Below are 53,654 nucleotides of genomic sequence, written 5' to 3'. Positions count from 1 at the left end.
TTGGCGAAGTCGATGTCGGGGTTGCCGCGGGTGTAGTTCAGCGAGGCGGGGAGGAGTTCGTGCTTGAGCGCGAGTGTGGTCTTGAGCAGGCCCGCGATGCCGGCGGCGGCGTCGAGGTGGCCGATGTTGCCCTTGACCGAGCCGAGGGCCCAGGACCCGGTGTCGCCGAACGCCCGTGACAACGCCTGCACCTCGATCGGGTCGCCCAGCGAGGTGCCCGTGCCGTGCGCCTCGACGTAGTCGATGTCCGTGGGTGCGAGGCCCGCGCCGGCGAGCGCGGCGGAGATGACCGCGGCCTGGCCGGTGACGCTCGGGGCGGTGAAACCGACCTTCACCGCGCCGTCGTTGTTGATCGCCGAGCCCCTGATCACGGCGTGGACGGTGTCGCCGTCGGCCAGCGCGTCCTCCAGCCGCTTCAGCGCGACCAGACCGACACCCGTCCCGAAGACCGTGCCCCGGGCGTCCGCGTCGAACGGGCGGACGTGCCCGTCGGGGGACACGAAGGACCCGTCCTGGTGCAGGTAGCCGGTGCCCGGATTCGGGTCGACGTGGACGCCACCCGCCAGGGCGAGGTCGCACTCCCCGGCGAGCAGGCTCCGGCAGGCGGTGTGGGCGGCGACCAGTGCGGTCGAGCAGGCGGCGCGCAGCGAGACCGCCGGGCCCTTCAGGTCCAGCTTGTACGACACCCGGGAGGCCAGGAAGGCGAGTTCGTTGGCCACCAGGATCTGGGTCTGGCCCAGGGTGTCCACGATCTGCTGGTGCGAGTAGACGTGCTGGACGTAGCGGTTGGCCCCCGCGCCACCGAAGACGCCGATGCTGCCCTCGTACCGGGCGGCGTCGTAGCCGGCGTGCTCCAGCGCCGCCCAGGCCGTCTCCAGGAAGAGCCGGTGCTGAGGGTCCATCACCTCGGCCTCGCGGGCGGTGTACCCGAAGAACTCCGCATCGAACAGGTCGCTGCCGGCGAAGGCGGGCGCGGCCTTGACGTAGTTCGGCTGCCCGAAGACTTCGGGTGGCACCCCGGCCGCCGTCAGCTCCTCGTCGGTCAGGGCGACGATCGACTCGACGCCGTCGCGCAGGTTCGACCAGTACTCGGTCAGGTCCCCCGCGCCGGGTAAGCGTCCCGCCATCCCGATGATCGCGACACCACCGCGCGCCGCCATCACTGCGCCGCCCGAAGGTTGTCGATGAGCGCGCCGAGGGTGCGTACGGTGGGGCCCTCGTAGACGATGGTCAGCGGTACGGCCACCGCCAGCCCCTGACGCAGTCGGTGGACGACCTGCAGGCCGAGCAGTGAACTGCCGCCCAGTTCGAAGAAGTTGTCCTGGACGCCGACGCTCTCCAGGCCGAGCAGCTCCTGCCAGATCTCCGCCACCCGGTGTTCGGTCTCGCCGTTCGGGGCGACGAACGGGTTGCGCAGGTTGGGGCGCTCGTGCCGGGCGGCCGGGGCCGGCGCCTCGGCCACCGGGTCGGCCCACAGCTCCTGACGCAGCGTCAGGTCACCGGTGGAGGTGATGATCTGCGCCTGGGGCACCGCGTCGAGCAGGGCGTCGAACACCTGTCGGCCCTCGGCCGGGGTGAGTGCCAACTCGCGTACCGCCGCGCCGAGTTCGGAATTCGCCCGGTCCTCCTGGGAGAAGTGCCAGGCCTCCCAGTTGACGCTGGTCCAGGGCAGGGCCGCGCTGTGGTGCCGCTGGGCGAAGGCGTCGAGCGCGGCGTTCGCGGCGGCGTACGCACCGAAGCCGAGCCCGCCGAGCAGCGAGGCGATCGAGGAGCAGATGACGGCGAAGTCCACCTGCTGGTCGGCCAGCACCTCGTGCAGCACCTGCGTGCCGTAGAGCTTGGGGCCGAAGTGCCAGGAGGCCTCCTCCGCACCCAGGACCGCGACCTCCCGGTGGGCCGCCGTGCCGGTCGTGCCGGCACAGTGCAGCACGCCGTCGATCGGGCCGAACTCCCGCAGGACGCGCTCCTTCAGGGCGAGCATGGCCGTGCGGTCGGAGACGTCCGTGGCGGTCACCAGCACCTCGGAGCCGAGCGCCTCGATCTCCTGGACGGCACGGATCGCGGACCGGACCGCTTCCGGGTGCTGCGGATCGGCCCAGCTCTCCCGGGGCGGCAGACCCGTCCGTCCGAGCAGCACCAGGCGCACCGCGGCCCGGTCGGCGAGGGCACGGGCCATCAGCAGGCCGATCTTCCCGAGGCCGCCGGTGACCAGGTACACCCCGCCGGGGCGGACCGGGGAACCACCCCGCGGGCGCGGCGCGCCGGTCACGTACGTCGGCGCCCAGCGGTGCCGACCGCGCAGCGCGATGGTGCGCTCGGCGGGCGGGGCGGCGAGGTCGGCCAGCAGCTGGTCGACCAGCCCGGGTACGGCCTGCGGGCCTTCGGGGCGGAGGTCGAAGTGGACGCAGCTGAGCGAGGGGTACTCCTGCGGCAGCACCTTGCACAGGCCCTGGACGGTGGCCTTCGGCGGGCAGAGCGGCTCGTCCCCGAGGACGGCGTGCACCTCGGAGGACAGCACGTCCCAGCGCTGCTGCCGTGTCATCAGCTCGGCCTCGGTGGCCTGGACCCAGTGGACCAGGCTGTCGAAGGAGCGGTGCAGCAGGGCCCGGACGTCCTCGGGCGCCGTGGCCCGGTCGGCGTCGTCGCCGACGCTCCAGCAGTGCACCACCCGACCGGGCAGCGGCCCCTCGGCGCGCAGCGCCTCGGCGAGTCGCTCGAAGTGCTCAGGCCGGGCAGGGTCGAGGACGTACTCGCGCTCGCTCCTGCGGTGCCACTCGGCTCCCCGTGAGACCGTGCGCACGGTGGCGCCGAAACCTTCGAGGCGGTCGGCGAGGTGGTGGCCGACACCGGTCTCGTCCGCGAAGACGAGCCAGCGCTCGTCGGCCAGGCCGACCTCGGCGGGCTGCGGTGCGCCGGCCAGCCGCTGCCAGGACGGCGTGTAGAACCACTGGGGCAGGTCGCCGCGCCGCTGCTGGGCCGAGCCGCTGCCGGGCTGGGCGGTGCCGGGTTCGAGCCAGTAGGTGCGCCGCTCGAAGGGGTAGGAGGGGAGCGGGACCCGCCGGGCGCCGGCCGTGGCCGGGAAGGGGCGCTCCCGGCCGGCGAGCCAGAGGCGTCCGGCGGCCCGCAGGAGCGCGGTGCGGTCGCTCTGCCCGAGGAAGGCGCCGGGGAGGGACGGGAGGACGACCCGGTCGGTGCCGGCGGCGGCGGGGTGCTGGATGGCCCCGGGGGTCAGGGCCGGCGCGGGGCCGATCTCGACGATCGCGATGTCCGGGACGGACCACAGGGTGGCCAGGCCGTCCGCGAACCGCACGCTCTCCCGTACGTGCCGGGCCCAGTACTCGGGGCTGGTGGCCTCGTCGTCGGTGATCCAGGTGCCGGTCAGGTTGGAGACGAACGGCACGGCCGGGGCGTTCAGCCGGACCGAGCGGACCAGTTCGGCGTAGCGCTCGACGACCGGGTCCATCATCGGGGAGTGGAAGGCGAAGCGGGTGGTCAGCCGGCGGGTGGCGATGTCGGCGGCCAGCAGTTCGCCGGCCACCCGCTCGATGCCCTCGACGGTGCCGGAGAGCACGCAGGTCTGCGGGCCGTTGACCGCGGCGAGGCAGACCTCCGCGTCGGTGTACCGTGCGACGGCCTCCTCGGAGAGCGGCACGGCGAGCATCGCGCCCTCGCCCTGTTCCTCGATCAGCCGTGCGCGCTCCGCGACCAGGCGCAGGGCGTCGGGCAGCGAGAAGACCCCGGCCGTACAGGCCGCGACGTACTCGCCCAGGCTGTGACCGATCATCACCTCGGGCTCGACCCCCCAGGCGGCCCAGAGCTTGACCAGGGCGTACTCGAGGGCGAACACCGCGGGGTAGCCGAGGCGTGGCTGGTCCAGCGGGTGCTCGCTGCGCTCCGGCTGGAGCAGCAGCCTGCTGAAGTCGAGGAGCTTCCCGGGGGCGGCGTCCGCGGACTCGTCGACGGTGAACACGAGTTCGCGGATGTCCGTGCCGAGCAGCGGCTCCAGCAGTCCGGCGCACTCGTCCATCGCTGCCCTGAACTCCGGCTCCTGGGCGTAGAGTTCGCGCGCCATGCCGGGGAACTGGGAGCCGAAGCCGGTGAACATGAAGGCCACCGGCCGGTGCGGGGCCTCGGGCGCGGTCGCGGTGAGCAGCCGACCGTCGTCGCGGGCGTCGAGCGCCGCCAGCGCCTCCTCGGTGCCGCCGGCCACCAGCATCCGTCGGTACGGGAACGCCCGGCGGCCCTGCTGGAGGGTGAAAGCGACATCGGCCAGCGGGAGTTCGGGGTGCGCCCGGAGGTGGTCGTGCAGCTGGTCGGTGGCCGCCTCCAGGGCCTCCGGGCTCTTCGCGGAGAGCACCAGCAACTGCTCGGCGCCGTCGGCCTGCCGGGATTCGCGCGGCAGCTCAGGGGCCTGTTCGAGGATGACGTGGGCGTTGGTGCCGCCGAGGCCGAAGGAGCTGACCCCGGCGCGGCGCGGGCCGTCGCCCTCGGGCCAGGGCAGCAGCTCGGTGTTGACGTAGAACGGGCTGCCGGCCAGGTCGATCCGCGGGTTGGGCCGCTCGAAGTGCAGGGTGGGCGGCAGCTGCCCGTGCTCCACCGCCAGCACGGTCTTGATCAGGCCGGCGACCCCGGCGGCCGAGTCGAGGTGGCCGATGTTGGTCTTGGCGGAGCCGAGGGCGCAACTGCGCTCCCCGACCCCGGAGTAGGCCGAGGCGAGTGCGGAGAACTCGATCGGGTCGCCCAGGATGGTGGCCGTCCCGTGCAGCTCGATGTAGCCGATGCTCTCGGCCGGCACGTCCGCGTTCGCCAGCGCGGTGGAGATGACGGCGGACTGGGTGGCGGCGCTGGGCGCGCTGAAGCCGGCCCGGCGGGAGCCGTCGTTGTTCAGCGCGGAGCCCTTGATGACCGCGTGGATGTGGTCGTTGTCGGTGATCGCGTCCTTGAGGCGCTTGAGCACCACCATCCCGACGCCGTCGCCGCCCACCGTCCCCTGGGCGCGGGCGTCGAAGGTGCGGCAGTAGCCGTCCGGCGAGAAGATGCCGTCCGGGCGGTAGACGTAGCCCTTGCTCCTGGTCCCGTCGACGGCGACGCCGCCGGCCAGTGCGGTGTCGCACTGGTAGGCCAGCAGCGCCTGGCACGCCTCGACCACGGCGACCAGTGACGTGGAGCAGGCGGACTGGATGTTGAGGGCGGGGCCCTCCAGGCCGAGCTTGTAGGAGACCCGGCTGGCGAGGAAGTCCGGCCGGTTGCCGATCACCGTCTGCTTGTCGCCGAGGATCTGCGCGGCGCCGGGCTGGGAGGCGATGTTGAAGAGCAGGTAGGTGTTGTTGCCCGCGCCCGCGTAGACGCCGACCAGGCCGTCCTGCCGGTCGGTGTCGTATCCGGAGCTCTCCAGGGCGGCCCAGGCGCATTCGAGCAGGACCCGGTGCTGCGGGTCCATGAGTTCGGCCTCGCGCGGGGAGTAGCCGAAGAAGGCGGCGTCGAACTTCTCGCTGTCCGCCAGCGGGTAGCCCGCGCCGACGAAGTTCGGGTCGGCCAGGGTGGCGTCGTCCACGCCCCGGGCGGCGAGCTCCTCGTCCTCGAAGCGGGTGACGGAGCAGACGCCCGCCCTGAGGTTGCTCCAGTACTCCTCGACCGTCCGGGCGCCGGGGAAGCGGCCGGCCATGCCGACGACGGCGATGTCCAGACTGTCGTCGAACTCGGAGAAGCCGTCGGCCTGTTCGGAGTCCGGCTCGGTGTCCGGCTCGGTGTCCGCGGTGGGGTCGAGCTCGGGGGAGTACTCACTCATGGTGACCTCGCTTCGCTTGCAGCTGCTGCTGGCGGCGCTTCAGCAGGGCGTTCTGCTGGGCGCTCCTGCCGCGGGTGGCGGCCGGTGCCACCCCCTGCCTCTGCTGCGAGAGCAGCTCGGCCTGGGCCCGGACGGTGGTGTGCTGGAACAGGTCGAGCAGGTCGACCTCCCGGCCGGTCGTCGCCCGGAGCCGGTGGTGCAGCCCGACCATGAGCAGGGAGTGCCCGCCGATGTCGAAGAAGTTCTGGTCGGTGCCGACCGCCTCGGTGTGGAGGACCTCCTGCCACACCTGCGCCACCAGTCGCTCCAGTTCGTTCCGCGGTGGCAGCGGCGCGGTGGCGGGCTCGGCGGGCCGGGGCAGCCTGCCGCGGTCGACCTTGCCGTGCCCGGAGAGCGGCAGCCGGTCCAGCGTCACCATCGCCTGCGGCACCATGTGCGGGGAGAGCCGGTCCCGCAGGTGGCGCTCCAGCCCGGCGGTGCTGAACCCGGGGCCGTGCGGCTCGATGTAGGCGACCACCCGCCGGTCGCCGGGGACGTCCTCGCGGACGACGGCGATGGCGTGGCGCACCTCGGGGTGGCTCTTCAGCGCGGCCTCGATCTCGCCCAGGGCGACCCGGAAGCCGCGGACCTTGATCTGGTCGTCGCGCCGGCCGAGGAAGGCGATCGTCCCGTCGGGCAGGCGGCGGACGATGTCGCCGGTGCGGTAGAGGCGGGAGCCCGGCCCGCCGCCGAGGGTGTCCGGGACGAAGGCCGCCGCGGTGAGGTCGTCCCGGCGGTGGTAGCCGCGGGCGAGGAGGTCGCCGCCGATCAGCAGCTCTCCGGCGACGCCGACGGGCGTGGGACGGCCCGCCGCGTCCACCACGTGGGCCCGGGTGCCCGGGAGCGGAACGCCGATCGGCGCGGTCTCCCACTCCGCCTCCGGGTGGTCGGCCACGGCGAGGGTCAGCACACCGACGGTGGTCTCGGTCGGACCGTAGTGGTTGAAGACCCGGCAGTGCGGGACGAGGCGCTGGAGGGCGCGCAGCCAGCGCCAGTCGGAGGCCTCGCCGCCGATGACCAGCAGGCGGCGCGGCAGGAGCTCGGCGAAGCGCGGCGAGGTCTGGAGGGCCCGGAGGTGGGAGGGCGCGATCTTCAGGCAGTCGACCCCCCGGGTCTGCACCCAGTCGGCCAGCCTCTCCGCGTCCAGCGCGACGTCACGGGAGATCAGCTGGACCTCGCCGCCCGTGCACAGCGGCGGGGCGAAGGCCGTGACGCTGGAGTCCACCGTCAGCGGCTGCACCATCGCGTAGCTGAGCGGCCCGTCGATGCCGAGCCGCCGGACGACGGCGCGGGTGTAGCCGACGAGCTGGCGGTGCTCGATCACCACGCCCTTGGGCTTGCCGGTGGAGCCGGAGGTGTAGAGCAGGTACGCGGCGTCCCCCGGGGCCGAGTGCCCGGCCGGCGGGTCCTGGTCCGGCCGGCCGGTCAGCACGGTCAGCCCGGCGTCGAGCTCGACCACCCGGTGTCCGGTGTCGAGCGGGGCCGTCGCCACCACGATCCGCACGGCCGCGTCGGCGAGGATGCCGTCCCGCCGCTCGACCGGGTCGTTCGGGTCCACCGGTACGTACGCGCCACCGGCCTTGAGGATGCCGAGCACGGCCACCATCAGCCGCACGTCGCGATCGGCGCAGAGGCCCACCGTCACCTCGGGGCCGACCCCGCTCTCCCGCAGCAGGTGGGCCAACTGGTTGGCCCGGGAGTTGAGTTCCCGGTAGCTGAGGGCGGCGCCCTCGGAACGGACGGCGATCGCTTCGGGGGTGCGGGCGGCCTGCTCCTCGAAGAGCCGGTGGAAGCACCGGTCCGTCGGCTCGCCCGGGACGCCGTTCAGCGCCTCGACGACGCGCTCCTCCCCGGCGGTGAGCAGGGGCAGCTCGGACACCGACCGGTCCGGATCGGCCGTCGCGCCTTCGAGCAGGCGCAGCAGGTGGTCCACCGCGCGGCGGGCGGTGGCCGGGTCGAGGACGTCGGTCGCGTGGACCAGGTGCCCGGACAGTTCGCCGTCGGGGCAGGAGAGCCGCAGGTCCAGGTCGCAGTGGGTGGTCTCGGGCACGGGACGCGGTTCCGGCCGGAAGGAGAATCCCGGCCAGAGGTGGACGGCCGCGCCGGTGCGGACCTCTTCGGCCGCCGCCAGCGCGGCGCCCGCCCGCCGGACCAGGTCCCGGAAGCTCCCGCCGGCCTCGACGCGGACCGGCGTGGTCACCCCGGCGCCGTTGGTCACCCCGACCGCGAGCTCGGTTTGTCCGCCGTACCGGTGCAGCAGGGCCAGGTGGAGGGCGAAGGCCGCCGCCGGGAGCCCTCCTCCGCAGGCTTCACCCAGGTGCCGCAGGGCGGCGGTCGCCCCGGCGGGGACGACGAGGGGGACCGAGCCGGCCCGGTGGTCGCGCCGGGCCGGAGGCGTCCGGTCCAACGGGAGCTCCGGGGCGGCAGGCAGCTCGGCGGGGCGCCCTTCGGCATCGGGGCCGGGCACGGGAGGTGCGGGGTGGCGCAGTGTCATGAGGGTTGCCTCGAGGAGTCTGGGGGCAGGACGTACGTCACCCGTCTCGCCGGAACGGGCCACGGCTACGCGGATCGCTTGGTGCAGAGATAGACCTGGTTGCGGCGGTGGTCGGCGGGGACGTCGATGATCTCGACCGACTCCGAGAGCGAGTGCAGCAGCGCCTCGAACGGGCCGGCGGCGTAGCGGTTGAGCCAGATGTAGCCGTCGGCCGTCTCGCGCCGCAGCAGCACCTCGGTCTCCCGCGGCACCTGGAACATGCAGATCACCACGGTGCGGCGGGAGACCCGGAACAGTTCGCGGACGGCGGTCTCGTAGTACGGCAGGCTCTCCAGCACGTGCCGGCAGTTCACCACGTCGAACGAGCCTTCGGGGAAGGTGAGGTCGGTGACGCTCATCTGCTCCCACCGCGCCTCGGGGTGGAGCCCGCGGCAGTCGTCGATGGCGGCCTCGTTGATGTCGATGCCGGTGTAGTCGACCTCCAGGCCCGCCGTCAGCAGGTGGCGGTAGGTGACCGTGGAGATGACACCGCAGTCGAGCAGTTCGAACGGTTCTTCGCCGTGCAGTGCCGCGATCCGCTCGGTCACGACCGCGTGCGAGGGGTGCCCGGCCCGGGACTCCTCGCTCATGTGAGCCATGTCAGAGGTGTGCGCCCAGAGCGATTTCGTGTTCACTGCGTTGATCCTCCGTACTGCTGGAGCGAAGCCGGTCATGACGGCACGGCCGTCCGGACGGTGGCTGTTGGGAGAGTGCCGGGCGCGCGGGACGCCGCCGGACCAGGGCCGTCGGGCGGCGCATGGCGGACGGTCCGGAGGGCCGTTCCAGGGTTTCCGCGGGCGCGGCACCCGGTTTCCTGCCACCCTCCGGAGCGGGAGAACCCTGGCAGCCGGCGGTGCGCGTGTGACATCCGTCCCGTCCCGGAGCACGAGAACTGATGTCACATCAGAAAGCCGCGCCTTCCTGGGACTCGGTGTCGAAGACCGCGTCCGGGCCGAACATCCGGGCGTGCTTCGCCGCGGCGAGGGCCAGCGTGCCGCTTGCATCCCGGGCGCTCGCGACCTCGGCCAGTTGGTTGACCACGGCGGGCTTCGCCAACGCCTGATCGCGCAGCTCGGGGGAGCGGGACATCAGGACCATGGCCGCGGTGGTGTAGCCCGACTCGACCCAGGACTCCCAGATCGCGTCGCGGTCCTGCTCCTGGCCCGCGAAGAGTTCCTCGCGACGATCGTGCCGACGCGTGGGAACCGGGCTCCGGCCGGCGGCCTCCGTGCGCAACCGGACGCGGCGGCCCGCGATGTAGGCGACGGCAGCGCCCTTGCGGATGGCGAAGTTCAGGGCCTGGGCCGCCGTGTCCACCACCGGCTCACCCTTGTCGTTCAGGGAGGTGTTGCACACCATCGGCACCCCCGTGGCTTGCCGGAACGCTTCGATCGCCCGGTGGAGCAGGGGGTTGGTCTCGGCGGACAGGGTCTGACGCCGGGCCGAATCGTCGAGGTGGAGGATGGCCGGGACCAGCCGGCGCTTGGACTCGGTCACGTACGCCGTCTCGAGCATGTAGGGCGAGGGCCAGGGGTCCTCGAACCACTCGCCGCTGTACTCCTCCAGGACGATCGGGGCCACGGGGCGCCACCACTGCCGGCTCTTCCAGTCGTTCAGCAGCTCCTTCGACCGGGGTGAGCGGGGATCGGCGAGGATGCTCCGGTGGCCCAGTGCGCGCGGACCGATCTCGGCCGCTCCGTCCGCCCACACCAGCGGTCCGGTGGAGAGGTCCTCGACGAACCGGGCCTCGGTGAACTCCTCGACGTCCTCGATGAAGTCGTCGAAGTGCTGCAGCGCGCTCTCGACGTCGGTGAGCTCGGAGCCGTGGTAGGCGGACTCTAGCCGGAAACCACCGCCCGGGAGCAGCCCCTCGCCGAGGAGGCCGAGGAGGCCGATCCCGAGGGACTGGCCGGAGTCGTTCGCGCTCGGCGGCGTGAGCAGGCCCTTGAATCCGTAGCGGCGCAGCAGGAAGGAGTTGGTCGGACAGTTGAGGGCGAAGCCGCCGCTCAGGGAGAGGTACGCCTGGCGCGGGTCCACCCCTGCCGATTCGAGCAGCCGGTCGACGTTGCGCACCATGACGAGCTCGCAGGCCGTCTGGACGATCTTCATGACCGCGGACTGCAGGTGCTCCTGGTGGGTGAAGCGGCTGTCCAGCTCCATGGACGGCAACTGGGACTCGGCTGCACGAATCACGGCCTGGACGAAGGGAAGCGTGTCGACCAGCGGTACTCGTCGGCCTCCGAACAGCTCCAGCTCCCGCACCGCCGCCTCGGTGTCGAAGGCGATTTCGGTGGGGCAGGCCGACGCCAGGGCCATCAGGGTGCCCGGCTCCTTGCCGAACTCCGACGACGCGGCGTCGTAAATCGGGGCCGGGGATTCGACCGGAGCGAAGTCGACGTCGCCCTTGGCCGACACGCAGCCGGTGTACCAGTACTTCTTGCCCGTCCGGTCGAGGCCGAAGTCGGGCCGGCCATCCAGGGCCATTCCGATGATGGTCTCGCCGCGGAACACCTCGGAGTCGAGGAGCAGTCCGCTGTAGAGGTGGGCGAGGCTGTGGATCGGGAAGTCCTCGGCGCCCGTCGGTAGCTTGATGTCGGCGTGGTGCGGCAGGCCGGGCGTGCCCCAGGACAGGCTCACGTCCTCCGGGGAGAGCCCTTCGGCCGCGAGCAGTTCGGTCAGCACCTTGTTGTAACGGTCGACGGTGAAGAGTGGCCAGAAGTGGTGCTTCTGTCCGCTGACGCGCTCGAGCTCCCAAACTCTGACGAGTTCGACCCGCGAGTCGTGACTGCGCCAGAGCGCGATGTTCTGGTCGTGGCGCGGTGCGATGACGGATAAGCTGCCGGGCGGGGAGATGTAGCTCGACAGGAAGTACTTCGCGGCTGGGTACGCGGTCACGATGTCTCTTTCGGCGGTTGGACAGTGGCTGCTGGCTCTTCGGGCCAGACGGTCCTGGAAACGGCCCGCGTAGGCGGTCGCGAGGCTGCCAGGGCCGGCTCGGCCGGGCGTCGGTGTCCACCGGCGACGTCAGGTGCGACAGACTGTCCCGGTCGGGTGCGATCGGGCCTCGGGCCGGAACGCCGGCGGCGGCCTGCACGGGGACTTCGACCCTCTACGAGGCCTCGGGACGGGGACGGCGGTGACGGACTCCGACCCCGCATCCTCATGTGTATGCGCCGGCCCCGAGGCGAGCGACGGGATCGCTCCGGTCCGTCCGTGGCGGGACTACTTCGAAGCGGGGATCCGCTCCTCGACGAGCTGGACCAGTTCACCGACGTTGGCCACGGTGAACATGTCGACGACGTCCAGATCGACGTCGAACGTGCTCTGGATCGAGACCATCAGGCGGAGCAGCGACACGGAGGTGGCTCCGAGGTCATCGAAAGTGCTGTCCAGCGAGACTTCAAGGGGGGCGAATACTTCGGAAATCACCGACATCAAGTCGTCGGACTGTGCGTTCGACATTTTGTGTTCCAGATCTCTTGCATTCGAGGCCTATGCAGGTAATTGACCCTATGGTGTTGCTGGGACATCGTCAAGTCTCTTTTTCTGGTTGGCAGACGGCTGATGTCCAGATTGTGTCGCGTTGGGTCAGGTGGGCGAGATTGGTGTGAAACGGGCGTAGTGAAGCAATGGCTTGTCGAGTCGGCACGCTTTCCCTGGTCGAAGGCTCGACAGGACGTGGGTGCCCTGGGGTAGGGTGGTCCACGTTTGATCGCACAGGCACGCCATTGGGGGTTCTGGTGTCAGAAATGACTTTTCGGCCTCTCACGCCTATCACTGGCGCGGAGGTGGAAGGCGTCGATCTCGCGGCGGAGTTGTCGCCGGCCGTAGTGGCCCGCCTTCGTGAGGCCCTGGTGCGTCACAAAGTTCTCGTTTTCCGGAATCAGCCGATGAGTGACGCGCAACAGGTCGAACTCACCAATGCTCTGGGTGGTGCCACTGCGGCACATCCCATCGTGAACGGTCTGAGCGAAGCCCCCGCCGTGTTGCGGACCGCACTGTCGGAGGAGCGACGGGCGCTGGCCGAGGCCGAGGCCGGCCTCAGTCATCCGTTGAAGGGATCGACGCCGCGGCGCCTGCGAACCGAGTGGCATGTCGACAGCACCTTCGTGGTCAATCCGAACGCCATCACCATTCTGCGCGGTGTCGAGATTCCACCGGTCGGCGGCGACACTCTCTTCGCCAATCTGGAAGCGCTCTACGAAGGGTTGTCGTCCTCCCTCCGGGGGTACGTCGACACCTTGCAGGCGATACACTCCCGACACGCCCCGACGGCGGCGCCCCGCTTCGACGGCAAGCCGGCCGGCCCCTTCGCGGCCGTGCACCCGCTGGTGCGGGTGCACCCCGAGACCGGTGCGCGCAGCCTGCTCGTCAGCGCCGTCTTCCTCCAGGCCATCCGCGGTCTCAAGCCCCGCGAGAGCGCGGCCCTGCTGGACTTCCTTCTCGACGAGCTCGCCGGGCGGGACGAGATCCACGCCCGGGTCCGCTGGGAGCAGGACACCCTCGTCATGTGGGACAACCGCGCCGTGGCCCATGCCGGTCCGGTGGACGGCCTGATGTTCCAGGAGGAGCGGATCGTGCACCGCACCACCGTCGTCGGCGACGTGCCTCGCGGGCCCGACGGCTTCGTGTCGCGTGCCCTCATGGGAGGCCGGAGCGAAGCGCTGGCCTGAGAGGCCGCGCCGTGACGCCACCGCGATCAGGTGGTCCATGCAGGTCAACTCGGTCATACATGTAGATGTACTGGCATCGTGGCTCCGGCATAGATTCGGGTCAGTCGGTCCATTCTCCGGTAACTTCTGTGGGGGAAAAGCAAAATGCCGGTCGTCGACCACTGTGCAAAAGCCGAAGCGCCGCCCAAGTACCGCCTGTTATGCGTCAACTGCGGCTGGGAATCCGACCCGGAATTCCGGCTCCGATGTCCCCGATGTTCGGGTGCGCTCGATCCCAGGATGAACCTGGAGAACGTCACCGAGCATGACGGTGACCGGCCTGAGCTGACCTACCTGGACTTCCTTCCGGTCGAATCCGAGCACTTACTCGACGCCGGCATCAGTGTGCGGACCCCCTGCCGTCCGGCCTCGCGCCTCGGAGCGGTCATCGGTCTGCCCCGCCTCTGGGTGAAGGACGAGTCCCAGCAGCCGACCGGGACCACCAAGGACCGGCTGGCCTCCGTGGTCCTGGCCGTGTTCCGGCAGTTCGGGATCAAGGAGTTCGTCGCCTCCAGCACCGGGAACAGCTCCACCGCCCTGGCCCGCGCTGTGCGGAGGGACCACTCGATGCGGGCACACTTCTTCTGCGGCCGTGACTTCACCGGCGACCACGACATCGAGACCGGCGACCGGGTGTCCCTCACCGTGGTGGACGGCAACTACGCACAAGCCACCCGGGCGGCCCAGGAGTTCGCAGCTCGGAAGGGCCTGGTCTGGGAGGGCGGGTTCTTCAACTGGGCCCGTCGCGAGGGCCTGAAGCTCACCTACCTGGAAGCCTTCGACGCCATGGACGACAAGCCCGACGTCGTCGTCCAGGCCATCAGCAGCGGCATGGGGATGATGGCCGCACGCAAGGGCGTGGCAGAGTACCTCGCCTGCGGCCGGCTCACCTCCTCGCCCCGCTTCGTGATGGTCCAGCAGGACACCTGCGCGCCGATGGCCGCGGCCTGGCGGGAGGGACGGGCCGAGCTCACCGAGGACGACGTCATCGAGCACCCGACGGGTCTGGCCCGGGCCATCCTGCTCGGCGACGGCCGGGCCACCTATCCCTACATGCGGGACATCGCCACCGAGAGCGGTGGCTCCATCGTCTCGGTGAACCAGGACGAACTGGTCCAAGCCCGTACGATGCTCCGCGAGCTGGAGGGGCTGGACGTCTGCCACTCCTCGGCCGCGACCATTGCCGCGCTGCGCAATGAGGTCGCGGCCCGGCGGATCACCCCGGACCAGGTCGTCCTGGTCAACCTGACCGGCCGTGAGCGGTACACCGCCGCCGACGCCGGACCGGCCCTCGCCGCCGCCACCGCCGGCTGAGCCTCCCCCTCTCCGAGCCGGATGCCACCGCTCCCACCGGAGTGATGCGCCCGCCCCCACGTTCGCAAGGAATGCGTTGATACTCAGTCACCTCACCCCACAGCAGGCCGAGCGCCACGCCGAGTTCCGTGCCTTCGCCGACCGTGTCCTGGTCCCGCAGGCGGACCGCTGCGACCGCGAGCAAGCGGTCTCCCGAGAGATCGTCGCCGACCTGGCCGGGCAGGGCTACCTAGGCGCGCCCGTCCCGAAGGAGTTCGGCGGCCTCGGCATGGACTGGGTCGAATACGGACTGCTCACCGAGGAACTGGGCCGAGGCTGCCAGTCGATCCGTAACCTCGTGGCCGTGGAGGACATGGTCGCCCACTCGATCCACAAGTGGGGAACGGAGGAGCAGAAGCAGCAGTGGCTCCCCCGGATCACCTCGGGCCGAACCCTGGCGGCCTTCGCCCTGACCGAGCCGGACGTCGGCAGTGACGCCGCCGCCGTCGGGACCACGGCGACGGCCGACGGCGCCGATGTCGTCCTGCGCGGCACCAAGAAGTGGATCAGCTTCGCGCAGATCGCGGACCTCTTCCTGGTCTTCGCCACGTTCGAAGGGCAGCACACCGCCTTCCTGGTGGAGCGGGACACTCCCGGCCTGTCGGTGGAGCCGATCGAGGGCCTGCTCGGCCTGCGCGGCTCGATGCTCGGCCGAATGACCTTCGACGACTGCCGGATCCCGGCCGCCAACCTGGTCGGGCGTCCCGGCCTCGGCCTCACCTTCGTCGCCTCCAGCGCCCTCGACCTCGGCCGCTACAGCACCGCCTGGGGCTCCGTCGGCCTGGCACAGACCTGTCTGGAGGCCTCGACGGAGTACGCCGGCCGCCGCACCCAGTACGGCACCGAGATCCGCAACCACCAGCTGGTCCAGCAGCTGCTGGCCGACATGCTCACCGACACCATCACGGCCCGGCTGCTCTGCTACCACGCCGGGGTGAGCAAGGAGCGGGGGGAGACGGAGTCCGTCAACCACACCCTGCTGGCGAAGTACCGGACCTCGACGATCGCCGTCAAGGCGGCCGCCGACGCGGTGCAGATCCACGGTGCCCAGGGCATCGGGGCGGAGGCTTCCGTTCAGCGTCACTACCGGGACGCCAAGGTGATGGAGATCATCGAGGGCACGACGCAGATCCAGCAGACCATGCTCGGCCAGTTCGCCGTCCGGGCGGCCCGGCTGTGAGCGAGCTCCGGACGGGGGCGGTGACATACGGTCAGCTGTCGGTCCTGCGTTCGCTGGAGACACACGGCCCCGACCATCGGGCGGTCGCCAATCTGGTCAGCGTCTGGGAGGTGCCGTTCGGTCTCGGCGCGGCCCAAGTAATGGACGCCTGGCTCCAGTTGGTGGCGAAACACGAGTCGCTGCGGACCACCTACGACCTGAGCGGCCCGACACCGGCCCAGACGGTCCACCCGTACCGCCCGTCCCGGGTGGCCGCGCTGGAGCTGGCCGAGGACAGCTTCGCGGCGGCCCTCCGGCTGGGTGCCGAGGCGGCCGTCGAGCCGATCGACATCGAGACCGAGTTGCCGTGGCGCGCGTTCGTCACCACGCACCAGGGGGACGCGCTCCACCTGGTCACCGTGATCCACCACGTGGCGGCCGACAACGGTGCGCTGCGGGTGCTGGAGGAGCAACTCGGTGTCCTCCTGGAGGGCGGGGCGCTCGGGCCGGTGGTGCAGCCGCTGGAAATGGCGCAGGAGCAGCAGGAGGAACCGGGCACCCGGAGCGTCCGGCACTGGACCGAGGCCTGGAGCCGGCTCGTCCCGGCGGACCGGGATCCGGAGGACGCCACCGAGCGACGCCGGGCGTCGCTCTACAGCCTGGAGGGACTGACCGCCGCGCAGGAGCTCTCCGACCGGCTGAAGATCTCGGTCCAGTCGGTGGTGCTCGGCGTCGGCGCGCTCGCGCTGTCCCGGCTCAAGCGCACCGAGCGGATGACCTTCGCGCTGATGGCCGCCAACCGGCTCACCACCCGGTGGGTGCCGCTGGTCGGCTCGCTCAACCAGTTCGCCCCGGTGACCGTCACGGTCGACGAGGAGGCCCACCCGCTGGAGTATCTGCGGGCCTGCTACGTCCAGTCCATGACGGCGTACATGAACGGCTGCTACGACGTCGACGCGCTGAAGGAGAGTCTCCGGGAGGCCGGCCTGCCGGAGACGGACCCCACCGCCTTCGCCAAGCACTACAACTTCCTCGGCGATGTGGACGCCGAGCCGGCCGCCGGGTCCCCCCTGCGCACCGGGATCGAGTGGCGTCCGTCCACCCAGCGGTCAGGGCCGAACTTCCACCTGGCAGTGGCCACGGGGAAGGGAATCCTCATCGGAGTGGGCGCGAGCCGCGATTATCTCGACGGAAATCTCCCAGCCGTTCTCGCGGCGTCGATCGAGGCTGGTCTGATCAATATGTCCAAGGGGTCCGAGAACTCCCTGGCAGAAGTTTCACTGGATAATCCTTGGCGAATGTTCTGAAGAGCGGAAGAATGCGGGGAGAAAAGCTTCTTCCCCCCGCACTTCGGCATCCCTGGGCTTGGTCGAGCCAGTTCTAGAAGCCTGCACAGATTCCTCGAAGCTGCTTCTTCATCATGACCACCTCCTGTCCGTGGTGACTATAGCCACAGACGGTCGGGAGGTGGAAGGAAAATCTGGATAAGGCCCAGGAAAGATGGTTAGGATTTCACTCATGACGGATTCGAATGCCGATCCGGGAACCCCGGATCACCGAAGTGCCGCGCGTTACCTGTGGTGGCTGACCATGAGTCAGCGCCGACGGGTGACGGGCGGCGCGGTGATCGGCACCCTCTGGATGGTCGGCCTCCTGCTGCCGCCGTACCTCATGCAGCGTGCGATCGACGACGGGCTCCAGCGGGGGAGGACCGGCGTCCTGGTCGGCTGGGTGGCCGCACTGATCGGCGCCGCGCTGCTCAACGCATGGCTCGGCATCATGCGCCACCGCATCATGACGCGGGTCCGGATGGACGCCACCTTCCGCACCATCAAGGTCGTGGTCGCGCACTCCACCCGGCTGGGTGCCGAACTGCCCCGAAAGGTGACGGCCGGCGAGGTGGCCAGCATCGGCGTGGGCGACGTCGCGCAGATGAGCCAGACACTGACGATCACCGGCCCCGGCGTCGGCGCCGTCGTGGCGTACCTGGTGGCGGCCGCGCTGCTGCTGTCGGTCTCCGTCTCGCTCGCCCTCGTGGTCCTGCTCGGGGTGCCGTTGCTCGCGGTCGTGGTCGGACCGCTGCTGGAACGCCTCCAGGGCGCGGAGTCCAAGTACCGCGCGCAGCAGGGGGCGCTGACCGCCCGGCTCGGGGACATCATCGGCGGCATGCGCGTACTCAACGGCATCGGCGGCAAGGAGATGCTGGCCGGCCGATACGTGCGCGGATCGCAGGACCTGCAGGCCGAGGGCTACCGGGTCGGCGCCGTGACCAGCTGGATCCAAGCACTCTCGGTCGGCCTGCCCGCCCTCTTCCTCGCGTTGGTGACCTGGCTGGCCGCCCGGATGGCAGCCGAGGGCACCATCACGATCGGCACGCTGGTCGCCGTCTACGGCTACGTCGCCGTCCTGGTGGCACCGGTCTCCAGCTTCATCGAGAGCGGATACGACCTCACCAGGGGCCTGGTCGCCGCTCGACGCGTCGTCCGGATGCTCGACCTGAAGCCCGCCTTCGAAGACGCCGCAACACTCCGGCCGGCCCATGACGAGCCATCAGCACTGCACGACGCCGACACCGGTGTGGAACTGGTCCCGGGCCGGCTGACCGCGATCGTCAGCGCTCGCCCAGCCGATTCCGCGGCCGTGGTCGACCGGCTCGGCCGGTACAGCGCATCCGCTGCGACCTGGGGCGGCGTGCCGCTCGCCGACGTCGCCCTGGCCGAGATCCGCAGGCGGATCGTGGTGGCGGACAACGACGCCGACTTCTTCTCCGGCACGCTGCGCACCGTGGTCGACGGCCGGTCCGAGCACACCGGCCCGGCCATCGCCCAGGCCGTCCGAGATGCCGCGGCGGAGGACATCGTGCAGGCACTGCCCGATGGCCTGGACACCATGATCCAGGCCCAGGGCAGCAACCTCTCCGGCGGACAGCGCCAGCGGCTGCGGCTGGTCCGTGCCCTGCTGGCGGACCCGGAGGTGCTCCTGCTGGTCGAGCCCACCTCCGCCGTGGACGCCCACACCGAGGCCGCCATGGCCGCCGGGCTGCGCCGGGCGCGGACCGGGCGCACCACCGCCCTCACCTCGACCTCCCCCGTCCTCCTGGAGCAGGCCGACACCGTCTGCTACCTCGTCGACGGCCGTCTGGCGGCGGCCGGCCCGCACCAGGAACTGCTCGCAACAGAGCCCGGCTACCGCGCGCTGGTGGCTCGCGGCGAAACCGCCACCGAGTCCACGCCCGCCGAGGAGGCCGTCCGATGACCGCTCAGACCGAGACCGCCCCCGGACGGCTCCCGATCGCCGGTCCCGCCGAGGTCCGCCGGGCCGCCGTGAACCTGATGAGGCAGGACGGCCGTGCCGTCGCCGTGACGCTGACCCTCAACGGACTGGCCGCGGCCGCCGGACTGGGCGGCCCCTGGCTACTGGGCCGCATCATCGACGACGTCCGGGGCGGCGCCGGGACCGGACACGTCGACCGACTCGCCCTCGGCATCCTCTGCTTCGCGCTCGCGCAACTGCTCCTCGGCCGCTTCGCCCGCTACGCCGCCCACCGCTTCGGCGAGCGGACCCTGGCACGGATCCGAGAGCGGTTCGTCGACCGCTCCCTCGCCCTGCCCGCTTCGGTGGCCGAACGCGCCGGCGTCGGCGACCTGCTGACGCGCGGCACCGCCGACGTCGCCACCGTCGGCTCCACCTTGCGCGACGCCGGGCCGGAGGTCTCCGTGGCGCTCGTCCAGATCCTCCTGATCCTGGTCGCCATGCTCGCGGTCAACCCGCTGCTCGGCATCTGCGGGTTGCTCTGCCTCTCCGGGATCTGGTTCGCCACCCGCTGGTACCTGCGCCGTGCACACACGGGCTACCTCGCCGAAGGCGCCGCCAACTCCGCGCTGATCGAGATCCTCACCTCCACCGCCACGGGGGCCCGCACCGTCGAGGCCCTGGGTCTCCAGGACCGCCGCATCGCCGCCACGGCCAAGGCGGTCGAGCACTGCCGGGGCACCCGTACCTACACCCTCAGCCTGCGCACCGTGCTCTTTCCCGTGGTCGAGTTCTCGTACATCGCCCCGGTCGCCGGCATCCTGCTGCTCGGCGCCGCCCTGCGCGACAGCGGCGCGGTCACCACCGGCGCGGTCGTCGCCTGTGCCCTCTACTTCTGGAAGCTCTCCGAGCCGCTGGACAAGGTCCTGCTCTGGCTCGACCAACTCCAGCGCAGCAACGCCTCCTTCGCCCGGGTCGAGGGCGTCGGCCAGGTGGACGCCCCGGCCGTGACCGGCGGCGGCCGCCCCGAGGACGACCGGATCGACGTGGTCGACGTCCGGTACGCCTACCAGGGTGAGCGGGACGTCCTGCACGGCGTCGACCTCACCGTCCGTCCGGGCGAGCGGCTGGCGATCGTCGGCCCTTCCGGAGCCGGCAAGTCCACTCTGGGCCGGCTGCTGGCCGGGGCGGAGACGCCCCGCACCGGACGGGTGACGGTGGGGCAGGTGCCCGTCGCCGAGCTCGACCCGGCCCAGCTGCGCCGACACGTCGTCCTGGTCTCCCAGGAGCATCACGTCTTCCTCGGCACCGTCCGGGACAACCTCCTGATCGCCGCGCCCGCCGCGACCGACCAGGACCTGCTCGCGGTGCTGGCCGCCGTCGACATCGACTGGCTGGACGAGCTGTCGGACGGGCTGGACACCGAACTCGGTGCCGGCGGGCTCCGGCTGGACGCCCAGCAGGCCCAGCAACTCGCCCTGGCCCGAGTGGTCCTGGCCGATCCGCACACGCTGATCCTGGACGAGGCCACCTCCCTGCTCGACCCGACCACGGCCCGGCACACCGAGCGCTCGCTGGCGGCTGTGCTCAAGGAACGCACCGTGATCGCCATCGCCCACCGCCTGCACACCGCCCACGACGCGGACCGGGTCGCGGTCATGGAAGGCGGCCGGGTCACCGAATTGGGCAGTCACGACGAGCTGTTGGCGGCCGGCGGCGGATACGCCGCGCTGTGGAAGTCCTGGCACGGCGCCTGAGCGCCTCCCGGCCCTCCCGACTCTCCCGACCAGTAGGAGCGGAACCCCATGCACTCGGCACCACCACAGACGGCCCAGAGCTGGGTCCGGCCGATTCCCGGCCGGACCGAGCCCGGCGCCCTCCGGCTCTTCTGCTTCCCGTACGCCGGGGCAGGCGCCTCGGTCTTCCGGGGGTGGGGCGCCGGACTCCCGGAAGGAGTGGAGGCATTCGCCGTGCAGCTGCCGGGTCGGGAGGACCGGTTCTTCGACCGGCCGATCGCGGACCTGGAAGAGCTGCTGGACGTCCTTCTCCCCGCCCTGCTCCCGTACCTGGACCGGCCGTTCGCCTTCTTCGGGCACAGCATGGGCGCCATCGTCAGCTGGGAGCTCGCCCGCAGGCTGCAGCGTGAGCAGGGGCTGGAGCCGGTCCGGATCACGGTGTCCGGCTGCCGGGCGCTACCGGCCCACGAGTCCAGAAAGCCGAGTGAACTCGACCTCTCCGACGAGGAGCTGATCAACGAGCTCCGCCGTCTCAACGGCACACCGGAGACGCTGCTGCAGAACCCGGACTTCGCCGCCTTCATCCTGCCGACCTTCCGGGCCGACCTCTCGCTGTTCGCCGGCTACGTCTACCGGCCGGGCGAGTTGCTCACCTGCCCCGTCTCGGCCTTCGGCGGTGACGCGGACCCCAGGGTCGCCGAGGAGCACCTCCAGGGCTGGGCCGAGCTGACCACCGGCCGGACCGAGGTGGAGGTCTTCCCCGGCGGCCACCTCTTCCTCAACGACGAGCGGGAGGCCGTGCTCCGGAGCGTGTCCAGGGCGCTCCCGGTCGTCGGCCACTGACCAGTACTTCTTTTCGAACCCAGGGGGCTCGCGTGGAGACAGTGTGGAATGTCGTCCAGGCTCAGGCGGAGCGGACGCCCGAGGCCGTGGCCGCGCGGACGGCACGCACCTACACCTACCGTGACGTCGCCGCGCTGGCCGCAGACCTCGGCGAGCGGATAGCGGCGAAGGTCCGGCCGGGCTCCGTCGTGGCGCTCGACGCGTCCAGCCGGTTCAGCGGGGCCGTCGGCATCCTCGCCGCGAACGCCGCCGGCTGCGCCGTGCTGCCGCTCGACCGGCAGAGCCCGCCGGCCAGGCGGGCCCGGGTCCTCGACGACGCCCGCCCCGCCCTGCTGCTGCGCGAGCTGGCCGAGGGCGAGTTCGCCCTGGAGGGGAACGGACTTCCGTCGCCGCCCAGGGAACCGGACCTGGGTGAGATCGCCTACATCCTGTACACCTCCGGCTCGACCGGGCAGCCCAAAGGCGTGATGGTGGGCCACCAGGCCCTGATCGACCGCCTCGCCGCCCTGGCCGAGCGGCCGGGGCTGGCGGCCGGCGAGAGCGTGCTGGCGATGGCCGCGCTGTCCTTCGACATCTCGCTGGTGGAGCTGATCCTTCCACTGACCGTGGGGGCCTCCTTCACGGTGGTCCCGGAGGAGATCAGGGCGGATCCGCTCGCCTTCGCGGAGCTGGTGGCGGGGGCCGCACCGGACGTCGTCCAGGCCACCCCCAGCTTCTGGCGGATGCTGACGGCCTCCGCCTGGAAGGGTGCGCCCGGCAGCCGACTGTGGACCGGCGGAGAGACACTCACCCCGAGCCTCGCCCGGGAGCTGCTGCCGCGGTGCGGTGAACTCTGGAACGTGTACGGCCCGACCGAGGGAGTCCTCTGGGCCACGGCGGCGCGGGTGGACTCCGCCGAGCGGATCTCGCTCGGCGAGCCGGTGGCCGGGGTGGGCCTCCTCACCGACGAGAACGGTGAACTCCTGCTCTACGGGGAGGGGCTGGCGCACGGCTACCTCAACCGGGAGGAGCTGACGGCAGAGCGTTTTCTGCACGGCGACACCCCCGACGGCCGCCGCCGCGTCTACCGCACCGGGGACCGGGTCGGACGGGGACCGGACGGCGCACTGACGTTCCTCGGCCGCCTGGACAGCCAGGTCAAGCTGCGCGGACACCGGATCGAGCTGGGCGAGGTGGAGGCCGTCCTGGAGGAGCACCCGGAGGTCTCGCAGGCCGTTGTGCTGGTCCAGGACGCCGACCGGCCCGACACCGCGGCGCTGGTGGCCTTCGTGGTACAGCGCGCCGAGGCGGACCTCCAGGGCTGGCTGAAGGACCGGCTGCCGTCGAGCCACCACCCCGCCAGGATCACCGCCCTGTCCGCGCTGCCCCGCACCACCACAGGAAAGGTGGACCGGATCGGATTGGCGGCCGGCCCGGCCGTCGACGGCCGGGTGGCGCAGGCCGCCGAATCGCCCGCCGCAGCGCCCTCGGGGGACGTCCGGGCACTCGTGGCCGAGGCGTGGCGGCAGACGCTCGCCGCGGACCCCGTCGACGAGAACACCAACTTCTTCGACGCCGGCGGGAACTCGGTCCTCCTGACGGTGCTCCAGAAGCGGCTCACCGACGGCCTCGACATCCGGGTGCCGATCAAGGAGATCTTCCGGCACCCGACCGTCGCCTCGCTGACCGACCACATCCTCCGTACGGAGACGCCCAAGTGAACCTCTACTGCATTCCCTACGCCGGGTGCTCGGCACGCGTCTACGACCCGTGGCAGCGGCACCTGCCCGACTGCGTCACCGTCGTGCCGCTGGAACTCCCCGGCCGGGGCTCACGCTGCGTGGAGGAGCCGATCGACGAGCTGGAAGCCCTGCTCGCGGACCTGTACCAGCAGCTCGACCCGGCCTCGCCGTACGTGCTGTTCGGCCACAGCTACGGTGCTGTGATCGCCTTCGAGCTGACCAAGCTGCTCCGCTCCAAGGGCGCTTCGGAGCCGTCGGCGCTGCTGGTCTCGGCCAGCCGCGCACCCCGGCTGCCAGCCACCGACGCGGACAGCCACCGACTCTCCGACGCCGAACTCATCGAGCGACTGGCCGCGTTGGGCGGAACTCCGAAGGAGCTGCTGGAGAACGAGGAGCTGATGGAGATCTACCTCCCCGTCATCCGCGCCGACTACCGGATCCTCGGCGAGTACGGCACCGGCACCCCGGGCACGGTCGGCTGCCCGGTGGTGGCGTTCTACGGGGACACGGACGACGAGGCGGACCTGCCCTCGGTCGAGGCGTGGGCGGACTACACGGACGGTCCCTTCCGAGTGGAGGAAATCCGCGGCGACCACTTCTTCCTGCACTCCGCCGAGCGTCAGCTCGTGGCCGCCGTCGAGGCGATCTGTACGAAGGGGGAGCCGTGTTGAGTCCGGCCGTCGCACCGGTGACCCTCGGCCAGTTGTCGGTCGCCCCGCCGCGCCGGGTCGACCAGAACCCGGAGAGTACCAAGTGACCGTGACACAGGCCCCCCGCTGCCCCTACCGCGACGACGACCGCCCGGCGGCCGACCCCTGCGCGGACTACCTCCCGCTGCGGGAGGAGGAGCCGGTCCGCTGGGACGAGGACCTGGAGGTGTGGATCGTCTCCGGGTTCCGCGAGACGACGGCCCTGCTGCGGCACCCCGCTCTGTCGGCCGCCTGGCCGCAGCGGGGCACCACCACCCTGCACCGGGAGGGAGAGGGCGGGGGGCGGGCCGCAGAGGTCGTGCGCAGGTGGTTCATGTTCAACGACGACCCCGAGCACGCGGCGGCCCGCCGGGTCGTCGCGCCGCTCTTCGCGGCCGACCGGCTCGCCGCGATGCGTCCCGCCGTCGAAGACCTCGTCGACGAGCTCCTGGCGGGGCGGACGGACGGGCTGGAGGTGATGGCGGAACTCGCCGTCCCGCTCTCCAGCCGGGTCATCTGCCGGATCCTGGGTCTGCCCGGGGAGGTCGCGCCCCGGCTGCACGACTGGGCGCCCGACATCGCGGCGCTGCTGATGGCGGACTACCTGCCGGAGGTCAGGACCAGGGCTCATCGCGCCTTGCGGGAAATCGCGGACGTGGTGGACGAGGCCCTGCGCTCGGAGGTCCGCGAGGGCACCGGGCTCTGGCTGCTGCGCAACGCCCACCAGGGGGGCGTCATCGAGGCCGCCGACGTCTGGGCCACGGCGAGCCTGCTGATCTACGCCGGGTTCGAGACCACCTCGACCTTCATCGGCAAGGCCGTTCGGGCCGCGCTGCACGCCGATGCCTGGGCCGACCTGCGGAGCGGTGAACCGGGCTCGGTGGTCGACGAACTGCTCCGTTTCGACACCTCGGTCCAGCAGGTGGCCCGGGTGGCCACCGCGCCGGTGGAGGCGGCCGGTCACCTGATCGCGGAGGGGGATCTCGTCCTGCTGATGCTCGGCGTGGCCAACCGCGACCCGGCCGTCTTCGTCGACCCGGACCTTCTGGACCACGACCGCGAGATCAGGCGGCACCTCAGCTTCGGCTTCGGCGCGCACTACTGCCTGGGGGCGGGGCTGGCGCGGATGGAGTCCGAGATCGTACTGGAGCGCCTCGCCGGCAGGTGGGCGGATCTCGCCCTCGACGGGCCGCCGGTGACGAGGCAGCACTTCGGCGTCACCCTCCTGGAACGCCTGGCCGTGCGCGGCACGGCCTCCTGACGGCCGACCGCACATCCCTGAAAGGAGAGTTGGGATGACACGAGTGACGAGCGGCTCCCCGGAGTCGGCGGACAGCTCCATCGGTGGGGAGCGGGTGTCGCGGCACCACCTCCGCCAGTTCCTCACCCACCAGGATCACCGGGGCGACAGGGACGTGGTGGAGCGCGCGGCCCGGGCGGACCAGGAACTGCTTGCCGGGGACAGGAGTGGTCTTTGATGCAGGGCATCGTGAACGAACGGACGGTGGTCCGGATGCTCGGCGCGATCGTCGACGCGCATCCGGACGTGGTCGCGGTCGAGTGCGGCGAGCAGAAGCTCACCTACCGTCAGTTCTGGGACGCGGCCGCCGCGGTGGCCGGACGCGTACGGCAGGCCGAGGGCCACCGGAGCGGCTGCCTCGTCGCTCTGCTCTTCGAGCGCGGCATCGAGGGCATCGTGGCGCAGCTCGGAAGCTGGCTCGCGGGTGCCGCGTACCTGCCGCTCGACCCGGCACTGCCGGACGGCCGGGTGGAGGCGATCCTGCACGACGCCCGGCCGGTGGCCGTGCTCGCGCAGGAGGGGCTCGCCGGACGGGTGCCCGCGGGTGTTCCGGTACTCGACAGCACCGGGGCGGCCCCGGCGCCGGTGTCGCCGGCCCCGCTGGCCTACGTCATCTACACCTCCGGTTCGACCGGTACGCCCAAGGGCGTCGAGGTCGGCCACGCGGGCCTGGCGAACCTGGTGTCCTGGCACCGGGAGACCTACGGCACCCGGCCCGGGGTGCGGGTCGGAGCCTTCGCCGGGCTGGGGTTCGACGCCACGGTCTGGGAGGTCTGGGCGGCTCTCGCGAGCGGGGCGACGCTGGTGCTGCCGACCGAGCGGCTGATCGTCGACAGCTCGGTGATCGCCGAGTTCATCGAGCGGAGCGCCATCACGCACTGCTTCCTGAGCACCCCGCTCGCCGAGCAACTGTTCACCCTCCCGGCCCCGCCCGTCGGCCTGGCCGTCCTGCTGACCGGCGGGGACCGTCTTCGGGTGAGCCCGCCGGCCGGCTTCCCCGCCGCGGTCTTCAACCACTACGGGCCGACCGAGGCCACCGTGGTGACCACCGCCAGCGCGGACCTGCGCCGCTGCCCCACCGAGGGCGCGCCGGTGATCGGACGCCCCATCGCCGGCGCGAAGGTCCGGCTGGTGGATGCCGACGGGGTCGAGGTCGCCGAGCCCGGTGTGCCCGGGGAACTGCTGATCGGAGGCGATGTCCTGGCCTTCGGCTACCGGGGCGACCCGGAGCTCACCGGCCGCAAGTTCGTCGCCGACCAGGACGAGAGCCGCTGGTACTCCTCCGGCGACCTCTGCCGCTGGACGGCCGACGGCGAGCTGGAGTTCGTCGAGCGGCGGGACGCCCAGGTCAGCATCCGCGGTCACCGGGTGGAGCCGGCCGAGGTCGAGCAGGAGATCCTGGCCGTTCCCGGAGTGGACCAGACGGCCGTCGTCCACGTGCCGGACCAGGACGGCGGATCGCTGCGCGCCTTCTTCTGCGGCGAGGCCGAGCCGGACGACATCCGCGCCGCACTGACCGGTCGGCTGCCCGCGTACATGCTCCCCGCCGGGCTGCACCGGCTCGTCGCGATGCCGCTGACACCCAACGGCAAGATCGACCGGAAGGCCCTGCCGGACACTCCGGTCGCAGCCGCGGCCGAGCCCTCCCCCCTCGGCCCCACCGAGGCGCGGATCGCCGAGATCTGGTCGGATCTCACCGGGAACCTCCCCCGCTCCGGGGACAGCTTCTTCGAGATCGGTGGGCACTCGCTGATCGCCGCCCGGGCGGTGTCCCGGACGCGTGAGCAGTTCGGCATCAAGATCGGGCTGCAGGCCATCTTCAACCATCCGGTCCTCGCGGACTTCTCCGCCGAGGTCGACGAAGCCGTCAGGAGTGCAGAGTGATGCAGGACCAACGGCCCCTCGTGATACTGGAGTTCGGGAACGAGGTGCCCCGCAGGACCTTCGGCGCCATCCTGCCCGACGGTTGGCAGGAACGGACCCTCAGGATCGACCCATTGCACTACCCCGGCCTCGCCGACGGAGTCGTCGGGACGGCTGAGCAGGCCGCCCACTGGGCCGAGCGGATCACCGCCGCCGGGCCGCTCCCGGTCGCGGTGCTGGCCTACTGTTCGGCCGTCGGCCTGGCCTCGGCACTGGTGGAGGCGCTGCCCGGGCCGGACGTCCCGCTCATCGTGCTCGACCCGGCACCGGCCGATCCCAGGACTCCTCAGGAACTGCTGGACGACCTCGCCCTGGCCATGGACGAGTCCGCCGAGGTGCCCACGATCACCGGCCTGCCGTCCGGTGACGCGCTCGCCCTGGCCGGCTCCTTCCTCCTCTCGGTGATCGTCGGCTGCTCGCCCGGGCTCGACGAGGAGATCCTGGTCGAACTGACCGAGGGACAGCGGGCCTGGCTCAGCTTCACCCTCACCGCGGCGGTGCCCCCGCAGGCCCCTCCGGCTCCCACCCACGTCCTGCTGAGCGAGGCGCTCGACTGGCCGGGCCCCGGGGCGGTGCACCGGGTCGATGTGACGGCGGAGGAGCTGTTCCACGCGCCCGCCGTGAAGGTCCTGCTCACCGACCTGCTGGCCACCGGGGAGAAGGAGGAGCCGTGCAGCCCGCCCTCGTAGAGCGTGACGCCGTCGACGTACCCACCCCGGAAGCGGTGGAAGCCGTGACGGCCGAACTCGACGGGGCCGCCTCGTGATCACCCTCCTGCCGCCCGGCGTGGAGGTCGAGGAGGCGTACGGTGATCTGCCCGACGTCCCGCTGCAGCCGGGGGAGGCCGAGGCGGTCGCCCGGTCACCGCTCGCCAGGCGCCGCGAGTTCGCCACCGTCAGGCACTGTGCCCGAACCGCCCTCGGCCGGCTCGGCATCCCCCCGGCCCCGATCCTCCGGGGCACGGCGGGGGCACCGCAGTGGCCGTGCGGCGTGGTCGGCAGCATGACCCACTGCTCGGGCTACCGGGCGGCCGCGGTCGCCCGGGCCGGGGCATTGCGCTCCCTCGGTATCGACGCGGAGGTCCACCGGCCGCTGCCCGACGGGGGCCTGCGCCTGATCACGTCGCAAGCCGAACGGCACCACCTCGCGGAACTCCTCCGCCGGGACGCGGAGGTGCACTGGGACACGCTGCTCTTCGCCGTCAAGGAGAGCGTCTACAAGGCGTGGTACCCCCTGGGCGGCACCGTGCTCGACTTCGTCGACGCCGAAGTCGTCCTCGACCCGGAGAACGGGACCTTCACCGCCCGGCTGCCGGCTTCGGAGTCGACGGCCGACGGGGCCGGCCCGGTCTTCTTCGAGGGGCGGTGGCGGGTGGCGGACGGGCTGGTCCAGGCCGCGAGCGCCGTTCCGGGTCGGCCGTGCACCTCCGGCCCGTCCGATTGAAATCCTCGGAAGCAGTGGAAAGCCTCTCCGAATCGGTCACGTCGGTCCGGGAATTCTGTCAACCATTGATGTGAAGATTGGCTGGCCAAGTGGAAGACCCCTACGATTTCGAGGGTGACAGGGCCTGGTTCGAACTGTGGAACGGTCAAAGGGGGTTGTGGCTCCAGCATCAGCTGGACGAGGGCCGGGCGGAATCCAACCTTCCGCACTGGCAGCACCTGTACGAGGCGGTGGACATCGTCGCCGTGCGCCGTGCCGCAGCCTTCCTGATGGACCGCCACCAAGCGCTGCGGCTGTCCTTCCGGGACACTCCAGAGGGTCCGCGCCAGCGTGTCCTGCCCGAATTCGACCCGGACGTGCCGCTCGTCGACCTGACCGGCGCGGCCGATCCGACGGCCGAACTCAATCGGCGCATCCGGGACGAGAACGCGACCCCCTTCGACGAACTCGCCACCCCGCCGGTGCGGCTCAAGGTGTTCAAGCTGGCCGCCGACCACCACTGCCTCTACGTGAACGTGCACCACATCATCACGGACGGCACCAGCATGGGCATCCTCATACGCGAACTGCTGCTCTGCTACCGAGCTTTCGTCGCGGACGGAGAGCCGGAGCTGCCCCCGCTCCCGACGACCTACGACGCCTTCGTGCGGGGCCGGCGGGAGTGGCTGGCGAGCGACCAGAGCAAGGCCATGGAGGTGTACTGGCTCGACCAGCTGGCCGCCCCGCTGCCGCGGCTGCGCATCGGGGACCACGACGCGCCCGCCGACGAGGTGGTGAACGAGACGCTGGAGTTCGACGTCGAGGCCGACACGGCCGCAGGGCTGGCGGCACTGGTCAAGAAGCTGCGCGTCACGCCGCACATCCTGCTGCTCAGCGCTTACGCGGTCGCGTTGCGAGACATCAGCGCCGACGACGACATCGTGGTCTGCGTCCCGTTCTCCGGCCGGGACACCAAGGAGTTGAACGGCATGTTCGGCAGTTTCGTCAACCCGCTCTCCGTCCGGGTGCGGATGTCGGGTGCGGACCCCTTCGAAGAGGTCGTGCGCCGGACCAGGGCCGTGAGCATCGGCGCCTACGCGCACAGCCGCTATCCGTTCACCCTGCTGCTCGAGAAGCTCGATGCGGAATCCCGACCCGGCCGGAACCCGGTCTTCTCGACCTCCTTCCAGTTCGCGGACTTCCTGCCCCCGGCCCGGCAGACCTCGCAACTCGACCTCTGCCTGTTCGGCAAGCCGGACGGCGACCGGCTCCGTCTGCGGCTCAACTACAACTCCCGACGGCTGGCGAAGTCCGAGGCCGAGGAGGTCCGGTCGGCCTTTCTGGCCGTCCTGCGGACGGTCGTCGAGGACGTGACGGTCTCGCTGGCCGCCCTGGCGGAGCCGCTGGCGCGGGCCCGGCGGGCGGCGCGGACCGTACCCGCCGGCCGTCGTCGGCTGGGGGCCCTGCGAGCCTCCCGGCCCGGGACGCCGAACGCCTGAGCCGGTATCGCGCCATCTCACCGAAAGGAAGGGCCCATGGACGGACAGCGTGACGACGACGGCTATGTCGTGGTGATCAACTCCGAGGAGCAGTACTCCATCTGGCCGCAGGGCCGCGAGCTGCCCGCCGGCTGGCGGGAGACGGGCGAGCGGGGCTCGAAGGAGGCCTGTCTCGCGCACGTCGACGAGGTGTGGACGGACATGCGTCCGCTGACCCTGCGCCGGGAGATGGCGGGCGGGACCGGCCGATGAGGGTGACGGTCAGGCCGCTCGCCGACCGGCCGCAGGCGGCCACGCGGCTGTTCTGCTTCCCCTACGCCGGCGGCGGTGCCTCGGTGTTCCGCGACTGGGCCGCCGCCCTGCCCGCCGACATCGAGCCGTGGTCGGTACAACTTCCGGGCAGAGAAGACCAGTTGGGCGCCCCGCTGTTCGACCGGATGGGCGCGGTGCTCAACGTCCTGGTGCCCTCGGTCATCCAGCACCTGGACCGTCCGTTCGCATTCTTCGGGCACAGCATGGGCGCCCTGATGGCCTGGAACCTCACCCGCACCCTGCAGCGGATGGAGATCGGCTCACCCACCCGGCTGTTCGTCTCGGGGTGCGTACCGCCCCAAGCCCGGAAGGAGACCGCGTACCACACCGGTCCGGAGAAGGAGCTGATCGGGAAACTGCGCTCCTGGTCCGCGACACCGGAAGCGGTTCTGGCGGACCCGGAACTGATGCGCCTGATGCTCCCGGTGATCCGGGCCGACCTCGCGGTGGTCGAGACCTACCGGTTCACCGACGGGCCGCTGCTGACCTGCCCGGTCACGGCGTTCGGCGGGACCGAGGACGACCCCGCGGGCACTGCGGCGATGCCGCGCTGGGGCGAGCTCACAGCCGGCGGCTTCGACCTGCGGATGTTTCCCGGCGGCCACTTCTTCCTGCACTCCGCCCGTCCGGCCGTACTCGCCGAGATCGCCGGGCGGCTCGCTGCCGTGCCCCGGCAGCACGGTCACTGACCCGAAGCCCTTCGAAACAACCATCCTCTCGATCGACGGATTAGGTGGAACGACATGTCGCAGCGGTCCGTGATGGACGTCGTCTCGGATGTGTGGACGGCAGTCCTGCACACCGAGATATCCGGTCCTGACGCCAACTTCTTCGCGCTGGGCGGAAATTCACTGAAAGGTGCCAGAGCGATCAGCCAGCTGCGCGAGGAGCTGGGCATCCGGATTCCGCTCAGCGTGCTCTTCGACGCACAGACCCTCGTCGAGCTGACCGCGGCCATCGAGGCGATGCGGGAGACGGAGCCCGGGACGGAACAGACCATCGAGCCCTTCGAGGGGCGCTCGGGCGAGGTCTTCCACGCGCCCACCTCGTTCACCCAGCAGCGGCTGTGGGTCGACGAGCACATCCAGGGTCCGAGCTCCCGCTACAACATCCCGATGGCGCACGAGCTCGTGGGCCCGCTCGACATCACGGCCCTGGGGCAGGCCGTCCAGGCGCTGGTCGACCGGCACGAGGTCTTCCGCACCACCATCAAGGCGGTCGACGGCATCCCCGAGCAGGTGATTCAGGCCAAGGCCGAATTGCCGCTGACCGTGGTCGACCTCCGCGACGAGCCGGAGGAGAAGCAGGAGCAGGTCCTGGCCGCTCTGCTCCTCGACTCCGCCCAGCGGCCGTTCGACGTGGAGCGGGGGCCGCTGCTCCGGGTCGAGCTGTACCGGCTGGACGAGGACTGGCACGTCCTGCTCATCAACCTGCACCACATCATCACCGACGTGTACTCCTTCGAACTCGCCATGGCCGAGCTGCTGGAGCTCTACGCCGCCGCCGCCGACGGCGGGATCCCGGCGGCCGCGAAGCCGCCGGTGCAGTACGCCGACTACGCCGCCTGGCAGCGGCGCACGGTCACCGGAACCACGCTCGAACGCCAACTGGACCACTGGAAGGACCGACTGCGCGGCCCGCTCCCCGTGCTGGACCTTCCGACCGACCTGCCGCCCCGGGAGACCGGCACGAGCCAGGGGGCGTCGGTGGACATCGAGCTGCCCCGAGCGGTGTCGCGCAGGATCCGCGAGCTGTCCAGGGAGCACAACGCCACCCCGTTCATGACCGTGTTCACGCTGCTCAACGTGCTGCTCAGCCGGTACAGCGGCCAGACGGACATCGTGGTCGGCATCCCCAGCGCCAACCGTGATCTGCCGGAGCTCGAGTCCATGCTCGGGTGCTTCCTCAACACCCTCGCCGTGCGCAGCGACCTGTCCGGCGACCCGACGCTGGCCGAGCTGCTCGGCCGGGTCCGGGGCAGGATCCTGGAGGCCTTCGCCCACCAGGACGTCCCCTACGAGCGGGTGGTCAACGCGGTCTCGACCGACCGTTCCTCCCGGCAGGGGCCGTTCCGGGTCATGCTGGCGTACCAGCACGCGGTCCCGGCGCCGGAGCTGGCCGGGATCACCGTCAACGACGTCGAGTTGGGCCTGAACCTGAAGGCGGTCAAGTTCGACCTGGTGTTCCGGGTCGTCGAGACCGAATTCACGTACCGCCTCGCGATCGACTACAACACCGACCTGTTCCTCGAGGACAAGGCCTGGCGCATCCTCGACCACCTGGCCGTGCTCGCGGCCGACGCGGTGGCCGCTCCCGCCAAGCGCCTCTCCGAGCTCACCATCCTTCCCGAGGAGGAGCGCCGCCAGCTTCAGGAGTGGTCCACCGCCGACTGCGGTCCTTACCCCACGGACCTCTTCCTGCACCGGCTGTTCGAGGCGCAGGCGCTCAGGACCCCGGGCGCGGACGCGGTCGAGAGCGGCGACGAACGGGTCAGCTACCACGAACTCGACCGCAGAGCATCCCGGCTGGCCGACGAGTTGACGGCGCGCGGCATCGGCACCGACGACCTGGTCGGCCTGTGCGCGGACCCGTCGGTGGACCTCATCGTCGGCATCCTCGGCATCCTGAAGTCCGGTGCCGCCTACGTGCCGATCGATCCGCTCGCCCCCGTCGACCGGATGTCGTACGTCGCCGCGGACAGCGGGATGAAGATCCTGGTCACCACCCCGGAACTGCGGGACCAGCTGCCGGCGGCCGTCCTGGAGAGCGTGGACGTGGTGAGCACCGCGCAGGACGGAGCCCAGGACGGCGCGCAGGACGGCGCCCCGGGGTCCGCGCTGCACCCCTCGCAGCTGGTGTACCTGATGTACACGTCCGGGACCACCGGCCGGCCCAAGGGCGTCGGCCTGCCGCACACCGCGATCACCCCGTGGATCCAGTGGGCCCAGGACATCCGTCCGATCGGGCCCGGCACCCGGGTGGTGCACAACCTCTCCTACCACTTCGACTGGTCTGTCGAGCAGATGTTCCACGCACTGACCGCAGGCGCCTGCCTGGTCATGCTGCCCCGTGAGGTCAAGGCCGACGGCCGGGCCACCGCCCGGTTCATCAACGAGCAGTCGATCCACATGCTGTACCTGACGCCGACCCAGATGCGCGGCATCACCGACGCCGGCCTCGACATGCCGACGCTGCGGCACGTGTCCATGGGCGGCGAGAACCTGGACGCCGACCTGGTGGCGCGAACCCGTGCGGTCGTCCCCGCCGGGTGCGAGATCTGGAACGAGTACGGGCCGACGGAGACCGCGGGCGCCGCCCTGGTCGGCCGGATGGGCGACGAGCCGCTGGAGCGCAGCTCCATGCCGCTGGGTGAGTTGATCGCCAACGCCTCCTGCGCGGTGGTCGACCGCTGGGGGAACCTGCAGCCCATCGGCGTGCCCGGCGAGCTCTGGATCGGTGGTGACGGCGTCGCTCGCGGCTACCGCAACCAGCCCGCCCTGACCGCCGACCGGTTCGCCCCGGACCCGGCCCGGCCCGACCGACGCCTCTACCGCACGGGTGACCTGGTGCGCCGCCTGCCCAATGGGGAGATGGAGTTCCTGGGCCGGGTCGACAATCAGGTCAAGATCCGCGGCGTGCGGGTCGAGCTGGAGGAGATCGAATCGGTGCTGCGCGGTCACCCGGAGGTGGCGAACGCCGTGCTGGTCCTGGAGCCCGACCAGCGGCTGGTCGCCCACGTGGTCAGGACACCGGGCAGCGGGCTCGACGAGGCCGCGCTCCGCGCCCACCTCGCCCCGAAGCTGCCCATCGTCATGCAGCCGGCCGTGTTCATGTGGCTCGAGGCCATGCCGCTCTCCCCGACCGGCAAGGTGGACCGCCAGCGGCTGCCCCGACCCGAGCCGATTCCCGTGCTTCCGACGGCCGTGACGCCGCCGAGCACGGAGACGGAGCGCACCGTCGCGGCGGCCTGGGCGGAGGTGCTCGGGTTCGCCGAGGTGGACGTGCGGGCCAACTTCTTCGAGGCCGGCGGGGACTCGTTCTCCCTGCTGGCGGTCGTCAGCCGACTGCGGGCCGAGCTCGAGCTGGACATCCCGGTGCGCGCCCTGGTCGACGCGCCGACCGTCGAGACGCTGGCCGCGCACATCGAGGCACTGCGCCGGGCTGCCCTCCATCCGTCCGCGGCGCCCCTTCCGTAGCCGACCCCAGGAGAGGACGATCCGCGTGAGTGGACACCCCGAGAACAGGACCGCCCTTGCGAGCCGTGGCGGTCGCGGAACGGCGGGAGCCGAGCCCCCGGCAAGCCGTACGCCCCTGCGGGTCCGCCGCGGGGCGACGAATCCTTCTCGGCCTCGTCGGTGCCTGTCCCGGTCCGGCGGTCAGTTCGACAACGATGGGAAGTGACGTCATGAGCGACACCGCGGCTCACGACATGGCGGCAGAGACTCTGCCCGATCTGTTCGCGGCCCAGGTGGCCCGCACCCCTGACGCCGTCGCGCTCGTCGGCGGCGATGCATCTCTCACGTACGCCGAGCTGAATGCCAGGGCCGGCCGACTGGCGCGATCGCTCATGGCCAAGGGGGCGGGGCCCGAAACGGTCGTGGCGGTCGCGGTGCCGCGATCCGTGGAACTGGTGGTCGCCCTCTACGCGGTGCACAGGGCCGGGGCCGCATACCTTCCGGTCGATCCGCAGCTGCCCGCCGAGCGGGTACGGGAGATGACCGAGGATGCACGCCCCGTGCTGATGCTCGACAGCGAGGACGTCCGGCGGATGTCGGAGGAGGGCGCGCCCGAGGCGGACGGGACCGGGTGGCCCTCGCCGCACCCGTCGAGCACCGCCTACGTCATCTTCACCTCGGGATCCACCGGCCGGCCCAAGGGGGTGGCCGTGTCCCACGAGGCCATCGTCAACCGCCTGCGCTGGATGCAGGCGGAGTATCCGCTGGGCCACGACGACCGCGTCCTGCAGAAGACCCCCGCCGGATTCGACGTCTCCGTGTGGGAGTTCTTCTGGCCGCTGTGCGTCGGTGCGCGCCTCGTCCTCGCCGGGCCGGACGAGCACCGGGATCCCACCCGGATCGCCGAGCTGATCCGGGCGGAGCGGATCACGACCGTGCATTTCGTCCCGTCCATGCTGCGTCACTTCCTCGAAGGGCCGACGACGGCCCGATGCGATTCGCTGCGCCGGGTGTTCGCGAGCGGCGAGGCGCTCTCGGCCGAGCTGCGGTCACGGTTCTTCCGCCTCCTGGACGCCGAACTGCACAACCTCTACGGGCCCACCGAGGCCGCGGTGGATGTGTCCCACTGGCGCTGCGGCCCCGACGACCCACCCGGCCCGGTGCCGATCGGTGCCCCGGTGCGCAACACCCGGCTGTACGTTCTGGACGAGCAGCTGAACCAGGCCGCGCCCGGTGCGGCCGGCGAGCTCTACATCTCGGGTGTCCAGCTGGCCCGCGGGTACGTCAACCGGCCGGGGCTGACAGCAGAGCGATTCGTCCCCGATCCCTACGGCCCCGAAGGCAGCCGGATGTACCGAACCGGGGATCTCGCCCGGCGGGACCCCGACGGGGTCCTGCACTACCTGGGCCGCAACGACCACCAGGTCAAGGTGGGAGGCGTGCGCATCGAACTCGGCGAGATCGAAGCGACGTTGGCCCGGCACGCCGCGGTCGCCGACGCGGTGGTGGCCGCGAGGCCCGACGAGGCCGGCCAGACGCGGCTGACCGCCTACCTCGTACCCGACCCCGACGAGGCCGCCGCGCTGCGGAACCTGTGCCGCCTCGAAGAAGCCGGGCTCCTCGACCGGAAGGACCTGCAGACCCTGCCGAACGGCATGGCCGTCGTCGCGTCCAACCGGTCGGAGGCGGACTTCCTGTACCGCGAGATCTTCGAAGAGGGCGAGTACCTGCGGAACGGGATCACGCTGCCCGACACCGGGGCCTGCGTCTTCGACGTGGGCGCGCACATCGGGTTCTTCTCGCTCGCGGTGGCCCGCTCCCGTCCCGGCAGCGTGGTCCATGCGTTCGAGCCGATTCCGCAGCTGTTCCGCATGCTCGAACTCAACACCCGGCTGCACGGAGTCGACGCCAGGCTGTTCCCGTGCGGCCTCGCCGAAGAGGCGGGCACGGCGTCGTTCACCTACTATCCGCAACTTTCGATAATGTCGGGGCGATTCGGTGACATCGGCGAGGAGCGCGGTGTCCTGGAGGCCTTCGTCCGCAACGAGCAGCCGATGCGGCAAGCCCTTCCGCAGAGCGGTGCGGCGGATCTCGACAGTCTGCTCACGGAACGGCTGCAGCACACCGACGTGACCTGCGAGCTGCGCACGCTGTCGGACGTCATCGACGAGACCGGTGTGGAACGGATCGACCTGCTCAAGATCGATGCGGAGAAGAGCGAACGCGCGGTGCTTCTGGGGCTCCGTGAGGAGCACTGGAACCTGGTCCGCCAGCTGGTGATCGAAGCGCACAACGCCCCGGGCCGGATCGACTGGATCAGGGGCCAACTGGAGGAGCGGGGGTACCGGGTCACCGTCGACGGGCTGGCGATGCTCTCGGAGACCGGTCTGGTCACCCTCTACGCAGTCCGCGGCGGGCAGCCGGCCTCCGGTGGCGGGGAGAGTGCCGCACCGGCGTACCGCGGGTCGGGTTGGTCGTCCCCGGATCTGTATGTCGAGGACGTGCGGCGAGAAGCGGAGCTCCGGCTCCCGCCGCACATGGTTCCGGACCACTTCGTGATCGTCGACGCGCTTCCCCTGACGGCCAACGGCAAGCTCGACCGGGCGGCACTGCCTGCGCCCCGGCGCCGACCGACCGGGAGACCGGCCGCTCCGCGCGACACGACCGAGGTGCTGCTCCGCTCCTTGTTCGCCGACGTGCTCGCCGCACCCGACATGGGGATCCACGACGACTTCTTCCGTCTGGGCGGCAACTCGTTCGATGCGATCCGCCTGGTGGCCCGGATCCGTGAGGCGCTGGATGTCGGAGTGACCGTCCCGAGCCTGTTCAAGGCCCCGACAGTGGCCGCCTTCGCCGAACTGCTGGCCCATGGACCCGACGGAGCCCCGTTCTCGCCCGACGCATGACCCTTCCGCACGTCGATGCCCGCTTCCGCGGTGCCGCACAGCCTTTCCGACCGATGAGGGGTCGTCCGTGGACGGCGCGCCGCCGCCGCACGGCCGTCGACAAGGTCACCACCCTCCGGTTCGACCGACACGGCAACCGAGGGGCCAGGCCGCCGAGCCGAGGGACTGCGAACACGTCCGCCGGGCCGCCGGGCCCGTCGCGGTCCCCTTCGGGACCTGCGGCGAGCCCAGCAACGCCCAGGCCGGCGGACAGTCCCGCCCCTGCTGAACCGCCCCTCCCGTCCGGGCACCCGGATGGGAGCGGCAGCCAGCACGGCGGACCCCGGACGCTGCCGGGAACGGTGGACCCCGGCTCCCGCACCGGCGTACGGCGGGCACATCTACGTGGTGGTCATGCGGGAGCGTCCGAGGAGAAGGAGCGAGGCGTGGCCGACGCCGTGGCCGACGGGGCGATTTCGGCGAGTCGGCTGTCGAAGGCGCGCAGCAGATCAGGGAGCCGCTGCGGCCAGGAACCGGTCAGCGGAGCCTGGACGACGCATTTCAGGGTCCCGTCGGGCAGTTCGCACACCTGGAGCTGAACCTCGGCGACCGCGCCGACCGGCGGCACCGGAACGGCGCGCATCCTTACCGGACCGGCCGAATGCTCGACGCGCTGCCAGTTCTCGAAGGCGAACAGCACCTGGTAGACGGGCATCCGACCACCGGGGACCGTATGTACGGCCCGGACGATTTCGTAGCGGGGCAGCGCGGAGCCCAGGACACTCTCCCGCACGGCAGCCCAGACCCGCTCGACCACCCCGGGTGCGGACAGCTCGGGCATCCGCACCGGCAGGATGTCGATCAGGCAGCCGAGTTCGTCCTCCTGCCCGGCCGAGCGGGTGGCCACCGGTGTGCCGACGCAGAAGTCGGAGCCGCCGGTGATCTCGGCCAGAGCCCGGCCGTACGCGGCCAGCAGCACCGCGAACGGTGAGCAGGCGCTGCGCCTGGCCTGGTCGCGCACCGCCTGCCAGGTGCTGGGCGGGTAGGTGGTTCGGAGCTCGGCCGACCCATCTGCAGCGAGCTCGTGCTGGTTCGGCGCCGGGCTGCCGTCCGGGGTAGGCAGGTCGGCCGCCCCAGTCAGCACGGTGCGCCAGTGTGTGGTGAGTTCGGCGTGTTGCGCCGGCGTGAGTTCTGCGGCCTCCACTCGTTCCAGCACGGGCAGATCGGTCGCGACGCCGTCGACGGCCCGTGCGTAGGCGCGCGCCAGATCGGCGGCGAACACCTCCTGGGAGAGCCCGTCGAAAGCGATGTGATGGACCGCCAGGAAGACGGTGGCGCCCTGTGCGTCCGGGGCGACTGCGGCCCTGTAGACGCGGCCCGCGGCGAGATCGAAGGTGTCAGCGTTCAGCAGGGTGGCGGCGGCCTCCTCGAAGCCGGTGCCGGACCCGAGGCGCAGCAGCGGCTCCGCGACCGGCTCCGCGAGGACCTTGCGGACCACCTGCTCGTGCTCGAAGACGAAGGCGGTGCGCAGCGCCTCCTGGCGGCGCGCCACTGCCGACAGCGCTGCGTCGAGGGCAGGGAGATCGAGCGGGCCGTCGACGCGGACCTGGGCGAGGATCCAGCCGGCGCGGCTCGCCGGGGCGATCTGCTCACCGAGCCAGAACTGCATTTCCAGAGCGGAGGCCGGCTGAACCCGCACCGTCGTGTGGTCAGTCACAGGAAAGCTCCTTGTCCGTGCCTGCGGGGTTGTTGGTGCTGATCGGAACGTCTGTGTCGCGCAGCTCGCGTTTCAATCACGTCCGCGCCGTCGCAACGCGGCGCCCATGCGGTCCAGGGTCTCTTCCAGGACCTGCGGGGACGTACCGAAGTTGAGCCGTACGAATCCGTCGCCGCCGGCTCCGAAGGCCGGACCGGAGAAGAGAAGCACCTTGGCCTCGTTGCGGAAGAAGGGCATGGGGTCCGGACCGATCCCCAGCTGCCGGCAGTCGAGCCAGGCAAGGAAAGTGGCCTCCGGAGTCCGACATCGGATCCTCTCCGGGAGCCGCTCGGCCAGCAGCCGCCGGTTCCGGTCCAAGATGGCCAGCACTTCGTCCAGCCAGGCATCGCCCGAGGTCCAGGCGGCCTTCAGTGCCTCGACCGCGAGCACTCCTACTTGGCCGAAAAGCAGCCCGCGCCGGGCGTCGACGGCATCCCGTACGGCCTGCGGTCCTATGTGTGCCAGCGCGCAGCGGATCCCGGCGAGGTTGAATGCCTTGCTCCCCGAGGTGAGGGTGACGGTGCGGGCAGCGATTTCCGGGCTGAGCGAGGCGAAGGGAATGTGCTGGTGCGGGGCATGGGTCAGATCCGCGTGCACCTCGTCGGAGATCACCAACAGGTTGAACCTGAGCACGAGTTCCGCGAGTGACTCCAGCTCGTCACGGCGGAACACCCGGCCGGTGGGGTTGTGGGGGTTGACGAGGAAAAGCACACGGCAGCGCCCCGAACCCCCGTCCGCCGCGGTCCGCTCCATGAGCGCGGGATCGAACTCCCACCCGCCCTCGCCCTCCTGGATCGGAACGGTCAGCGCCCTGCGGCCGATCCTCTCGATGACATCGACGAACGGCGGGCAGGCGGGGGTGTGCAGAAGTACCGCATCGCCGGGGTCGGTGGCGACCTGGAGCGTCGCGAGCATCGCCTGGTTGATGTCCGTGAACAGCCGTACGTGCGTGGGATCAGGCCTGTGGCCGTACCGGCGCCGCGTCCGCTCGGCGAACACCTCGCCGAGCGGGCCGCCGCGGCTCTCATCGAACCATGGGGGGTAGCCGAGATCGCCGTCGGCGCGGCGCAGCAGGGCCTGGCGTATCGCGGGTGCGGTCGGAAAGTCCATGTCCGCGACCCAGGAGGCCAGCATGCCGTCGCCCGCGGTGGCCCACTTCTCCCCGTCCCGCTGTGACAGGCGGCTCAGTTCGAGGGAGTCGAGGGCAGTTAACGAAGTGTCGGCGTTCATCGTCCTGTTCCGTGTCGGTTGGATGGCAGCGTTGTGCGGACCGAGGTCGGTGCGGTGCCGCACGACGGAGGGGAGGCCGGTACGGAAAGCCTGCGGCAGGAAACCCGATCGCTCGGCAGAACTCCTGCGGGTCCCCTGGCCCTCAAGTCGCATCCCCACAGTCCTGTTGGGCCACAGGGGGAGTGCCCCGAGTACGTCATGGTTGCCCTATGGGGGGAGCACACAAGGTTATGCGGCAGCCTTCGGTCGCGAACGTGTGACGTCGGCCACATTGCGGCGTTCGCAACCCGCCGATACTGTCGCCAGCAGCGCCTTCCTCAGCCCGGATCAGACGCTGAGGCTGGTCGCTCGCAAAGCTTGGAGCCTCCTGGCCCGGCAGTCGGTGCGCACATGCGCCCATCCGATATTCACAGTCGAATTACATCTGCGATGTCGAGAATCTGTGACAGGAGACAGGATTGTCCTCCCATGCTGCCCAAATTCCTGCGGACCGGCCGCGTGGCGTCGACGCACCCCGTTGCACGGGGGCAGTACGCCGAGAAATTCCCGGTCTCTACGCCGGCGCCGTCAGGGATGTGGCGGTGTCCTGTGCGACCGCCCCCGAGAGTGTGCTGCTCGCTGGCTTCGCCGCGCTGCTGTACCGGTATTCCGGCCAGAACCAGGTCGAGTTCCACGTGCGCCGCGAAGGAGGTGAGGACTCGCTGCTCCGCTTCTCCGTCACCGGGGAGAGCACGCTCCGCGGACTGACCGGTGCGGCCGGTACCGTGGCGGCCCCCGGGAAGGAGCCCGCGCGCATCGGCGTACGTTTCGGTGCGGATCGGGCCGGCGAGGGCGATCAGCCGTACGAGGTCGAGCTCGTGCTTCCTGTGGCCGAGGCGGCGTCCCGGTCGGCCGCTCTCCACTTCGACGAGCGACTCTTCGAAAGGGCGACCGGCGACCAACTGCTTGCCCACTTCCAGAACCTGCTCGAGGACGGCGTGAACCGGCCGGACCGGGCGCTGGCGGATCTCGTGCTTCTCACCGGGCCCGAGGTGCACCGGATCCTCGTGGAATGGAACGACACCGCTGTCCGGCTGCCCCGCGAGGAGAGCTGTCTGCACGAGGCGTTCGAGGAGCGGGCCGCGCGGTCCCCCGAGGCCGTCGCCGTGATCCAAGGAGCGACCCGGCTGACGTTCCAGGAGATCAACGTCGCGGCGAACCGGCTGGCACATCATCTGAGGGACCTGGGCGTCGGCCCCGACGACCGCGTCGGCCTCTACCTCGAGCACTCGCCCGATCTGCTGATCTCGATGCTCGGGGTACTCAAGGCCGGCGGGGCCTATGTGCCACTCGACCCCGGCTATCCGCAGGCCAGGGTGTCCACCATGATCACCGGTGCTTCCTGCGTGGCTCTGATCAGCCACAGCAAGCTCGCTGCCGCTCTGACCGGGGAGGACTCCGTACGGCAGGAACTCCTGGTGTTATTGGACCGCGAGACCGCCGCCCTGTCCGCTCGGCCCGATCACGATCCGAAGGCCCAGGCCGGGCCGGACAACCTCTGCTACGTCATCCATACTTCCGGTTCCACCGGAAAGCCGAAGCCGATCGCGCTGCGCCACCGGGGCGTGACGAACAACATCGAGGATCTCAACTCCCGCTTCGCCGTGGGCATCGGCGACAGTGTCCTCGGCCTGTCATCCCCGAGTTTCGACATGTCGGTCTACGAATTCCTCGGGATGACGGCGGCGGGCGGCACTCTCGTCCTTCCCGCGCCCGGCCGGGCCAAGGATCCGGCGCACTGGGCCGAACTGGCGGCGGACCACGGCGTCACGGTGTGGAACACCGCACCGGCGCTGCTGGAACTGGTACTCGATCATGTCGAGCGCGGCGGGGGTGGCGGGCCCTCACCGGTGAACGCACTGCGGCTGATCATGGTCGCCGGAGACTGGATCCCGCTGAAGCTGCCCGGACGTGCCCGCGGAGCCGCGCCCGATGCCAGGTTCATCTCCCTCGGTGGGGCCACCGAGGCCTCGATCTATTCGACGATATTCGAGGTCGAGGCCACCGAACCCACCTGGAGGAGCATTCCGTACGGGCGCCCGATGGCCAATCAGCGCACCTACATCCTGGACGAGTCGCTTCAACCCGTTCCGCCGGGTGCAACAGGCGAGTTGTACCTCGCCGGCGTCGGCCTCGCGCTCGGCTACTTGGACCAGCCCGCCCTCACCGCCGAGCGATTCATCGAGTGGACGTACGGCCCAGTGACCGACGAGCGGCTGTATCGCACCGGCGACTTGGCGAGGTTCGGTGCCGACGGACTGATCGAACTGATCGGCCGGACCGACCTTCAGGTGAAGATTCACGGGCTGCGGGTGGAGCTGACCGAGATCGAGTCCGTACTCCGCGACCATCCTCGGGTCAAGGAAGCGGCGGTGACCGCACAGACCGATGCCGCCGGCGTCCCGGTCCTGGTCGGATACGTCGTGCCGCGCGACGGCGAAGTCCTGGACCCGGAGGACATCCGCAGGACCCTCGCGGCCAGCCTCCCGGCTCACATGGTTCCCGGCACTGTGCTCGTGCTGCCGGCCATGCCGCTGAGCCCCAACGGGAAGCTGGACCGCAAGTCGCTTCCCACGGCCCCCTCACCGCACGAGGAGCGCCGTGGCGACACCGTGCCGGTCGGTGCCGAGCCCAGCAGTCCGTGGGAGAAGCGGATCGCCGCGGCATGGCAGGACGTTCTGGGCATCGATGCGATCCGGCGTGACGACGACTTCTTCGCCCTGGGCGGCGACTCGATGAAGGCCATGCGCAGTATGGCGCAGGTGCCCGAGCTGACGTTGGTGGCTCTGCACCGCCATCCGACGCTGCAGAGCCTGGCCGCGTATCTTCAGGCCACGGCCGCTCTGCCCGGGGCGGGGAACTGACCGAGCAGGAACCGCAGCACACAGACGGTGGCCGGCCGGGCGGGCCGGATGCCCGGGCGTCCGTCGCGCGGGTACCGGCCCGCGAAGTCCTCGTCGCACCACAGCCCGTCCCGCCGGTTTTCCACCCACGTCGCCGTCGTGCCGCCCGGGTTGCTCGCCCGCGCGATCTGCGCGGTCAGGGACGGGAATTGCTCATTCGCCGAGCTGCCGGGTGATTTCTTCGATGCGGGCCCGGAACTGCCTGGTTCGGTCGGCCGGTTCGCGTTCGCGGAAACCCCGGTCGAAACCCTTGGCCGGCGCGCGCACGTGAATGACCGAGGAGTGATGCGGACGTGAAATTTGAAGACACGGCCCAGTAAGGTCGAGTAAGATCGCGGGTGAGTTCGAGGTCGTGCCGGGTGGGCCCTCGATTGAAGAGCTGCTGGATCGCCACAAGAAATATGCGGCCAGGCTTGAGAATGTCCCGATCTGTGACGGATTGGGATGTGTGTTTTTCGGGAAAGCAGAAGGACGGGAATGTCCATCGATGGCCCGCCGGAGTAATTGCGTCATCGATGTCCGTGTTCGGGGATAAGATCCTGGAAGAACCAGAATCCGGAGGACCGATGGCCACGCACGCTATTCAGAAGACGCATTCGGGGCGCGGCGGAATTCAGATGCATCGCCAGGGGGAAGTGTCCGATCTGGACGCGTTTCGGGAACGGCGTCTGACGCGCAGGCGCCGGCTGTTGGATGACCTGGCGAGTGCGAGAACGGGCACCCGCTATTTCCCTGTGCTGTCGGTACTGGCGCCCGTCATGACCCAGTCCGAGGGTGAAATCACCTATCCGGGCGACCCGATGTGTCTCTACACAGCGCTGAGCGCTGCCGTGCACCGTGCCGTGGCGGACGCCGGCCCGCTGGAGGACGCCGTGCACTACAGCGACCTCGCGCCCGAGTGGACCCGGTTCCCGTCCAAGGAGTACCGGCTCTCCGCCAGTGACGACGGATACCGGGCCTACGGCACGTCACCCAACACCGACCAGACGGTGTTCGACCCCCGGGTCTGGGACGACGCGGCGCGCACGAGATGGCTGCGGCTGCTGCGCGAGGTCCAGCCCAGGGTCGTGCTCATCAGCGCCGTGTCACCCGCGCACCGCTACGCGCTCGAAATCGCGAGGTTGGCCAAGCGCGAGGTCCCGGACGCCTTCGTCATACTCGGAGGCCGCCATGTGGACGAGACCGTCACCTGCACCCCCGACGGCCAGTCCCTCGTGTGCGAACCCAGCAGCACGGTGACAGTCATTCAGGAGGGCAAGGCTCCCGGAGTGGTCGACGCCGTCGTCGGCGGCGAGGCCTACTTCGCTGTGGACCTGCTCATGCGGGCCATCGCCCTTGCCACCGATCTCGACCGGCGTTGGGTGGACCGTGACCAGGTCCTGCCGTGCCTGCAGGGGCTGCTCGCCGAAGAGGGTCCCGTGTCCGGCTCGTCGGTCGTCGTCCTGGCGGCGGGGGAGACCTTCGACGCCGTTCCGCTCCGTGGCCGAACGCTCGACCTCGCATCCTTACCCTCGCCGTACGAGGCATTCGCGATCCGGTCCCGATTCCCCATCTTCCCCCGCCCCGGGACGGGGGAGGTGATGCGCACCGCGCACTTCATGGTATCCAACGCCTGTCCGTACCGATGTAATTTCTGCTCCGAGTCGTCGCAACTCGGCACCGGGCTCAAGCGGTTCAAGGACGATGCGATAGGCGCGGCGGCGGAGCGGGTCTGTGAATACGTCAGCTACGGCGCCGAGTCGCTCTTCTTCGACGACTCCGTCTTCTGGAGCGGCCGGTACCGGGACATCGAGAATTTCTGCGACGAGCTCAGCCGGATCCGCCGGGACGAGAGCGGTTCACTCGAACCGCGTTACCGCAGATTCGTTCGCGAGGAAGACGATGCCCAGCGGCTGCGCGACCTCCAGTGGGGTGCTCAGCTGACCGTCGACACCCTCGTCGCGCTGCATTCGGCTGAAGAGTCGTCAAAAATCCTGCGAAAGATGAAGGATGCCGGATGCAGCTACATCTACATCGGCATCGAGAGCATGTCGACGCAAGTCATGAACAACATTCACAAGAATATCCGCCGGGACGAACGGAAGCCCTGGAGGGAAAAGGTCAGGGAAGCTGCGGCCCTCGTCAAGGAGCAGGACCTGCAGCTGGGAACTTCCGTTCTTTTCGGCCTCGACGGCGAGACGCGGGACAGTATCGACGAGACCATCCATGAAGTGGGCCGTCTCATCGACGACAAGCTGATCGATCTGGCCAGCCCGAACATACTCACCTACCACCCCGCGACACCGGTCACGCGCCAGCACGGCATGCAGGACCAACTCGACTACCACTCCCCGCGCATCGACAACCGAAAGCCCTATATTTACTTCGAGGAAGCCTTTCCCGGTGTCGTCTCCGTCCTCCTCACTGAGGACGACATCTGGCACATTCACAGGGAGACCGAGAAACGCTGGGGCGGGGCCCGCAATGATGCTGCCGCAGTTCCTGTCCAGGAAGAGCAGTCCGACAGTCCCCGGCACGTCCACGCCGGACCATGACGACGCCACACCTGAAGGCGCCCAGAGGCTCCGGCCACGGCTGCAAGGGCTGAGCCGCCGGACGGCCTACGGGACTTGCCCACCCGGAGCCCCGTGACGACTCGATCGCTGCTGCAGGACAACGCCGGCGAGGTCGTCCGCAGGATCGATGCGAGTCGAGCCGGCGGGAGGGGACGTGACCAAGATCTGGGCCGGGGTGGATATCGGCAAAACGCACCCCGATGTCGTGGTGATCAACGAGGAGGGCGAGTGGCTGCTGTCCCGCCGGATCGAGAACGACGAGACTGAACTGCTGGCTCTGATCGGCGATGTGCTGTTATCGGGGGTGCGCTCTAACCATCTGAGCCACCGGCCTGTTGGCCAAGATCATACGTACATACCGCAGCTGTTGCCTGTTCCTGCCGGGTGATCGGGGGAAGTGGTATCTCCGTCCCGGCTCGCGCCGCGCCCGCCGCCCCCGGCTGCCCGCCGTCGCTCCGGGCCCGTGCGGTCTGTCCACCTTCGCCGGGCCTGTGCAGGGCCCGCCGCCGCCCCCCGGCTGCGGTGCAGCCCTGGCCGCCCCGTCCCGGCCACATCCGTCGGTCGGGACGGCCCTGTCCCGGCCGGGCCGGCCGCCATGAGCTGGATGCCGCGCCGGCCGTCCGCCCGCCGCCGCCCGTCCGGTCCGCCCGGGGTTGTTCCCGGGCCGTCCTCCGCGAACCCGCCTGTCCGGGCGGGGGTATCCGGGCCTCGGCGGCGCGGCTTCACTCATTCTCGTTACAACAATCCGCTCCGGTGTGTACCGGTGTGGCTAGACTGACGGCCAGCGTTACACCTTGCGTGTGGGTGCGGGTGGCCTGTGGTCCGGGCCGTGCCGCGCCCTGCCCGGGACTGGGGCGGCCTCCTGCCGTCCGCCGGTCGGCACCGCCGCCCGTCGGCAGTGGCGCCCGCCCGCTCCGGGCCCGTGCGCCTTCGGCCCCCGGGCCGTTGCCGGTCGTTCCTGTCTGTCTGCTGTGTGCCCTTCTGTGTCTGGAGTGCCTGGTGTCCTCTTCTCGTTCGGGTTCCTCCCGCGCCGCTGCCGGTGTGGCGCGCGGTGCGGACGAGGTCCCACCGGTGGCGGTCAAGGGCCCGGCCGGGCCGGACATCGTGCCCGCCCCCGGGGCTGTTCCGACCGGCGAGGACCCGCCCGTCCCGGCCGCAGGGGGCTCCGGCGCTGCGGACACGACCGCCGGCGCTGCGCCGGGTCCGGCCCGCTCCGGCAGCGCCCCGCGCGGGGCCGGTCCCTCGCGGCGGTCCGGCCGTCCCGACGCCGCACCCGCCGCACCGGCCGTCTCCGCCCCGGAGCCGGGAGCGGCCGGATACCTGCACCTCCCCGGCCCGGAAGACTCGCTGTGGGCCTCGGTCCCGCTTCAGCTGCGCCAGAACCTGGCCATGCCCGCGTACCAGCTGGTGAACCCGGCGCGCGGTCACCTGGCCACCCCGGCGGGCCGCAAACTGAAGTCCGCGCTCGGGGCCGCCGTCCGGGGCAAGATCACCGGGACGCACTGGCTCGCGCTGCTCACCGCTCCTCGTGCCGCGTTCGGCGGTCCGGCCAGCGCCCGCGCCGAGCAGGCGTACAAGGCCCTGGAGCAGCTGGTGGCCGACTTCCTGCGGCCCGCGCTGGGCACCGTCGCCGGGGCCGAGTACGCCGCCGGGGTGGAACTGGCCGCGCCCGCCGCCCCGGCCAGCTCCACCGGCCCGGCCCCGGACACCGACCCGACCGCCGCGCCCGGCCCGGCCCCGGAGACCGACGCCACCGCCGTCCCGGCCCCGGCCCTGCTGCGCCCCGCCCCGGCCCAGCCCGCCCCGGCGGCCGGAACCCCGGCACCGGTGCCGGTCGGCGACCTGGCCGAGCTCCTGCGCGTCACCACCCAGACGCCGGGGACGATCCTGGCAGTCACCAGCGCGCACACGACCACCGCGCAGACCGCTCTCGCCCAGGCCCAGGACCTCGAGCCCGCTCACCTGCCGACCGTGCAGGTGAGCGGCCACGACCGCTCGTCCCTGATCCGCGCCCTCTACACCCGGCTCGGCCTCGGCCAGCGCCGCCGGCTCCCCGGACTCGACGAAGCCGAAGACCTGATCACCGCCGAGCTGCAGCACACCCCCCGCCTGGTCATCACCACCACCACCCTCGGGCTGCGCCCCTCCGCGCTCCAGCTGCTGCACCGCCTGTGGGAGCCAAAGCCGTTCCCGCTGGTGCTCGTCGGCGACAGCACCCTCGACGGCCTCCTCAAGCGCCACGACCTCGCGGAACTCCACCCCCACATCACCCACCACCGCGTCCAGGAGCCCGCCGCCACCCCCGCGCCCGCGCCCGCGGCAGACCCGGACCTGGCCTCCGACACCGCCCCCGCCGCCTCCGGCGACGACCTCGCTGCGCCCCACCCCGCACCGGTCGTCCCGACCCCGGCCCTCTACCCGCCGCCGTCCGGCCCGCTCCCGCCGGCCCCCGACCTGGTCCTGGCCCCGAGCCCGCAGACACTGCACCAGGCCCGCAGCACCCTCCCGCAGATGATCCGCGCCGCCGGCGAGGGCACCTCCACCCCACTTGCCCGCGGCACCCACCACGCCCTGCTCACCGCCCCCACCACCGCCACCGCCCTGGGCTGGGACCTGACCACCGCCACCGCGCACGGCACTGCCGACGCCCGCAAGAAGCTCGGCGACCTCATCGCCCTGGCCGCCGCCGGCACCCCCCAGGTCCTGCGCCGCCACGTCACCCCCCTCGCCGTGCTGCTCCCCGCCGCCCCCGACGGCACCCCGCTCCCGCCCACCGCCGCACCCGGCCAGCGCACCCCCGGCACGGCAGCAACGACCCGACTCGGCAACGAAGTTGTAATGCCCGCCCCCGCCGCCCCCGCCGCCACCCCCGCCATGACTGCCCCCGCCACCGAGCCCGGCCAGGCCGCCGGGCCCGCCGTACCGGCACCCACCCCGCAGACGGCCCCGCCGCCCTCTCCAACCACCCTCCCGCCCGCCGCCGCTCCGCCAGCAACTACAGTGCCCCGCACGGCCGTTGCCGCTTTCACTGCCGACGACGACGCCCTGTTCCCCACACCCGCCGCCCAGGCCGTGCCCGCTCCGGCCACCTCCGCCCCCGCTGCTCCGACCACCCTCCCGCCCGCCTCCGCCCCGGCCGGTGTTGTAACGCCCGTCTCGCCCGCTTCCGCCACGGCACCGGCGCCCGCCGCTGCCGCCGGTCCGGCCGCGCACCCGGCCCCGGCCCCCACCACCGCCCAGACCCCCGCTGTGCCCACCGTCCCGGCCGCCACGCCCATGCCGGCACCGCACACCGACACCACCACCCCCACGGCCCCCGGTGTTGTCACGACCCCCACCCCGGCGCCCGCCGCTCTGGCTACTCCAGCCCCCGCCGAAGATGTACCGCCCGCCCTGCCCGCCGCCGGTACACCCACGCAGCCGACCCCGACCGAAGGCCTCGACACGTCCCCCGCCACCCCCACCGCCGCGCCCGACACCGGCGGCGCTGTACCGCCCGCTACGCCTTCTGTACCGGCCCCCAGCGCCGCACCAGCCCCCGTGACAGAGCCGGCTGCCGCCGTCCCGGCCACCCCGCGGGCCCCGCGCCGTCTCGCCCCCCTCGCCCAAGCCCTCGACACCGTCCTCACCCCCACCACCGAGGGCGAGACCACCCCGGCCGGCCCGCGCGCCTTGTCCACCGGCATCCGCACCCTCGACGACGCCCTCGGCGGCCTCCAGCCCGGCCGCTTCTACCTCGCCGCCGCCGCCCCCGGCACCGGCGCAAGTCTCCTCGCCACCACCACCGCCCGAACCACCGCCCTCGACCACCACCTCCCCGTCCTCTACGCCGCCTCCGGCCTCACCCACGCCGACGTCGCCGCCCGGATCGTCGCCGCCCACCTGCCCGTCGACTACCGCCGCCTGCGCACCGGCCGCCTCACCCCCACCGAACAAGCCGACGCCACCACCCTCCACACCGAACTCGCCGCCGCCCGCCTCTACATCGACGACGGCACCGACCTCACCCCCGAAGCCATCACCGAGACCGCCGCCGACCTCGCCCACACCACCACCGCCCAGCCCGCTCAGCCCGGCCTGGCCCTGGTCGTCGTCGACCGCCTCCAAGCCCTCGACGACCCCCGCCTCCCGCTCTCCGGCCCCCGCCTCACCGACGCCGCCCAGGCCCTGGCCCACCTCGCCCGCACCCACCACGTCCCAGTCCTGGCCATCCTCGACACCGACCACCCCGACCTGATCACCACCCTCGGCCTCGACACCACCCTCACCCTCCACCCCCACCCCGACGCCCCCACCACCCAACTCCTCATCACCATCGCCGAACGCGACCTCGGCACCCAAGCCACCCTCACCCTCACCGCCGACCGCACCCACGCCCGCCTCACCGACCCCACCCCCTCCAACCCCCACGCCCACGCCCACCCCCACCCAGAGCCCCAGGCGCCCAACACCACCCCCGTGCCGGAGGCACCCCACCCCACCACCACAGCGCCGGAGGCGCCCACACCGGCCTCTGCGGCCTCCGCCTGGCCCACCGTCGCCATCCCCGGCCACTCCACCCAGAACACCCCCGCTGCGCCCCACCCCCACCCCGACCCCGACCCCGACCCCGACCCCGACCCCGACCCCGACCCCGACCCCGACCCCGACCCCGACCCCGACCCCGACCCCGACCCCGACCCCGACGTCACCCCGGCCACCCAGACCGCCCTCGACACCCTGGCCAACCTGACGCCCAACCAGCCCCCCGCCCACCCGCTGCGCCCGGCCCGGGACCGCGCGGCGCGTACGGCCGCCCCCAGGCCCGCCCGCACCGCCGGCGGGGACTACGCCGGCCGGGACTACAGCTACTTCCTCGACATGATCAGCTCGGTCGTCGAGCAGACCCTCCAGGAGCACGGCGGCGACACCGAAGCCGCGATCACCGCGCTGGAGCTGAAAGCAATTCCAAACGGAATGGCCCTCTTCGAGGCAACCCGAGTCGGCGGAAACTACGAGCACACGGTTTACCCGGAACGCCTCGAATTCCTCAGCAAGAAAACCCGCGACGGGGCCGACGACGTCTGGGAGGGCCGCCACAAGTGGGAGAACGGCCCGCTCATGGCCCAGCTCAAGGCCGGCACCCTCACCAGCGTGGCCGTCGACATCCTCGACACCAACGCCGCCTACTGCAGCGCCCTGAAGACCTGGCTGCCCATCGGCGCCCTGCAGCACGACCCCGACGGTGGCTTCCACTCCAAGCGCTCCGGCATCTACCTCCTGCCCAAGCGCCCCACCTGGGAACACCCGCACCTGCCCGACCCGATCGGCAACCGTCGCGAGCCCGGCCCGGTCCTCCTGGACGACGCCACCATCCGCCTCCTGCTCCGCTGCCACAAGCTCGGCCTCGCCGAGGCCCCGCAGATCACCCAGTCCTGGACCTCCGGTGCCTCCGAAAACATCACGGAGAAGTTCCGCCGCGTCCTCACCCTCGCCCGCGAAAACGCCATCCGCGACGGCGACGAAGTCACCGAGAAATACGTCAAGGCGATCTATGCCAAGTTCGTCTCAACCATCGGCGAATCATCATTCAACCGCGACCTCCGCCGACCCGACTGGATGCACATCATCCGCAGCCAGGCATTCGCCAACCTCTGGTACAAGGCCAAGCGCGCTCACGACCACGGCCTCACCATCGTGAAACTCCGTGGCACTGATGAACTCCACATCACCGGAGAAGTCCCCTGGCGCCCGGTATTCGAAGAAGGCCGTCTCACCACTCAGCTGAAGCTCAAAGACCAGTACACCATCAACGCGAAGGCCGCCTAATGTCGACCGACGGCTGGAAGAACTTCGGCAAATACGGCGCCAACCTCGACCCCGAAAACCGCCACGGGAAAATCGTCCTCGCCCGCGCCCTCGAAGACGCCCTGGAACGAATGATCATCGAAGGCGGCATCAAGTCCCCCGTCACCACCCGCCGCGGCCTCACCGCCCGAATGAAGTACCTCACCACCACCCAAGGCGGCGCCCAGGCCATGGCCGACGCCGGCATCACCGCCGTCCCCAAGACCATCAGCGCCTGGACCAAGGGCACCCAGAACCCCCTCCCCGCCAACCTCGACGCCATCGACACTGCCTACTGGAACCTCCGGGCCGCCAACATCCTCAACAACCCCGGCGCGTTCAAGCAGCACCTCAACAACCAGGGCAAGGGCACCAAGGTCGAGATCCACCCCATCAACCAGGACGTCGTCGACGAACCGCGCCGCCGCGACAACCTGCGCATCCGCACCCTGCGGGTCCGCTACGTCTGGGACGACGCCGTCGACGCGATGATCGCCGGCGACGTCGGCAAGCTCGAGGAGATCTGGGACGACATCATCGCCGACCTCGACTCCGACTGGGGCGCCTACACCTACGTCCGCCACATCGGCCTCGGCGCCTGACCACCCCCACCAGCCGTCCGCCCGCCCCACCGGGCCGCAGCTGCGCCCCACCCCAGATCAGACCAGCGCCACCGGGCACAGCAGCGCGTACATTTCCCCCCGCAGGTGCGCCTCCGCGATGTCCCAGGGGCCGGTGATGCTGCCGGCCAGGGCGAAGAAGACGCCGTGGCGGCGCGCGGTGCGGCGCCAGGCGCGCGAGCTGTTCAGGCCGCCCTCGTAAAGCAGACGCCGGCCCGGCCGGTCACCGTGAGGACGTCGCCGGCCACGTCCAGGACGGCCGACCAGCCGGCCGCCGGCTCCGCCCAGCCCTCGAAGTCGTCGAACCGCGCCCACCCGCCGGACGCCAGCCCGGCCAGGTGCGGATCCGGCCCGCGGCCGCCGGCCGACGCGAACGTCTCGACCCGGTGCGAGGCCGCGAAGACCACCTGCGCCCGCTGCGCGTCGACGGCCCACGCCTGCATGCCCAACGGCCGCAACGGCTCGCTGTCGACGTCGACGGTGTACATCGTGCCGCCGTCCACCGGCGCCGCCTCGTCGCTCACACCCAGGCCAACGAGCAGGCCCCCCGGAGGTAACCCGGCCAGCGGCTGACCCCGCCCCGCTGCGCACCGCCGGGCCCGGGCCGGAGCTCCACCACCTGGCCGAGCAGAAGCCGGCCGAGCCGCCCGCCGGCGGCACCGCGGCCGCACCTCCGAAATGCCCGGTCTCCCGAGAATTCCCGGTACAATTCTCGAAGCGCCGAAGCATGAATCCCCGGTACAACCCTGAGGGAGACGGGGCATCAGGCGGCATTCCCTGACCGTGCAATTCTGATACAGGCTCAGGCTGATAGAGTCCGGTACAACTTCCCCGTCTGCAGCAGCGGGAAGCCCGTAGGATATGAAGGGCAATCAGCCCGATACAGTCGACCGCCAAGCAGGCGCGTTACAGAAAATGCCAACGCCGCCTGTACAAGCCCTGATTTGATCGCTAGAATTACCTGAGTGGTTCAGACCAGTTGGCGAGGTCCGTAGCTGACTCAGAGTCACAGACTTCCCGCCGATAACTTGTAACGAAGCGGGAGTCGTGACATACCGGAGCCCGGTACACAACAGGGCAGGCGCCCGGAGGGCGTCCACGAAGGAGTCCGGCCGACCCCGGGAGTGAGCCCGGCCGGGGCAAGTAGACTCCGAGACCATAGAAGAAAACCCCAGGTCAAAGCCATAAAGGCCGAGCACGCCAGGGGGAGAGGCCCCATGGAGGCTCGGACGCGGTACAAGGGCCGGCCCCGAAGAGCAGCACCCCGACGGGCGAGAGTTGTACCGGCCTTTCCTCCTAGTTAGCCAAGAGCCACGGAGTGGCGTTACATCATTCCGTCACGGCAGTGACGGCGCGTCATGTGTCCGGAGGACACGGCCTGTCT

At 71.0% G+C, this 53,654-nt stretch carries 32 protein-coding genes and 1 pseudogene; 24 read left to right on the top strand and 9 right to left on the bottom strand.

The window, feature by feature from the left end:
* The 6 genes from ACFWJ4_RS22335 to ACFWJ4_RS22310 form a co-directional block, all read right to left on the bottom strand.
* Positions 1 to 1,127: beta-ketoacyl synthase N-terminal-like domain-containing protein (locus ACFWJ4_RS22335; RefSeq protein WP_380546349.1), on the bottom strand; the 1,127-nt coding region annotated here is incomplete at its 3' end.
* 32 nt (positions 1,128 to 1,159) lie between these two features.
* Positions 1,160 to 5,788: an SDR family oxidoreductase gene (locus ACFWJ4_RS22330; protein ID WP_380546347.1), complete on the bottom strand. Its 4,629-nt coding sequence runs from the start codon at positions 5,786 to 5,788 to the stop codon at positions 1,160 to 1,162.
* Positions 5,781 to 8,234 (bottom strand): amino acid adenylation domain-containing protein, encoded by a 2,454-nt coding sequence (locus tag ACFWJ4_RS22325; protein ID WP_380546345.1) that lies wholly within the window; start codon positions 8,232 to 8,234, stop codon positions 5,781 to 5,783. Before ACFWJ4_RS22325 ends, ACFWJ4_RS22330 begins: the two co-directional genes overlap by 8 nt.
* 152 nt (positions 8,235 to 8,386) lie before the next feature.
* Entirely contained in the window at positions 8,387 to 8,950 is a 564-nt protein-coding gene (locus ACFWJ4_RS22320; protein WP_380546344.1) for a class I SAM-dependent methyltransferase, read from the bottom strand.
* Between the two features lie 313 nt (positions 8,951 to 9,263).
* Positions 9,264 to 11,255, bottom strand: coding sequence for a carbamoyltransferase C-terminal domain-containing protein (locus ACFWJ4_RS22315; protein ID WP_380546342.1), 1,992 nt, complete (start codon positions 11,253 to 11,255; stop codon positions 9,264 to 9,266).
* A gap of 327 nt (positions 11,256 to 11,582) precedes the next feature.
* A complete protein-coding gene (locus ACFWJ4_RS22310; protein ID WP_380546351.1) occupies positions 11,583 to 11,795 on the bottom strand; it encodes an acyl carrier protein in 213 nt (70 codons plus the stop codon).
* Between the two features lie 194 nt (positions 11,796 to 11,989).
* On the opposite strand from ACFWJ4_RS22310, the gene ACFWJ4_RS22305 reads away from it, so the two are divergent.
* The 19 genes from ACFWJ4_RS22305 (at position 11,990) to ACFWJ4_RS22215 (ending at position 37,362) form a co-directional block, all read left to right on the top strand.
* The gene (locus ACFWJ4_RS22305; RefSeq protein ID WP_380546340.1) at positions 11,990 to 13,033 is read left to right on the top strand and encodes a TauD/TfdA dioxygenase family protein; all 1,044 of its coding nucleotides are present in this window, start codon (positions 11,990 to 11,992) and stop codon (positions 13,031 to 13,033) included.
* Between the two features lie 279 nt (positions 13,034 to 13,312).
* Complete coding sequence (locus ACFWJ4_RS22300) at positions 13,313 to 14,386, top strand: pyridoxal-phosphate dependent enzyme (RefSeq protein ID WP_380546338.1); 1,074 nt, start codon at positions 13,313 to 13,315, stop codon at positions 14,384 to 14,386.
* A 76-nt stretch (positions 14,387 to 14,462) separates the two neighbouring features.
* Entirely contained in the window at positions 14,463 to 15,605 is a 1,143-nt protein-coding gene (locus ACFWJ4_RS22295; protein ID WP_380546336.1) for an acyl-CoA dehydrogenase family protein, read from the top strand.
* A 20-nt stretch (positions 15,606 to 15,625) separates the two neighbouring features.
* Positions 15,626 to 16,891, top strand: a complete 1,266-nt coding sequence (locus ACFWJ4_RS22290; protein ID WP_380546334.1) for a condensation domain-containing protein — start codon at positions 15,626 to 15,628, stop codon at positions 16,889 to 16,891.
* 211 nt (positions 16,892 to 17,102) lie between these two features.
* Complete coding sequence (locus tag ACFWJ4_RS22285; RefSeq protein WP_380546329.1) at positions 17,103 to 18,839, top strand: ABC transporter transmembrane domain-containing protein; 1,737 nt, start codon at positions 17,103 to 17,105, stop codon at positions 18,837 to 18,839.
* Positions 18,836 to 20,593 carry an ABC transporter ATP-binding protein gene (locus ACFWJ4_RS22280; protein ID WP_380546327.1) on the top strand — a complete coding sequence of 586 codons (1,758 nt, stop codon included), beginning with the start codon at positions 18,836 to 18,838 and terminating at the stop codon, positions 20,591 to 20,593. The genes ACFWJ4_RS22285 and ACFWJ4_RS22280 overlap by 4 nt, the downstream gene beginning before the upstream one ends.
* Positions 20,594 to 20,641: 48 nt before the next feature.
* Positions 20,642 to 21,415: a thioesterase II family protein gene (locus ACFWJ4_RS22275; RefSeq protein WP_380546325.1), complete on the top strand. Its 774-nt coding sequence runs from the start codon at positions 20,642 to 20,644 to the stop codon at positions 21,413 to 21,415.
* Between the two features lie 32 nt (positions 21,416 to 21,447).
* Positions 21,448 to 23,115 carry an AMP-binding protein gene (locus tag ACFWJ4_RS22270; protein ID WP_380546324.1) on the top strand — a complete coding sequence of 556 codons (1,668 nt, stop codon included), beginning with the start codon at positions 21,448 to 21,450 and terminating at the stop codon, positions 23,113 to 23,115.
* Positions 23,112 to 23,807 (top strand): thioesterase II family protein, encoded by a 696-nt coding sequence (locus ACFWJ4_RS22265; protein WP_380546322.1) that lies wholly within the window; start codon positions 23,112 to 23,114, stop codon positions 23,805 to 23,807. The genes ACFWJ4_RS22270 and ACFWJ4_RS22265 overlap by 4 nt, the downstream gene beginning before the upstream one ends.
* Positions 23,808 to 23,895: 88 nt before the next feature.
* Positions 23,896 to 25,086, top strand: coding sequence for a cytochrome P450 (locus ACFWJ4_RS22260; protein ID WP_380546320.1), 1,191 nt, complete (start codon positions 23,896 to 23,898; stop codon positions 25,084 to 25,086).
* A gap of 34 nt (positions 25,087 to 25,120) precedes the next feature.
* Entirely contained in the window at positions 25,121 to 25,303 is a 183-nt protein-coding gene (locus ACFWJ4_RS22255) for a hypothetical protein (RefSeq protein WP_380546318.1), read from the top strand.
* On the top strand, positions 25,303 to 27,009 hold the full coding sequence (locus ACFWJ4_RS22250) for an amino acid adenylation domain-containing protein (RefSeq protein ID WP_380546316.1): 1,707 nt from the start codon (positions 25,303 to 25,305) through the stop codon (positions 27,007 to 27,009). Before ACFWJ4_RS22255 ends, ACFWJ4_RS22250 begins: the two co-directional genes overlap by 1 nt.
* Positions 27,009 to 27,737 (top strand): hypothetical protein, encoded by a 729-nt coding sequence (locus tag ACFWJ4_RS22245; protein WP_380351964.1) that lies wholly within the window; start codon positions 27,009 to 27,011, stop codon positions 27,735 to 27,737. The genes ACFWJ4_RS22250 and ACFWJ4_RS22245 overlap by 1 nt, the downstream gene beginning before the upstream one ends.
* Positions 27,738 to 27,810: 73 nt before the next feature.
* Positions 27,811 to 28,491, top strand: coding sequence for a 4'-phosphopantetheinyl transferase (locus ACFWJ4_RS22240; protein WP_380546314.1), 681 nt, complete (start codon positions 27,811 to 27,813; stop codon positions 28,489 to 28,491).
* A gap of 89 nt (positions 28,492 to 28,580) precedes the next feature.
* Positions 28,581 to 29,969: a condensation domain-containing protein gene (locus ACFWJ4_RS22235; RefSeq protein WP_380546312.1), complete on the top strand. Its 1,389-nt coding sequence runs from the start codon at positions 28,581 to 28,583 to the stop codon at positions 29,967 to 29,969.
* Positions 29,970 to 30,005: 36 nt separating this feature from the next.
* The gene (locus ACFWJ4_RS22230; RefSeq protein ID WP_053690741.1) at positions 30,006 to 30,221 is read left to right on the top strand and encodes an MbtH family NRPS accessory protein; all 216 of its coding nucleotides are present in this window, start codon (positions 30,006 to 30,008) and stop codon (positions 30,219 to 30,221) included.
* Positions 30,218 to 30,970: a thioesterase II family protein gene (locus ACFWJ4_RS22225; RefSeq protein ID WP_380546310.1), complete on the top strand. Its 753-nt coding sequence runs from the start codon at positions 30,218 to 30,220 to the stop codon at positions 30,968 to 30,970. The genes ACFWJ4_RS22230 and ACFWJ4_RS22225 overlap by 4 nt, the downstream gene beginning before the upstream one ends.
* Positions 30,971 to 31,024: 54 nt before the next feature.
* Positions 31,025 to 34,477, top strand: coding sequence for an amino acid adenylation domain-containing protein (locus tag ACFWJ4_RS22220; RefSeq protein WP_380546308.1), 3,453 nt, complete (start codon positions 31,025 to 31,027; stop codon positions 34,475 to 34,477).
* A 209-nt stretch (positions 34,478 to 34,686) separates the two neighbouring features.
* On the top strand, positions 34,687 to 37,362 hold the full coding sequence (locus tag ACFWJ4_RS22215; protein WP_380546306.1) for an amino acid adenylation domain-containing protein: 2,676 nt from the start codon (positions 34,687 to 34,689) through the stop codon (positions 37,360 to 37,362).
* 391 nt (positions 37,363 to 37,753) lie between these two features.
* Here the strand turns inward: ACFWJ4_RS22215 and ACFWJ4_RS22210 are convergent, their stop codons facing one another.
* Both ACFWJ4_RS22210 and ACFWJ4_RS22205 read right to left on the bottom strand, forming a co-directional pair.
* Positions 37,754 to 39,058, bottom strand: a complete 1,305-nt coding sequence (locus tag ACFWJ4_RS22210) for a condensation domain-containing protein (protein ID WP_380546304.1) — start codon at positions 39,056 to 39,058, stop codon at positions 37,754 to 37,756.
* A gap of 72 nt (positions 39,059 to 39,130) precedes the next feature.
* Positions 39,131 to 40,327, bottom strand: coding sequence for a MalY/PatB family protein (locus ACFWJ4_RS22205; RefSeq protein ID WP_380546302.1), 1,197 nt, complete (start codon positions 40,325 to 40,327; stop codon positions 39,131 to 39,133).
* 581 nt (positions 40,328 to 40,908) lie between these two features.
* Here ACFWJ4_RS22205 and ACFWJ4_RS22200 point away from each other — a divergent pair.
* The 5 genes and pseudogenes from ACFWJ4_RS22200 to ACFWJ4_RS22180 all read left to right on the top strand — a co-directional run bounded on the left by ACFWJ4_RS22200 (position 40,909) and on the right by ACFWJ4_RS22180 (position 52,252).
* Positions 40,909 to 43,230: an amino acid adenylation domain-containing protein gene (locus tag ACFWJ4_RS22200; RefSeq protein ID WP_380546300.1), complete on the top strand. Its 2,322-nt coding sequence runs from the start codon at positions 40,909 to 40,911 to the stop codon at positions 43,228 to 43,230.
* A gap of 605 nt (positions 43,231 to 43,835) precedes the next feature.
* Complete coding sequence (locus ACFWJ4_RS22195) at positions 43,836 to 45,803, top strand: B12-binding domain-containing radical SAM protein (RefSeq protein WP_380546298.1); 1,968 nt, start codon at positions 43,836 to 43,838, stop codon at positions 45,801 to 45,803.
* A gap of 148 nt (positions 45,804 to 45,951) precedes the next feature.
* Positions 45,952 to 46,119, top strand: a pseudogene (locus ACFWJ4_RS22190) (transposase); the annotation flags it as partial.
* Positions 46,120 to 46,823: 704 nt separating this feature from the next.
* Positions 46,824 to 51,632, top strand: coding sequence for a DnaB-like helicase C-terminal domain-containing protein (locus ACFWJ4_RS22185; protein WP_380546296.1), 4,809 nt, complete (start codon positions 46,824 to 46,826; stop codon positions 51,630 to 51,632).
* A complete protein-coding gene (locus ACFWJ4_RS22180) occupies positions 51,632 to 52,252 on the top strand; it encodes a hypothetical protein (protein ID WP_380546294.1) in 621 nt (206 codons plus the stop codon). Before ACFWJ4_RS22185 ends, ACFWJ4_RS22180 begins: the two co-directional genes overlap by 1 nt.
* A gap of 203 nt (positions 52,253 to 52,455) precedes the next feature.
* Here the strand turns inward: ACFWJ4_RS22180 and ACFWJ4_RS22175 are convergent, their stop codons facing one another.
* The gene (locus tag ACFWJ4_RS22175; RefSeq protein ID WP_380546292.1) at positions 52,456 to 52,794 is read right to left on the bottom strand and encodes a hypothetical protein; all 339 of its coding nucleotides are present in this window, start codon (positions 52,792 to 52,794) and stop codon (positions 52,456 to 52,458) included.
* Positions 52,795 to 53,654: the final 860 nt, after the last annotated feature.

Origin of the sequence: Kitasatospora sp. NPDC127067 (assembly GCF_042724755.1) — a bacterium.
Classification (GTDB): Bacteria; Actinomycetota; Actinomycetes; order Streptomycetales; family Streptomycetaceae; genus Kitasatospora; species Kitasatospora lactacystinica.
Note: the sequence above shows the minus strand (reverse complement) of the source record. Positions and strands in the feature narration are given on the sequence as shown.

What these genes read in the sequence shown, in the direction of transcription:
- ACFWJ4_RS22250 (WP_380546316.1), top strand. Translation starts at nt 25,303, where the DNA reads ATGCAGGGCATCGTGAACGAACGGACGGTGGTCCGGATGCTCGGCGCG.
- ACFWJ4_RS22330 (WP_380546347.1), bottom strand. Translation starts at nt 5,788, where the DNA reads ATGAGTGAGTACTCCCCCGAGCTCGACCCCACCGCGGACACCGAGCCG.
- ACFWJ4_RS22215 (WP_380546306.1), top strand. Translation starts at nt 34,687, where the DNA reads ATGAGCGACACCGCGGCTCACGACATGGCGGCAGAGACTCTGCCCGAT.
- ACFWJ4_RS22225 (WP_380546310.1), top strand. Translation starts at nt 30,218, where the DNA reads ATGAGGGTGACGGTCAGGCCGCTCGCCGACCGGCCGCAGGCGGCCACG.
- ACFWJ4_RS22275 (WP_380546325.1), top strand. Translation starts at nt 20,642, where the DNA reads ATGCACTCGGCACCACCACAGACGGCCCAGAGCTGGGTCCGGCCGATT.
- ACFWJ4_RS22180 (WP_380546294.1), top strand. Translation starts at nt 51,632, where the DNA reads ATGTCGACCGACGGCTGGAAGAACTTCGGCAAATACGGCGCCAACCTC.
- ACFWJ4_RS22300 (WP_380546338.1), top strand. Translation starts at nt 13,313, where the DNA reads ATGAACCTGGAGAACGTCACCGAGCATGACGGTGACCGGCCTGAGCTG.
- ACFWJ4_RS22220 (WP_380546308.1), top strand. Translation starts at nt 31,025, where the DNA reads ATGTCGCAGCGGTCCGTGATGGACGTCGTCTCGGATGTGTGGACGGCA.
- ACFWJ4_RS22320 (WP_380546344.1), bottom strand. Translation starts at nt 8,950, where the DNA reads ATGAGCGAGGAGTCCCGGGCCGGGCACCCCTCGCACGCGGTCGTGACC.
- ACFWJ4_RS22285 (WP_380546329.1), top strand. Translation starts at nt 17,103, where the DNA reads ATGACGGATTCGAATGCCGATCCGGGAACCCCGGATCACCGAAGTGCC.
- ACFWJ4_RS22195 (WP_380546298.1), top strand. Translation starts at nt 43,836, where the DNA reads ATGGCCACGCACGCTATTCAGAAGACGCATTCGGGGCGCGGCGGAATT.
- ACFWJ4_RS22205 (WP_380546302.1), bottom strand. Translation starts at nt 40,327, where the DNA reads ATGAACGCCGACACTTCGTTAACTGCCCTCGACTCCCTCGAACTGAGC.
- ACFWJ4_RS22310 (WP_380546351.1), bottom strand. Translation starts at nt 11,795, where the DNA reads ATGTCGGTGATTTCCGAAGTATTCGCCCCCCTTGAAGTCTCGCTGGAC.
- ACFWJ4_RS22255 (WP_380546318.1), top strand. Translation starts at nt 25,121, where the DNA reads ATGACACGAGTGACGAGCGGCTCCCCGGAGTCGGCGGACAGCTCCATC.
- ACFWJ4_RS22280 (WP_380546327.1), top strand. Translation starts at nt 18,836, where the DNA reads ATGACCGCTCAGACCGAGACCGCCCCCGGACGGCTCCCGATCGCCGGT.
- ACFWJ4_RS22305 (WP_380546340.1), top strand. Translation starts at nt 11,990, where the DNA reads ATGGCTTGTCGAGTCGGCACGCTTTCCCTGGTCGAAGGCTCGACAGGA.
- ACFWJ4_RS22230 (WP_053690741.1), top strand. Translation starts at nt 30,006, where the DNA reads ATGGACGGACAGCGTGACGACGACGGCTATGTCGTGGTGATCAACTCC.
- ACFWJ4_RS22245 (WP_380351964.1), top strand. Translation starts at nt 27,009, where the DNA reads ATGCAGGACCAACGGCCCCTCGTGATACTGGAGTTCGGGAACGAGGTG.